Annotated in this window: 46 protein-coding genes and 3 pseudogenes (1 of these 49 cut by a window edge); 19 read left to right on the top strand and 30 right to left on the bottom strand. The window is 70.3% G+C overall.

Translation table 11 applies throughout. The features are described 5' to 3' along the window. Nucleotides 1-8,398: part of an SDR family NAD(P)-dependent oxidoreductase coding region (locus ACFWXC_RS33785; RefSeq protein ID WP_384484588.1), annotated on the bottom strand (this coding region is incomplete at its 3' end). 1,213 nt of the annotated region lie to the left of the window's left edge; the window shows 8,398 of its 9,611 annotated nt. A 296-nt stretch (nt 8,399-8,694) separates the two neighbouring features. On the opposite strand from ACFWXC_RS33785, the gene ACFWXC_RS33780 reads away from it, so the two are divergent. The 3 genes from ACFWXC_RS33780 to ACFWXC_RS33770 all read left to right on the top strand — a co-directional run bounded on the left by ACFWXC_RS33780 (nt 8,695) and on the right by ACFWXC_RS33770 (nt 10,569). After that, the gene (locus ACFWXC_RS33780; RefSeq protein WP_384484586.1) at nt 8,695-9,297 is read left to right on the top strand and encodes a TetR/AcrR family transcriptional regulator; all 603 of its coding nucleotides are present in this window, start codon (nt 8,695-8,697) and stop codon (nt 9,295-9,297) included. Beyond that, entirely contained in the window at nt 9,294-10,016 is a 723-nt protein-coding gene (locus ACFWXC_RS33775) for an SGNH/GDSL hydrolase family protein (protein ID WP_384484584.1), read from the top strand. The genes ACFWXC_RS33780 and ACFWXC_RS33775 overlap by 4 nt, the downstream gene beginning before the upstream one ends. Before the next feature lie 88 nt (nt 10,017-10,104). Continuing rightward, nucleotides 10,105-10,569: a hypothetical protein gene (locus ACFWXC_RS33770; RefSeq protein WP_384484582.1), complete on the top strand. Its 465-nt coding sequence runs from the start codon at nt 10,105-10,107 to the stop codon at nt 10,567-10,569. 9 nt (nt 10,570-10,578) lie between these two features. Here ACFWXC_RS33770 and ACFWXC_RS33765 read toward each other — a convergent pair whose 3' ends face one another. The 4 genes from ACFWXC_RS33765 to ACFWXC_RS33750 form a co-directional block, all read right to left on the bottom strand. After that, a complete protein-coding gene (locus ACFWXC_RS33765; RefSeq protein ID WP_384484580.1) occupies nt 10,579-12,135 on the bottom strand; it encodes an acyl-CoA carboxylase subunit beta in 1,557 nt (518 codons plus the stop codon). Then, entirely contained in the window at nt 12,132-12,935 is an 804-nt protein-coding gene (locus ACFWXC_RS33760) for a LuxR family transcriptional regulator (RefSeq protein ID WP_384484578.1), read from the bottom strand. The genes ACFWXC_RS33765 and ACFWXC_RS33760 overlap by 4 nt, the downstream gene beginning before the upstream one ends. Nucleotides 12,936-13,034: 99 nt before the next feature. Beyond that, the gene (locus ACFWXC_RS33755) at nt 13,035-13,655 is read right to left on the bottom strand and encodes a DNA-binding response regulator (RefSeq protein ID WP_384484576.1); all 621 of its coding nucleotides are present in this window, start codon (nt 13,653-13,655) and stop codon (nt 13,035-13,037) included. A gap of 796 nt (nt 13,656-14,451) precedes the next feature. Beyond that, nucleotides 14,452-14,733 carry a hypothetical protein gene (locus tag ACFWXC_RS33750; RefSeq protein ID WP_384484574.1) on the bottom strand — a complete coding sequence of 94 codons (282 nt, stop codon included), beginning with the start codon at nt 14,731-14,733 and terminating at the stop codon, nt 14,452-14,454. 702 nt (nt 14,734-15,435) lie between these two features. On the opposite strand from ACFWXC_RS33750, the gene ACFWXC_RS33745 reads away from it, so the two are divergent. Then, nucleotides 15,436-16,071, top strand: coding sequence for a TetR/AcrR family transcriptional regulator (locus ACFWXC_RS33745; RefSeq protein WP_384484572.1), 636 nt, complete (start codon nt 15,436-15,438; stop codon nt 16,069-16,071). Between the two features lie 19 nt (nt 16,072-16,090). On the opposite strand, the gene ACFWXC_RS33740 is transcribed toward ACFWXC_RS33745, so the two are convergent. Together ACFWXC_RS33740 and ACFWXC_RS33735 are read right to left on the bottom strand one after the other, a co-directional pair. Then, nucleotides 16,091-16,873 (bottom strand): DUF2993 domain-containing protein, encoded by a 783-nt coding sequence (locus ACFWXC_RS33740; protein WP_384484570.1) that lies wholly within the window; start codon nt 16,871-16,873, stop codon nt 16,091-16,093. Nucleotides 16,874-16,935: 62 nt separating this feature from the next. Next, nucleotides 16,936-17,436: a TetR/AcrR family transcriptional regulator gene (locus ACFWXC_RS33735; RefSeq protein WP_384484568.1), complete on the bottom strand. Its 501-nt coding sequence runs from the start codon at nt 17,434-17,436 to the stop codon at nt 16,936-16,938. 24 nt (nt 17,437-17,460) lie between these two features. Between ACFWXC_RS33735 and ACFWXC_RS33730 the strand changes: the two are divergent. From ACFWXC_RS33730 to ACFWXC_RS33715, 4 genes and pseudogenes are all read left to right on the top strand, one after another. Then, nucleotides 17,461-17,979, top strand: a pseudogene (locus ACFWXC_RS33730) (MFS transporter); the annotation flags it as partial. Beyond that, a pseudogene (locus ACFWXC_RS33725) lies at nt 17,965-18,872 on the top strand (VOC family protein). The pseudogenes ACFWXC_RS33730 and ACFWXC_RS33725, both read left to right, overlap by 15 nt. Nucleotides 18,873-18,893: 21 nt before the next feature. Continuing rightward, on the top strand, nt 18,894-19,832 hold the full coding sequence (locus tag ACFWXC_RS33720) for a fumarylacetoacetate hydrolase family protein (RefSeq protein WP_384484566.1): 939 nt from the start codon (nt 18,894-18,896) through the stop codon (nt 19,830-19,832). A gap of 53 nt (nt 19,833-19,885) precedes the next feature. Beyond that, complete coding sequence (locus ACFWXC_RS33715; protein ID WP_384484599.1) at nt 19,886-21,334, top strand: bifunctional 3-(3-hydroxy-phenyl)propionate/3-hydroxycinnamic acid hydroxylase; 1,449 nt, start codon at nt 19,886-19,888, stop codon at nt 21,332-21,334. A gap of 33 nt (nt 21,335-21,367) precedes the next feature. On the opposite strand, the gene ACFWXC_RS33710 is transcribed toward ACFWXC_RS33715, so the two are convergent. After that, on the bottom strand, nt 21,368-23,599 hold the full coding sequence (locus ACFWXC_RS33710) for an MMPL family transporter (protein ID WP_384484564.1): 2,232 nt from the start codon (nt 23,597-23,599) through the stop codon (nt 21,368-21,370). A 96-nt stretch (nt 23,600-23,695) separates the two neighbouring features. On the opposite strand from ACFWXC_RS33710, the gene ACFWXC_RS33705 reads away from it, so the two are divergent. Next, nucleotides 23,696-24,292: a TetR/AcrR family transcriptional regulator gene (locus ACFWXC_RS33705; RefSeq protein WP_384484562.1), complete on the top strand. Its 597-nt coding sequence runs from the start codon at nt 23,696-23,698 to the stop codon at nt 24,290-24,292. Between the two features lie 64 nt (nt 24,293-24,356). Here ACFWXC_RS33705 and ACFWXC_RS33700 read toward each other — a convergent pair whose 3' ends face one another. The 3 genes and pseudogenes from ACFWXC_RS33700 to ACFWXC_RS33690 form a co-directional block, all read right to left on the bottom strand. Continuing rightward, the gene (locus ACFWXC_RS33700) at nt 24,357-24,926 is read right to left on the bottom strand and encodes a hypothetical protein (protein WP_384484597.1); all 570 of its coding nucleotides are present in this window, start codon (nt 24,924-24,926) and stop codon (nt 24,357-24,359) included. 108 nt (nt 24,927-25,034) lie between these two features. Next, nucleotides 25,035-25,873, bottom strand: a pseudogene (locus tag ACFWXC_RS33695) (AMP-binding protein); the annotation flags it as partial. A gap of 32 nt (nt 25,874-25,905) precedes the next feature. Then, nucleotides 25,906-26,199, bottom strand: a complete 294-nt coding sequence (locus ACFWXC_RS33690) for a hypothetical protein (RefSeq protein ID WP_384484560.1) — start codon at nt 26,197-26,199, stop codon at nt 25,906-25,908. Between the two features lie 179 nt (nt 26,200-26,378). Between ACFWXC_RS33690 and ACFWXC_RS33685 the strand changes: the two genes are divergently transcribed. Next, a complete protein-coding gene (locus ACFWXC_RS33685; RefSeq protein WP_384484558.1) occupies nt 26,379-27,464 on the top strand; it encodes a hypothetical protein in 1,086 nt (361 codons plus the stop codon). Here ACFWXC_RS33685 and ACFWXC_RS33680 read toward each other — a convergent pair whose 3' ends face one another. Together ACFWXC_RS33680 and ACFWXC_RS33675 are read right to left on the bottom strand one after the other, a co-directional pair. Continuing rightward, entirely contained in the window at nt 27,465-28,400 is a 936-nt protein-coding gene (locus ACFWXC_RS33680) for a histidinol-phosphatase (protein ID WP_384484556.1), read from the bottom strand. Continuing rightward, on the bottom strand, nt 28,393-28,779 hold the full coding sequence (locus ACFWXC_RS33675; RefSeq protein WP_384484554.1) for a hypothetical protein: 387 nt from the start codon (nt 28,777-28,779) through the stop codon (nt 28,393-28,395). The genes ACFWXC_RS33680 and ACFWXC_RS33675 overlap by 8 nt, the downstream gene beginning before the upstream one ends. Before the next feature lie 237 nt (nt 28,780-29,016). Here ACFWXC_RS33675 and ACFWXC_RS33670 point away from each other — a divergent pair, with 237 nt between their 5' ends. Next, entirely contained in the window at nt 29,017-30,189 is a 1,173-nt protein-coding gene (locus tag ACFWXC_RS33670; protein WP_384484552.1) for a glycosyltransferase family 4 protein, read from the top strand. Between the two features lie 15 nt (nt 30,190-30,204). On the opposite strand, the gene ACFWXC_RS33665 is transcribed toward ACFWXC_RS33670, so the two are convergent. Next, nucleotides 30,205-31,191 carry an LLM class flavin-dependent oxidoreductase gene (locus ACFWXC_RS33665; protein WP_384484550.1) on the bottom strand — a complete coding sequence of 329 codons (987 nt, stop codon included), beginning with the start codon at nt 31,189-31,191 and terminating at the stop codon, nt 30,205-30,207. Between the two features lie 128 nt (nt 31,192-31,319). On the opposite strand from ACFWXC_RS33665, the gene ACFWXC_RS33660 reads away from it, so the two are divergent. Further along, entirely contained in the window at nt 31,320-32,216 is an 897-nt protein-coding gene (locus ACFWXC_RS33660; RefSeq protein ID WP_384484548.1) for a glycosyltransferase family 2 protein, read from the top strand. 50 nt (nt 32,217-32,266) lie between these two features. On the opposite strand, the gene ACFWXC_RS33655 is transcribed toward ACFWXC_RS33660, so the two are convergent. The 15 genes from ACFWXC_RS33655 to ACFWXC_RS33585 all read right to left on the bottom strand — a co-directional run bounded on the left by ACFWXC_RS33655 (nt 32,267) and on the right by ACFWXC_RS33585 (nt 48,795). Further along, nucleotides 32,267-33,178: a fructosamine kinase family protein gene (locus ACFWXC_RS33655; protein ID WP_384484546.1), complete on the bottom strand. Its 912-nt coding sequence runs from the start codon at nt 33,176-33,178 to the stop codon at nt 32,267-32,269. 102 nt (nt 33,179-33,280) lie between these two features. Further along, nucleotides 33,281-35,062, bottom strand: coding sequence for an ABC transporter ATP-binding protein (locus ACFWXC_RS33650; protein WP_384484544.1), 1,782 nt, complete (start codon nt 35,060-35,062; stop codon nt 33,281-33,283). Continuing rightward, nucleotides 35,059-37,068, bottom strand: a complete 2,010-nt coding sequence (locus ACFWXC_RS33645) for an ABC transporter ATP-binding protein (protein WP_384484542.1) — start codon at nt 37,066-37,068, stop codon at nt 35,059-35,061. The genes ACFWXC_RS33650 and ACFWXC_RS33645 overlap by 4 nt, the downstream gene beginning before the upstream one ends. 113 nt (nt 37,069-37,181) lie before the next feature. Next, nucleotides 37,182-38,549 carry a thymidine phosphorylase gene (locus ACFWXC_RS33640; RefSeq protein WP_384484540.1) on the bottom strand — a complete coding sequence of 456 codons (1,368 nt, stop codon included), beginning with the start codon at nt 38,547-38,549 and terminating at the stop codon, nt 37,182-37,184. 37 nt (nt 38,550-38,586) lie between these two features. Beyond that, nucleotides 38,587-39,876, bottom strand: a complete 1,290-nt coding sequence (locus tag ACFWXC_RS33635) for a DegT/DnrJ/EryC1/StrS family aminotransferase (RefSeq protein ID WP_384484538.1) — start codon at nt 39,874-39,876, stop codon at nt 38,587-38,589. Then, entirely contained in the window at nt 39,782-40,975 is a 1,194-nt protein-coding gene (locus ACFWXC_RS33630) for a Gfo/Idh/MocA family protein (RefSeq protein ID WP_384484536.1), read from the bottom strand. The genes ACFWXC_RS33635 and ACFWXC_RS33630 overlap by 95 nt, the downstream gene beginning before the upstream one ends. 74 nt (nt 40,976-41,049) lie before the next feature. After that, nucleotides 41,050-41,883: a hypothetical protein gene (locus ACFWXC_RS33625; protein WP_384484534.1), complete on the bottom strand. Its 834-nt coding sequence runs from the start codon at nt 41,881-41,883 to the stop codon at nt 41,050-41,052. Nucleotides 41,884-42,026: 143 nt separating this feature from the next. Beyond that, on the bottom strand, nt 42,027-43,247 hold the full coding sequence (locus tag ACFWXC_RS33620) for a sugar efflux transporter (RefSeq protein WP_384484532.1): 1,221 nt from the start codon (nt 43,245-43,247) through the stop codon (nt 42,027-42,029). A 31-nt stretch (nt 43,248-43,278) separates the two neighbouring features. Next, entirely contained in the window at nt 43,279-44,088 is an 810-nt protein-coding gene (locus ACFWXC_RS33615) for an HAD family hydrolase (protein ID WP_384484530.1), read from the bottom strand. Next, entirely contained in the window at nt 44,085-44,933 is an 849-nt protein-coding gene (locus ACFWXC_RS33610) for a glycosyltransferase family 2 protein (protein WP_384484528.1), read from the bottom strand. The genes ACFWXC_RS33615 and ACFWXC_RS33610 overlap by 4 nt, the downstream gene beginning before the upstream one ends. Continuing rightward, the gene (locus ACFWXC_RS33605) at nt 44,930-45,940 is read right to left on the bottom strand and encodes a nucleoside hydrolase (protein WP_384484526.1); all 1,011 of its coding nucleotides are present in this window, start codon (nt 45,938-45,940) and stop codon (nt 44,930-44,932) included. Before ACFWXC_RS33605 ends, ACFWXC_RS33610 begins: the two co-directional genes overlap by 4 nt. Beyond that, nucleotides 45,924-46,355: an NUDIX domain-containing protein gene (locus ACFWXC_RS33600; RefSeq protein ID WP_384484524.1), complete on the bottom strand. Its 432-nt coding sequence runs from the start codon at nt 46,353-46,355 to the stop codon at nt 45,924-45,926. Before ACFWXC_RS33600 ends, ACFWXC_RS33605 begins: the two co-directional genes overlap by 17 nt. Nucleotides 46,356-46,426: 71 nt before the next feature. Next, nucleotides 46,427-47,167: a PIG-L deacetylase family protein gene (locus tag ACFWXC_RS33595; RefSeq protein ID WP_384484522.1), complete on the bottom strand. Its 741-nt coding sequence runs from the start codon at nt 47,165-47,167 to the stop codon at nt 46,427-46,429. Further along, nucleotides 47,164-48,183: an ATP-grasp domain-containing protein gene (locus ACFWXC_RS33590; protein WP_384484520.1), complete on the bottom strand. Its 1,020-nt coding sequence runs from the start codon at nt 48,181-48,183 to the stop codon at nt 47,164-47,166. The genes ACFWXC_RS33595 and ACFWXC_RS33590 overlap by 4 nt, the downstream gene beginning before the upstream one ends. A 78-nt stretch (nt 48,184-48,261) precedes the next feature. Further along, a complete protein-coding gene (locus tag ACFWXC_RS33585; protein ID WP_384484518.1) occupies nt 48,262-48,795 on the bottom strand; it encodes a hypothetical protein in 534 nt (177 codons plus the stop codon). Nucleotides 48,796-49,600: 805 nt separating this feature from the next. Between ACFWXC_RS33585 and ACFWXC_RS33580 the strand changes: the two genes are divergently transcribed. The 3 genes from ACFWXC_RS33580 to ACFWXC_RS33570 all read left to right on the top strand — a co-directional run bounded on the left by ACFWXC_RS33580 (nt 49,601) and on the right by ACFWXC_RS33570 (nt 53,281). Further along, complete coding sequence (locus ACFWXC_RS33580) at nt 49,601-51,061, top strand: glutamate decarboxylase (protein WP_384484516.1); 1,461 nt, start codon at nt 49,601-49,603, stop codon at nt 51,059-51,061. A 161-nt stretch (nt 51,062-51,222) separates the two neighbouring features. Beyond that, nucleotides 51,223-52,326, top strand: coding sequence for an NAD(P)/FAD-dependent oxidoreductase (locus tag ACFWXC_RS33575; RefSeq protein ID WP_384484514.1), 1,104 nt, complete (start codon nt 51,223-51,225; stop codon nt 52,324-52,326). A 331-nt stretch (nt 52,327-52,657) separates the two neighbouring features. Then, nucleotides 52,658-53,281: a DedA family protein gene (locus tag ACFWXC_RS33570; protein ID WP_384484595.1), complete on the top strand. Its 624-nt coding sequence runs from the start codon at nt 52,658-52,660 to the stop codon at nt 53,279-53,281. Between the two features lie 6 nt (nt 53,282-53,287). On the opposite strand, the gene ACFWXC_RS33565 is transcribed toward ACFWXC_RS33570, so the two are convergent. Next, a complete protein-coding gene (locus ACFWXC_RS33565) occupies nt 53,288-53,713 on the bottom strand; it encodes a MarR family winged helix-turn-helix transcriptional regulator (RefSeq protein WP_384484512.1) in 426 nt (141 codons plus the stop codon). 81 nt (nt 53,714-53,794) lie between these two features. On the opposite strand from ACFWXC_RS33565, the gene ACFWXC_RS33560 reads away from it, so the two are divergent. The 4 genes from ACFWXC_RS33560 (at nt 53,795) to ACFWXC_RS33545 (ending at nt 57,537) form a co-directional block, all read left to right on the top strand. Next, nucleotides 53,795-54,232, top strand: a complete 438-nt coding sequence (locus ACFWXC_RS33560; protein WP_384484510.1) for a PaaI family thioesterase — start codon at nt 53,795-53,797, stop codon at nt 54,230-54,232. Nucleotides 54,233-54,377: 145 nt separating this feature from the next. After that, nucleotides 54,378-55,295, top strand: a complete 918-nt coding sequence (locus tag ACFWXC_RS33555; RefSeq protein ID WP_384484593.1) for an NADP-dependent oxidoreductase — start codon at nt 54,378-54,380, stop codon at nt 55,293-55,295. Nucleotides 55,296-55,453: 158 nt separating this feature from the next. Then, nucleotides 55,454-56,878 carry an MFS transporter gene (locus ACFWXC_RS33550; RefSeq protein ID WP_384484508.1) on the top strand — a complete coding sequence of 475 codons (1,425 nt, stop codon included), beginning with the start codon at nt 55,454-55,456 and terminating at the stop codon, nt 56,876-56,878. A 62-nt stretch (nt 56,879-56,940) separates the two neighbouring features. After that, entirely contained in the window at nt 56,941-57,537 is a 597-nt protein-coding gene (locus ACFWXC_RS33545) for a cysteine hydrolase family protein (RefSeq protein WP_384484506.1), read from the top strand. The last annotated feature ends 134 nt before the right edge of the window (nt 57,538-57,671 follow it).

Here is a 57,671-nt window from a genome sequence, read left to right as displayed (position 1 = left end):
CAGCCCGCCAGGCCGCCCGTACGCCCTGGAAGACGGGACCGTAGTCGTAGCCGGCCTCCGCCAACCCTGCATAGAGCGCATCGACCGCGATCTGCTCGGCACCCCTCGGCGGCCACTCCACAGGGAACCGCACGTCCAGCGCGGTCTGCGCAGCGGCGAGCGAGCCGCGGGCATGGCAGATCGTCTCACCCTGTTCCCCGTCTCCGCCGGCCTCCGGGCGGGAGTAGACGGCGACCGAACGGCGACCGTCTTCACCGGCCTCGCCGACAGTGACTTGCAGCTGAACCGCCGCGTTCCCGTCCAGGACCAGCGGCGCCTCGAGCACCAACTCCTCAAGCACCGCACTGCCCACATGCCGGCCGACCGCAACCGCCAACTCCACCAACGCAGTCCCCGGCACGATCACCGTCCCGAACACGGCATGATCCCGCACCCACGACGCCGACTCCTGCGACAGACGCCCCGTGAACACCCACTCGTCCCGGTCCCCGACCGACACCGCCGCGCTCAACAAGGGATGGTCGAACCGCCCCAGCCCCGCAGCAGCCAAGTCCCCGACACCCGCACCGGACGCGAGCCAGTACCGCTCCCGTTGGAACGCATACGTCGGCAACTCCACCGACCGAGCACCCGTGTCCGCGTAGAACGCCGACCAGTCCACCGGCACACCCGCCAGGTGCGCCTGCGCGAGAAACGCGGCGAACGTCTCCGCCTCCGACTTGCGCGCCCGCAAGGCCGACGCGAACACCGCACCGTCCCCGTCCACCGCCTGCCGCGCCAAGGCGGTCAGCACCGCCTCCGGCCCCAATTCCAAGAACCGGGTGACACCCTCGTCCTGGAGGGTACGAACCCCGTCCGTGAACCGAACCGCCTGCCGGACGTGATCCACCCAGTAGTCGGGGTCGGTCAACTCGAAGGAGGCAGGCTTACCGGTGACGTTGGAGACGATTGCGATCCGCGGCTCGTTGAACGTCAGTTCCTCAGCTACGGCACGGAACTCCGCCAGCATCGGCTCCATCCGATGCGAGTGGAAAGCGTGACTGACCCGCAGCCGGCTCGTCTTACGGCCCTGCCACCGCGGCAGCCACTCATCCAGCGCGTCCAGGTCACCGGACACCACCACTGAGCGAGGCCCGTTGACCGCAGCGATCCCCAGCCGGTCCTCGAACCCGGCCAGCTCCCCAGCCACCTCCTCCTCCGCCGCCTGCACCGCCGCCATCCCACCACCGGCAGGCAACGCACCCATCAACCGACCACGCGCCACCACCAGAGCACACGCATCCGCCAGCGACAACACCCCCGCCACATGGGCAGCCACCAGCTCACCCACCGAATGCCCGATCAGATAATCCGGACGCACCCCGAGAGACTCCACCAACCTGAACAGCGCCACCTCGACCGCGAACAACGCCGCCTGCGTGAACTCCGTCGCATTCAGAAGACCCGCATCCGCAGAACCCTCCTCAGCAGCCAGCAGACCCCGCAGCGAACGACCCAACCGCGGATCCAGCTCCCCACACACCTCATCCAACGCCCGCGCGAACTCCGGATAGACGGCGGCCAGTTCCACACCCATCCGGGCCCGCTGCGCCCCCTGCCCCGTAAACAAGAACGCCGTACGACCCGCACCCACACGCCCTTCCAACACACCGGCCGCAGCCTCACCACCAGCCAGAGCCGCAAGCCCGGCCAGCAACCCCTCCCGATCCGACGCCACCACCGCAGCCCGGCGCTCCAACTGCGCCCTCGTCACCACCGACGAGAAAGCAACATCCGCCAACCCCACTCCTGGGGAAGCCACCACATGCGCACGCAACCGCTCCGCCTGCGCACGCAACGCCACCTCGTCCTTACCCGACACCACCACCGGCACCGGACGTAAGCCGTTCTCGCCCTGAACCGCCGCCGCCTTCTCCCCGGCCGGCGCCTCCTCCAGAATCACGTGGGCGTTCGTGCCGCTGACTCCGAAGGAGGACACTCCAGCACGTCGCGGCCGCTCACCCGCAGGCCACTCCTCCGCCTCCGTCAGGAGCCGGATCTGCCCGGCCTCCCAGTCGACATGCGGCGACGGCGCATCGACATTCAACGTGGCAGGCAGCTTCTCGTGCTGCATCGCCATCACCATCTTGATCACACCGGCGACACCAGCCGCAGCCGACGTATGCCCGATGTTCGACTTGATGGACCCGAGCCGCAGCGGATCGTTGCCGGCCCGTTCCTGCCCATACGTCGCCAACAGTGCCTGCGCCTCGATCGGGTCACCCAGCTTTGTGCCGGTGCCATGACCCTCGACCGCATCGACATCACCCGTGTCGAGTCCGGCGTTGGCGAGCGCCAGGCGGATCACCCGCTCCTGCGAAGGACCGTTCGGCGCCGTCAGACCATTACTCGCACCGTCCTGGTTGATCGCGCTGCCCCGGACAACACCAAGGATCCGGTGACCGTTGCGACGCGCATCTGACAACCGCTCCAGCACGACCAGACCAAGACCATCCGAGAAACCCGTACCGTCCGCAGCCGCCGCATACGACTTACAACGCCCGTCGGGCGACAGCCCGCGCTGCCTGCTGAACTCCCGCAGGAGGAACGGACCCGACATGATCGTGACGCCACCGGCCAGCGCGAGGGAACACTCACCCGACCGGAGCGCCTGCGACGCCGTGTGAATCGCCACCAACGAGGACGAGCACGCGGTGTCCACCGTGAGCGTGGGCCCTACGAGCCCAAGGCTGTAGGCGACCCGACCCGAGACAACACTCGTCGTCGTACCCGTCAGCCGGAAGCCCTCCAACTCCGGCGGCATCGCACCGCCGCCGTACCCGTCCATCGACATGACGCCGCAGTAAACACCGGTGTCGGAGCCACGCAACGAGGTCGGGTCAATACCCGCATCCTCGAACGCCTCCCACGCCGCCTCCAACATCAACCGCTGCTGCGGATCAATCGCCAACGCCTCACGCGGACTGATCCCGAAAAACCCCGCATCAAAGTCCCCGACACCCTCGACAAAGCCGCCACCACGCGTATACACCGTGCCGACCCGCTCCGGATCCGGGTCATACAACCGCTCCAGATCCCACCCACGATCAGCCGGAAGACCCGACACCGCATCCCGACCCTGCGACACCAACTCCCACAACTGCCCAGGCGACGCAACACCACCCGGATACCGACAACTCATCCCCACAATCGCCAACGGCTCATCCACCCGCGACGAACGCCGCCCCCGCACCACCCGCCGCTCAACAACACCCTCACCCCCACCAACCTCCGCCAGCAGGAACCGGGTCACGGCAGCCGGCGACGGGTGGTCGAAGACCAGCGTGGACGGAAGGCGTACACCGGTGACCTGGGTGAGCCGGTTGCACAGCTCCACCGCCGCCAGCGAATCGAAACCCAACTCCTTGAACGCACGCCCCGGATCAATCGCGGCAGCCGAAACATGCCCCAACACCGCCGCGACCTGCGCCAACACCAACTCCAGAACCACCCGCTCCCAGTCGGCATCCGGCACATCGGCCAACCGCTGCGCGAGCGAACCAGCGGCCCCGGCACGTCGTGCCGGCATCCTCACCAACCCACGCAGCAGAGCCGACAGCAGGCCCGATCGGGCCTGCGCCCGCAGGGCAACGAGGTCCAACTGCACCGGCACGAGCACGGCCGCATCACGCCGCCAGGCCTCGTCGAACAACTCCAGACCCAGCTCGGTCGGCAACGCCCCGACACCCATCCCGGCCCACCGGGCAACACTGCCCTCGTCCAGTTCCCCGGTCATCCCCGTCGCATCCGCCCACAGACCCCAGGCCAACGAGGTCGCCGGCAGACCAGCAGCACGACGCTGCGCGGCCAGGGCGTCGAGTACGGCATTGGCCGCCGCATAGTTGCCCTGCCCCGGACTACCGATCAGAGCGGCGACGGACGAGAACAGCACGAACGCCGACAACTCCATGTCCGCGGTCAGCTCATGCAGATGCAGCGCCGCATCCACCTTCGGCCGCATCACCCGCTCCACCTGCTCAGCCGTAAGAGAGGTGATCACACCGTCATCAAGGACACCGGCCGCATGAATGACGGCGGTGAGCGGGTGCTCCAACGAACCGATCAGAGCTGCCAGTTGGTCACGGTCGGACACATCACACGCCACGGCCCGAGCCTCACAGCCCGACCCCGACAGCTCTCCCACCAACTCAGCCGCACCGGGCGCCTCAGGACCACGCCGGCTGACCAGCAGCAGCCGCCTGACACCATGCTGCTCGGCCAGATGCCGGGCGAAGACCGCACCCAGACCACCAGTGCCCCCAGTGATCAGGACCGTACCGTCGGGGTCCAGCACCGGACCCGCGACCGACACCGACGACACCCGCGCCAGCCTCGGCGCCAGGAACCCACCCCCACGAACCGCGAGTTGAGGCTCATCAAGAGCAGCCACCACACCCCAGTCCGGCACACCACCCTCACCGTCGACATCAACCAGTGTGATCCGCCCCGGATGCTCCGACTGCGCACTACGCACCAAACCCCACACCGGCGCGACCACCACATCCACACCCTCAACACCCACCGCAACACCCCGACGCGTCACCACCACCAACCGCGCCCCAGCCAACACCTCACTCGCCAGCCACCGCTGCAACAACCCCAACACCCGCACCACAACCGAAGACGCCCCATCCGCGTGCCCCGCGACCTCGGCAACCACCACATCCGGAACCGCCGCGCCATAAGCGATTGCCTGCTCAAGCGCATCCAGATCAACCTGCGGCGACTCACCGAGCACCGCGACCCGCGGCGGAGTCGTCGAAGGTGCAGGAAGCGGCACCCAGTCGACTGTGAACAGAGACTCGTTCCCGGCCCGTTGCCCGCCTGCCAGCCGCGCCGGATCCACCGGCCGCAGTACCAGCCTCTCCACGCTCACGACCGGCTCGCCGTACTCATCGGCCGCATCGACCCGCAGCGCGGCCCCACCCGCCTCCACGATCCGGACCCGCACCCGCGAGGCAGCACTGTTCCCCAGCCGCACCCGGGACCAGGAGAACGGCAACTCCGCCGAAGCCGAGGCCGCCCTCTCCAACAGCCCGCCGTGCAGCACCACGTCGAACAGCGCCGGATGGATACTGAAGCCCTCACCACCGGCGTCCTCGGCGAGCACTACCTCGGCATACACCTCTTCGCCGAGCCGCCAGGCCGCCCGCAGCCCCTGGAACACCGGCCCGTAGTCGTACCCGGCGTCCGCCAGACGCGCGTACAACGCCTCGACATCAACCGGCTCCGCACCCGGCGGCGGCCACTCCACCGGCAGCACCGAGGCCAACGGCTGCGTCTCCGGCACGAGCATGCCCCGCGCGTGACACACCGTCTCGGACCGCTCGCCCTCGCCCCGATTCTCCGCACGGGAGTAGACCGCGACCGTACGGCGGCCCTCCTCATCGGGCTCGCCGACGCCGACCTGCAACTGCACCGCCGCACTGCCCTCAAGGATCAGCGGCGCCTCCATGACGATCTCCTCGAGGACCGGGCTCCCCGCATGCCGACCGGCCGTGACAGCCAGTTCCACCAGCGCGGTGCCGGGCACGATCACCATGCCGAGCACGACGTGCTCCTGCACCCAGGGCGCACTGTCCTGCGACATGCGCCCGGTGAACAGCCACTCGTCCCGCGCACCCACCTGAACGGCAGCGGCAAGCAATGGGTGGTCGAGCCGCCCGAGTCCGGCAGCAGACGCGTCGCCTGCCCCGGCACCCGAAGCCAGCCAGTACCGCTCCCGCTGGAACGCATACGTCGGCAGGGGGACGCGCCGAGCACCCGTGCCCGCATAGAACGCCGACCAGTCCACCGGCACACCCGCCAGGTGCGCCTGCGCGAGAAACGCGGCGAACGTCTCCGCCTCCGACTTACGGACGCGCAAGGCCGACGCGAACACCGCACCGTCCCCGTCCACCGCCTGCCGCGCCAACGCCGTCAGAACCGCCTCCGGCCCCAACTCCAAGAACCGCGTCACACCCTCCGCTTGGAGGGTACGAACCCCGTCCGTGAACCGAACCGCCTGACGAACGTGATCCACCCAGTAACCCGGATCAGCCAGCTCCGCCGACACCAGAGCACCGGTCACATTCGACACCACCGGAATCCGGGGAGCGCTGAACGTCAGTCCCTCGGCGACCTTGCGGAACTCCGCCAGCATCGGCTCCATCCGATGCGAGTGGAAGGCGTGACTCACCCGCAGCCGGCTCGTCTTACGGCCCTGCCACCGCGGCAGCCACTCATCCAGCGCATCCAGATCACCGGACACCACCACCGAGCGAGGACCGTTGACCGCCGCGATCCCCAGCCGGTCCTCGAACCCGGCCAACTCCCCGGCAACCTCCTCCTCCGCCGCCTGCACCGCCGCCATCCCACCACCGGCAGGCAACGCACCCATCAACCGGCCACGCGCCACCACCAGAGCACACGCATCCGCCAGCGACAACACCCCCGCCACATGGGCAGCCACCAGCTCACCCACCGAATGCCCGATCAGATAATCCGGACGCACCCCGAGAGACTCCACCAACCTGAACAGCGCCACCTCAACCGCGAACAACGCCGCCTGCGTGAACTCCGTCGCATTCAGAAGAGCCGCATCCGCAGAGCCGTCCTCGGCAGCCAGCAAGTCCCGCAGCGAACGGCCCAACCTCGGATCCAGCTCCCCACACACCTCACCCAACGCCCGCGCAAACTCCGGATAAGCGGCGGCGAGTTCCACACCCATCCGCGCCCGCTGCGCCCCCTGCCCCGTAAACAAAAACGCCGTACGACCCGCACCCACACGCCCTTCCAACACCCCAGCCGCAGCCTCACCACCAGCCAAAGCCGCAAGCCCCGCCAGCAACCCCTCCCGACCCGACGCCACCACCGCAGCCCGGCACTCCAACTGCGCCCTCGTCACCACCGACGAGAAAGCAACATCCACCAACCCCACCCCAGGGGAAGCCACCACATGCGCACGCAACCGCTCCGCCTGCGCACGCAACGCCACCTCCCCCTCACCCGACACCACCACCGGGACCGCCACCGGCACCGGCACCGACGTCGCGGGCAACACGGTCGCCGGACGCTCCGTCGGCTGCTCCTCCGGCGCCGCCGTCAGCACGACGTGGCAGCAGGTGCCGCCGATACCGAAGGACGACACGCCAGCCACGATCGGCTGTCCTTCCCCCGGCCACGGTTCGTTGGCCGTGCCCACGCGGAGACCCAGTCCGTCCAGGTCGATACGCGGGTTCGGCCGGGTGAAGTTGAGGCTCGGTACGAGTTCGCGCTTGTCGATGCAGAGCGCGGTCTTGATCAGGCCCGCGATTCCCGCCGCGCCTTCCAGGTGCCCGATGTTCGTCTTGACCGAGCCGACTACGAGCGAGGTGGCCGCTGTCCGCCGGTAGGCCGCTCCCAGCGCTTCCGCCTCGATGGGGTCGCCGACCGGCGTGCCGGTTCCGTGGAGTTCGACGTACTGCACCTGCGCGGGGGCGACTCCGGCCTGTTCCAGCGCCGTGGTGATCGTCCGTTGCTGAGCGGTGGCGCTCGGGACCGTCAGCCCGTTGTCTCCGGTGCCGGCGCCGACGGCGCTGCCGTCGATGACGGCGTAGACGTGGTCGCCGTCCTCGATGGCGCGCGCGAGCGGCTTGAGGACGACCAGGCCACCGCCCTCGCCGCGCACATAGCCGTTCGCCCGCTCGTCGAAGACGTAGCTCCTGGCGTCGGGCGAGAGCGCGCCCGCGGCTTCGACGACGACGCTGCTGAGGGGGGACACGTTGAGGTGGACGCCGCCCGCGAGCGCGATCTCGGACTCGCCCTTTCGCAGGCTCTGGCAGGCGAGGTGTACGGCGACGAGGGAGGACGACTGTCCGGTGTCGACGGTCATGCTCGGGCCGGACAGGCCCAGGGTGTGGGAGACGCGGTTGGCGATCAGGGAACGGCCGACGCCGGTGAGGGTGTGCCGTGTGACACCGCGGTCGCCTGCCATGGCCACGAGGTCCGAGTAGTCGGCTGCCATGACGCCGAGGAAGACGCCGACATTCGCCGGTGCCTCGTCCGTCGGGTTGTCCGAGATCGTCGACGCCCGGGTCTGAGTCCCGACGACGATGCCTGCGTCCTCCAGGCCCTGCCACGCCAGTTCGAGCGCGAGCCGTTGCTGGGGATCCGTCGCGACGGCCTCGCGCGGGGCCATGCGGAAGAAGTTCGCGTCGAACTCCTCGACCCCTTCGACGAATCCGCCGCGTTCGGGGCCGAAGGGCCGGCTCGTGTCGCGGTCGCGGATGGCGTCGCCGCCTTGGCGCAGCAGCTGCCAGAACTCGTCGGTGCCCGCTGCGCCCGGCGTCCGGGACGCCATTCCCACGATCGCGATCTGCTGCCGATCGGCCCCCGTCATGGCATTCCTCCGTCATGGATGCAGTCCGCAGGTCGTCCTCGTACGGAGGTTAGGCAGCGGTGTCGCCCCGGAGCCGGGCCCTGTCCGGAAACTGCCAACCTTGGGAGGAAGGTCGTCGGTCCACCGCGACCGATCACTTCTCGACCACTTCTCGGCTGGTTCTCGGCCGGTTCTCGGCCGGGCGCGGGCCCCGGGGGGGGAGGTCCCGGCAACGCCTGGGGAAGTCCTCGGAAACGCCTGGGGTGCGAACGGGGAGGCCCTTGGAAGTTATTGGTTACTACTGTCATGCTGCAGCCATGGGAGCTGAGCGCCGTACGGCGACGCAGCGACGGGCGCAGGCGATCGCCGCCGGTATGCGGGTGTTCGCGGACCATGGGCTGACCACGTCGGCGCTGCAGCATGTCGCGGACGAGATCGGGGTCTCGCAGTCTTATGTGTTCCGGCTGTTCGGGAGCAGGCAGTCGTTCTTCCTGGCCTGCGTGGACGAGTTGGAGGTCCAGGTCCTCGGCACCTTCCGCGCGGCGGCGGAGGCCTGTCCGGAGGCCCCTCTGCAGGCGATGCGGGACGCTTTCCGGGACCTGATCGCCGACGGGGTCGCCAGCGGCCTGTGGCTCCAGGCGTATGCCGCCGCGCGCACGGACGAAGAGGTGGCGGCGCGCTGCCGCTCCCTCGTCGCGGGGGTGCTGGCGGAGGCCGAGCGGCTGACCGGCGCGGGCCGGGACGAGCTGGCGCGGTTCCTGGCGGACGGCGCGCTGGTCGTGCTGTTGCAGTCGCTCGGTGTGGATCTGACCGGCGGGAGCTGGGCGGCCGTTGCTCAGCTGCACGCCCAGGAGGCCCGCCCGCTCCAGGCGGCTCGCCCCACCAGTACGGCAATCTCTACCACGAGGACGGCCTCATGAACCCCCTCCTGCTGCCCATCGTCGCCGCTCAGGGACTGTGGGTGCGCTCGAAGACCGAGAGGATTCCACCGGCGGCCGGCCCGACCGAGGGGTCGGTGGGAGACGGGTCCGGGCCGCCGGTGCGCATCGGTGTCCTGGGCGAGTCGACCGCGGCCGGCTGTGGCGTCGGTACCCAGGACGAAGGGTTCCCGGTGCTTCTGGCCCGCGAACTCGCCGCCCGGACCGGCCGGCCCGTCGAGTGGCAGGTGGTGGGTGAGTACGGTGCCACGCTCCGTCGTATCCGCCACCGGCTGATGCCCCGGCTCGGGGAGCAGTTGGACGTCGCGCTGCTCCTCGCGGGTGTCAACGATGTGCTGGCGCGCCGCACCCCGCGGGAGTGGGGGGACGATCTCGGTGCGATCGTCGACGATCTGGCCGGGCGGGCCCAGCATGTCGTGGTGACGGGGACGCCGCCGTTCGGGTCTCTGCCGTCCCTGCCGAGGGTCCTGGCCGGGTACCTCGCCGAGCAGGCGGCGGGTCTCGACGAGGCCTCGCGGCGGGTGTGTGCCGAGTCGCAGCGGGCGACCTGGATCGGCTCGGAGGTGCTGCTGCCGATGGGCCCGGAGTTCTTCGCCCGGGACGGCTTCCACCCGGGGGCCACCGGTTACCGGCGTTGGGCGGAGGCGGTCGCGGACCATCTCGCCGAGCGCCGCGGCGATCTCCTCGCCAAAGCGGTCTGAGACGCCGTACGCCGCCCCCTGCCGTCCTGCCCTCCTGCCCCTGGTCCGAGACCGCGCGGCGCACCACCTGCCTGGAGAGAGGCAACCCATGGCCGACGAACCGCCGTTCATCGACGAGCACACCGTGTTCGTGAAGGCCTCCGCCGCCGCCGTGTGGCGGGCCCTCATGCGGGTGTACGGCGGCCGTGGGTCCGTACGGCCTTCCGGGATCGAGGTGTACGGGCATCTGGTGGGCGCCGAACCGCGGCGGAGTTCCGGAGAACCGCTCGCCGAGGGTTCGACGCTGCCCGGTTTCGAGGTGGCGGAGTCGGTGCCCGGACGTCTGGTCCGGTTCACCGGCCGCCACCGGTTCTCGCGGTACGCGCTGGTCCTGGCCCTGGAGGAGCGGGACGGCGGGACAGTGCTCGGTGCGCGCACCTATGCGGAGTTCCCCGGGCCCGCGGGCTGGGCCTACCGGCAGCTCGTCATCGCGTCCGGCGCGCACGCGGCCCTGATGACACGTCAGCTCTATGCGGTTCGGCGTCGGGCCGAGGCGTCCGGGCCGGCTCGGTGAACTCCCTTGTCAGGTGGGCGGGTTGCCGTGCTTGCGCAGCGGCAGCGACTGGTGTTTCCGGCGCAGCATCGCCAGGCCCGCGATGAGCGCCGTCCGGGTCTCGGCCGGGTCGATCACATCGTCCACCAGTCCTCGTTCGGCCGCGTAATAGGGGTGCATGAGTTCGGTCTTGTACGCCTTGACCAGTTCGGCGCGGGTGGCCTCGGGGTCGGCCGCCTCCCGGATCTCGCGGCGGAAGACCACGTTGGCGGCTCCCTCGGCGCCCATCACCGCGATCTCGTTCGTCGGCCAGGCGTAGGCGAGGTCGGCGCCGATCGAGCGGGAGTCCATGACGATGTAGGCGCCGCCGTAGGCCTTCCTGAGGATCAGCGAGATCCTCGGTACCGTCGCGTTGCAGTACGCGTACAGCAGTTTCGCGCCGTGCCGGATGATCCCGCCGTGCTCCTGGCCGACGCCGGGCAGGAATCCGGGCACGTCCACGAGCGTGATCAGCGGGATGTTGAACGCGTCGCAGAACTGTACGAAGCGCGCGGCTTTCTCCGAGGAGTGGATGTCCAGCACTCCGGCCAGCGACCGCGGCTGGTTGGCGACGATGCCCACGACGTGTCCGTCGAGGCGGGCCAGGGTGCAGATGATGGAGAGGGCCCAGCGCTCGTGCACCTCCATGTGCTCACCGTCGTCAACGAGTTGCTCGATGACGGCGCGCATGTCGTAAGGGCGGGTGCCGTCGGCCGGCACCAGGGATTGCAGGGTCGCTCCGGTCGGGTCGGCCGGGGCGCCGGCGGGGCAGGTCGGCGGGGTCTGCCGGTTGTTGTCGGGCAGCATCGAGAGCAGGAAGCGCACGTCGGCGAGGCAGGTCTCCTCGTCGTCGTACGCGAAGTGCGCCACGCCCGAGGTCTCGGCGTGCACGTCCGCGCCGCCCAGGCCGTTCTGGGAGATCTCCTCGCCGGTCACCGCGCGGACCACGTCGGGTCCGGTGATGAACATCTGGGAGGTGTCGCGGACCATGAAGACGAAGTCGGTCAGTGCCGGGCTGTAGGCGGCCCCGCCCGCGCACGGGCCGAGCATCACGCTGATCTGCGGGATCACGCCGGAGGCCTTGGTGTTGCGGGCGAAGATTCCGCCGTAGCCGGCCAGTGCCTGGACGCCTTCCTGGATGCGGGCGCCCGCTCCGTCGTTCAGCGAGACCAGGGGGGCGCCGGCGGCCAGCGCCATGTCCATGATCTTGTGGATCTTGGTGGCATGGGCCTCGCCGAGGGAGCCGCCGAAGATCCGGAAGTCGTGGGCGTAGACGAAGACCGTCCGGCCCTCGACCAAGCCCCATCCGGTCACCACACCGTCGGTGTGGGGGCGCTTGCCTTCGAGGCCGAAGCCGGTCGCCCGGTGCCGGCGCAGGGTCTCGACCTCCTGGAAGGTCCCCTCGTCGAACAGCAGGGCGAGGCGTTCACGGACCGTCAGTTTGCCCTTGGTGTGCTGCTGTTCCGTGCCGCGTGTGTTGCCATGGACGATGTCGTCGCGGATGGCTGCCAGTTCGGCCGCGCGCGACGCGGCGTCGTTCGCCGTCATATCCGGTATCCCCCCGTGCGGTCGGTCCGGCCGGCGGCGTCGACCGGCGCCGCCGGCGGGAGCAGTCCCAGTTCGGCGGCCCGAACCCCCAGCTGGAATCGGGAGTTGGCGCCGAGCAGGGTCATGATCTCCGCGACATAACGCCCGTAGGTGCGCACGGAGATGGTGAGTTCGCGGGCGGCGACCTCGTCGGTGACCCCTGCGTGCAGGGCGCCGAGTATGCGCCGGGCCAGTGCGGTGCGTTCGCTGTCGCCTAAGACGATCTTCTCGACGGCCGGTAAGGCGTCGCTCCACACGCTCTGGAAGAGCGCGCAGATGGCGTGCAGTACCTCCGGTACCCGGATGACGGAGGACTTGATGCCGGCGGCGGACTCGGTCGCCACGAAGGCGGCGCGGTCGTCGACGACGAGGGCGTGCAGCGGGGGCATCCGGGCCACCCGGACGGCCACGGGACGTGGCCGTCCGCACTGGTCGCGGACGAATGCGGCGTCGAGGAGCGGCGGGATGGTCAGCAGGCGTACGGATACGCCGGCGGCCGCGGCGTAGAGTTCCCGCTCCGCCCGGGTCGACAGGCACGGGTCCGCGACCCGGGCGCGGAACCGGTGTGCGTACACGACATCGATGGAGCGGGTGGCTTCGCCGATCAGGCTTCGTGCCGTGTCGAGCAGGGCGTCCCTGCTCACTGTGGTGATCAGCCGTTCGCGTTCGCTGCGGCGGTGTTGTGCGGCTGCGGACGCCCCGATCAGCGCCCGCACGTCGAACAGTGCTTGTTCCAGTACGTCTTCACGTGTTGCGGACAAGGTTCCCCGTCCCCCGGACTGTTTTGATCACGGGTGAGCCGTGTGCCGGCGACGTCGTTGGGCTCGGCGTGGCTCACCTCAGTTGTTCGGCCTGTCGGGTCACGCCGGGAGCAGGCCGTACTCCACCGCACGCACTCCGGCTTGGAAGCGGGAGTTGGCGTCGAGTTCGCGCATGATCTCCGCGACGTAACGCCGGTAGGTGCGCAGCGAGACGTTGATCTCGCGTGCCGCGGCTTCGTCGGTGTGACCGTCGCGCAGCCGCCGCAGGATGTTCTGGACGAGTTCGGTGCGCAGCCGTGGGCTGAGCCGCGGCCTGCCCGGCAGCGGACGGCCGCCGGACCATGCTCCGGTGAAGAGCAGTTGGAGGGCGCCCACGGCCGCCGGGTCGTCGATGACCACGGACTGGCCGCCGGTCATCTGGTCGGGCGGGGAGACGAGTGCGGTCGCGCCGTCGGCCACCAGGATGCCGCGCAGTTCCCCTTCGGAGACGCGTGCTTCGATCTGGCGGCCGGGGAGATCCTGGAGACGTTCCATCGAGTCACTGGCGATCTCGACCGCACAGAGGACCTGCACGGGGAAATGGTTCGGGGTCCTGGCCAGGTGCCAGAAGACCGATTCCGTAAAGGGGCTGGAGCCGGTGAGGGTCACGGCCAGGGAGCGTCGGCATCTGCGGATGACCCGCCGCACGGTGCGGTCCTCGTCGCACTCCTCTTTTGCCATGCCCGGATTCAGCCAATGCACCGTCATGTCCACGTCGCGAGACCCCCGTATCGCGTTCAACCGTCGTTCGCTGTCGACATCCTTGCGTTCGCCGCATTCACGGCCCCAGGACCACTCTGACCTGGTAATCCGAGGTATCTGATTGAATCCGAAACCAGTCGGACTCCGGCGGGCATCAGCCCGTCGAACCGGAGACCGACATTAGAACCTCGATTCGGATTGAGTCAACTTTCCCCCAAGGTCGCCAGACTACCGGAAGTTTCAATTCCCTTTCCTTAATCACCATTTCAACTACAGGGTTTCAGTCGCCGGAACCTCGGATTCGGCATTTATGCAACGCCCGCGGCGCCTTATGTACAGAACGAAGACATTCGGCCAGCCTCATCTGGCCAGTCGCAACGTCTGACACGGCACTTACGGAAGCTCCGGACCGCGCCGGCCCCCGAGAATTTACGACGCGGTAACAGCTTCCAAGGTTGCGTTCCGCGTCGCCTCGGACCCCCGCCTATCACGTGCACAATTACACAGAAACACCGGGGGAAACACTGGTGAATGACCGGAGCCCAGGCCGCGGGCAAACGCCGTGTTCAGCCGGACAGAGCTCACCGACGCGGTGGCCGGACGGCGCATTGCGGCCAGAAGGCGCATTGCGACGGCCCGCCGGGGTTCTGCGACCTGCTGCGCGCTGCGCGCGCCGTGCGGCTCACGACCGGGCCGGAGGGCGGTCACGATCAACAAAGCGCCCGTCCGACCCCTACATTCGGGCCGGACACATTCCGCCCCGGACCGCCCCGGCTCAGCCGCGGAACCGGGTGAAGCGGAGCGGCGTGAAGACCTCGGGGCACCGCCCGGTGCGGATGTACTCGGCGAGCCGTCGGCGGTGACGGGGCACCTCGCCACGGCCCTTCCACTCAGCCGCCGCAGGATTCCGTTGTTCGAGCACACCGTAAGCCCGGCCGAAGGACGCGGTGCACTGGGTCTTACCGGTGCCCCACTGATGCTGGATTCGGTGCGCAACGCCCTGCAAATCCACTTCCACCGCTTCCTGGCGGGTTACTTCTACGGCCACGACTCGCATACGCGAATAAGGTCACCGTCGTGATCGGTAGAGCTGTGTTGCGATCGGGCCGACAGGCCTCGCCCGATCGACGGGCTTCTGCGCGTGCGCCTCGCGCACCACGCCGGCACCGCCGATCCGTCCGCCGCCGGCAGAGCAGACCTCATACCCCTGCGCTGCAGCCCACGCCTATCCCACCGTCGAGACCTTGATCGTCACGCCACCGCGACCGCCACCGCCACGACCACCGCCGCAATCGCCTGCAATAACGTTTCTCCCGCTATCCCGTAGGCAGCATTTCGAAGTCCCCTCCCATGACCGCTATCAGCTGGAATCGCAACTGATGTGAAAAGAATTGACAGCCACCGCGCCACCGCACCGAAACGGGCCCGTCGCCGGTCCGACACCGCAAGGAATTCCCCGCCGAACGCATGATGTGGCCCACCGCGTGTCCCGGCTCCCCCGCACCCCCTGCCGCCGGCACGCGACCGCCCTTGATCACTACCGTCGCCCACCGGCCGGCACCGGCGACGACAGGCTGCGAGGGCACGCTCGGCGGCGAACGCAGCGGGGTGACGCCCAGCCGCGCATCCTGCCGCCACCCGGTCCCGAACAGCGGCCACTTCACCGGCAGGACCAGCCGGTGGACCAGCCCCCGCCGTACACAACATGACGATTCCATCAGGACTGCGATGACCATCGCCGCAAAGTTAGACTCCGCACATGCCTACGTCAGCCCCGCCCAGCAACCGGTTCGAGCGGCGCCGCGCCGAGACCCGGCAGGCGCTCGTCCGTGCGGCCCGGCAGATCCTCGCCGAGACCGGTGACACCAGCGCCAGCATCCAGGCGATCGCGGAGCGTGCGGACGTCGGCTTCGGCTCCTTCTACAACCACTTCGAGTCGAAGACGGAGTTGTTCGAGGCGGCCGTGGTGGACGCCCTGGAGGAGTTCGGCCAGGCGTTCGACGAGCGGCTGGTGGGCATCGAGGACCCGGCGGAACTCGTCGCGGCAGGTTTCCGGCTCAGCGCACGCCTGACCGCGTCCCACCCGGAGTTGATGCAGGTGCTGCGGCGGCGCGGCCTCGGTCACATCCACTCGGAGAACGGGCTGGCCACTCGGGCTTCACGGGACCTGGGCACCGGTATCGCCTCCGGCCGTTTCAAGGCCCTGGACCCGGCGATCGCCCTCACCGGTCTGGGCGGCGTCCTGCTGTCCCTGGTGGAGCTGCGGTTCTCCCGCCCCGACCTGGACGGCGACGAGGCCGCGGTGGAGCTCGCGGAGATGGCCCTGCTCATGCTGGGCGTCCCGCCGGACGACGCCCACGAGGTCGTCCGGCGTCCCCTCCCCGACCTCGTGTGAGCACCCTCCGGCACCACCTCTACGCGGATGAAGAACCGGGGCGGAAGGTGACCGAACGACCGGTGAAACGGGCCTCGATCCCGCTCTCCGTGGTGGTGACCGACCGCAGACGCAGCCCCTCGGGAATGTTCCGCAACGGAAGGGGCTCCGCCAGGGCCTCGTCGACGACCGCCTTCAGCGGAGGAAGCAAGTCGCCCTGAACGGCCCGGATGCCGGTGAAGGCGATGCGGTTGCCGCTCGCCGCCGCGACCGCCGTACTCATGGTCACCTCGCCGATGACCGGCAGGTCGGCCGTCGCATTGACCCGGCCTGACCCGTCCCCCTGCGACACGGTCACGCCCAACGCGTCCGACAGGTCCTCGTACGACAGGAACGCGGTGGCGTCGACACTGCGGGCGTGGGCCTCCTCGGCGCCTCCCGAGGTCTTCAGCCCGTCGAGGCCGACCGTCAGCTTCGTCACCGGCAGGGGCCTGGTCGTGTCGTCGGCGGGTATGTCGCGGGCGGTGAGGTCGACATGCCGCAGGCTGCCCCCGGCCAGCTGGGTCAGTACGGGGAAGCCGCCGACGTGCACCGACGGTCGCTCGGCGGTGCCCATCCCGTCCTGGAAGGCCTCGGCCGTGCGGCTCTCCGCGCGGGCCGCGGCCATCCGGTCGACCACGACGGCGCCGGCCAGCAGCGCCGCCAGCGACGCGGCGACGACGATCAGGTGCTTCCGCCTCCGAGACGGGGGGCTCGCGTACGGGACGCCTTCGCCGTAGCAGGGCTCGCCGGTGAAGTCGTCATCGGGCCGGGGCTGGTCCATGGGTGTCTGCTCCAGGAAGTAGGAAGTACTCGGGGAACGTGTCCGGACGGTCGGCGGAGTCCTCAGGCGACGGTGCGCTCGGACCGGCCGAGCCCGCGGACGCAGGAGACGGCGCGCGCGCCGTCCACCCCCATCGCGACGAGCGCGGCGGTGGCGGTTCCCGTGCCGTCATCGGCCCAGGTCCCGGCGTTCACGCGGTCGAGGAGTCCCAGCAGATGCCCCTCCAGCGCCCGGCTCGACGGGCCGGGCGGAACGCTGGTCTGGAAGATCCCCTGCCGCTGTCCTCGCGCAATGATCGCCGCCGCGATCTCGCGCGCGGGGGCGAGCACCTCGTCGACCCGCTCCGGACCCAGGTCCTGGGGTGCGAGTCGGAGAAGGACGCGGTACCGGTCACCGACGGGCCACACAGCGAGGACGAAGCACGCCAGCTCGGTGACAGCCTCCGGCGCAGGGGTGTCCAGCGTCGCGAGCGCCTGTCGCAGCGACTCGGCGGCGTCCTCCACCAGCCCCTCCACCAGTGCGGCCTTCCCCCCGAAGTGGCCGTACACCGTACGACGGACCACGCCCGCCGCCTCGGCGATGTCACCGGCAGCCTGGTCTACGCGACCATCGAGGGCCCGCACTTCGGCTGCGGCCCCGTCGCCGCGGCCGCGGTCGCCGGGCTCGGTCTGCCGGCCTTCGTCACCTGGGAACTGCGCCACCCCCATCCCATGCTGAACGTCCGCAAGTTCCGGGAGCGCCCCTTCAGCGGCTCCATGCTGGCGGTGCTGTTCTTCTTCTTCGGCACCTTCGGCTCGCTCTACTACTCCACCCAGTTCCTGCAGTTCGTCCTCGGCTACAACGCGCTGGACACCGGGGTACGGCTGCTGCCGCTGGCCGGAGCCGTCTTCGTCGGCGCCGAGGTCACCGGCAGGCTCGCGCCGAAGCTGGGCGTGAAGCCGACCGTGGGGGTCGGCATGGTGATCGGCACGGCCGGTGTCATCCTGCTCACCCGGGTCGGCTCGGGCTCCGCCTACACCGACTTCCTGCCCTCGCTGGTCATGCTCGGCTTCGCCATCGGGCTGAGCCTGTCCCCGGCCACCGACACGATCATGGCCTGGAACCCCGTGATCAAAGTGGCGGACCTGGCCTGGCTGGAGTTCGAGAAGCCCGACCTGGACGGGCGGAGGTCTTCGCCCGCGACTTCGGCTTCGCGGTCGCCGCCCGCGCGGACGTGCGGGACACGGACGTCCCGGGCGGCGGAAAGGCCGTGCGCCTGCTCGACCCGTCCGGCTTCCCGGTACAGGTGGTGCACTGCGGCGAGGAGCCGGCGGCACTGCCCGAGCAGCCGCCGCTCACTCTCAACTTCGGCACCGCCCACCGTCGTACGAACGCCACCCAGCGCCCGCCGCGCGAGCCGTCCCGGATCCAGTGCCTGGGGCATCTGGTCCTGGAGACAAGGGTGTTCGCCCGCGCCCTGGACTGGTACCTGGACACGCTCGGCCTGATCGTGTCCGACTTCCTCTTCCTGGACGGCCGGCGCGGGCGCGGTCCCACGATGGCGTTCATCCGCTGCGACCGGGGCGGCCACCCCGTCGACCACCACACCCGGGCCCTGCGCCTGGGCCCGGGCAACGGCTACGTGCACTCCGCCTACCAGGTCACCGACCTGGACTCGGTCGCCGCCGGCGGCGAGTACCTCAAAGAGCGTGGCTACCGGCGCAGTTGGGGTATCGGCCGGCACATCCAGGGCAGCCAGCTCTTCGACTACTGGCGCGACCCCGACCGTTTCATGCTGGAGCACTTCGCCGACGGCGACCTGTTCTCCTGTGACGTCGAACCCGGCTGGGCACCCATGTCGACCAGCGGCCTGGCCCAGTGGGGGCCACCCGCCACCCGCGACTTCCTCGGCGCGCACCCCTCCCCGCGGCGGCTCCGCGAGGTCGTCGAGGCGCTGCGGGGCGACAACGAGATGGACCCCGCCCGACGCCTCGGCCTGCTCAAGGCCGCCAACTCCTGACTCCCTGAGGAAATTCACGACATGAGCACCAACGTCCTGCGCACCGCCGACGGCTGGTGGGCGGTCCGCGACGCGCGCGCCGTCCGTATCGACACCAGGGCCGCGACCACCGCCGAGCTGATCGCCGACCGGGCCGCCGTACGGGAGGCGGCCCTGTCGGACGAGACGGGGACACCCGTCCCCGACCTGGTGGCCCTCTCCCCCGTCACCACCCCCTGCCGGGTGGTCGCCCAGATGGTCAACTACCGCAGCCACGCCCGCGACTCGGGCTTCACCGGGGACATCCCGCCGGCCTTCTTCCGCAAGGCGTCCGGCTCGGTCAGCGGCCCCGAGCAGGCCGTCGTCCGGCCCTCACATGTGCGGTTCCTCGGCTACGAGGTGGAGCTGGGCGTGGTCATGGGCGCGCCGCTGCCGGTGGGCACGGTGGTCGAGGAGCGGGACCTGCCGTCGTACGTCGCCGGACTCGTGATCACCAACGACGTGAGCGCGCGGGACGTACAGCTGACGAAGACGCAGTTCTACGAGAGCAAGTCGTACCCCACCTTCACGCCCACCGGGCCGTATCTGGCCCTGCTGGAGCCCGAAGACTTCGCCCATCTCCTCGGCCTGCGGCTGAGGCTGAGCGTCAACGGCGAGCTGCGTCAGGACCGCACTCTCGCCGACATGATCGTCCGCCCGGCGCGGGCACTCACCCTGCTCGCCCGTTTCCAGCCCCTGGACCCCGGTGACCTGCTGCTCACCGGCACCCCCGGCGGCACCGCCCTCAAGGCGCCGCCGAAGGCCGTCGAGAAGATCGGCTCGCTGCTGCCGCCCGCCCTGAAGTGGCGGGCGTTCTTCAGGAGCCAGGCCAGGAACTCGCACTACCTGCGCGCGGGCGACCTCGTGACCGCCGCCATCGCCACCCCGGACGGGCGGATCGACCTCGGCGAGCAGCGCAGTCCCGTGACCGACGCGAACTGAAGACCGGAAGCGAGCCGCACATGACCGTCGAGCACAACCGGCCGGACGTATCCATGGCCACCGACGAGCACAAACCGTCAGACGTTTCCCCGGTGACCGACCGCATCCTCCAGGCGGTGGGCGTCCACGAGGAGTTCGCCGCCCTCGCCCGTCCCGCGCGCGGCCTGCGGCTGCTGGACGCCCGGCACCGGGTGCTGGCCGAGTTCCCGCGGGCCGCGCAGGGAACGCACGGCTACCCGGGGACCAGCATGTTCGACCAGCCCGGGCTGGAGCGGGTGCTGCGCGAGGCGCTGGACCGCACCCCGGAGTGCGCACTGCGCGGCGGGGCCGAGGTCACCGGCGTCGTACCGGAGGGTGACGGCCCGGTCCGGGTGGCCTACCGCGACGACCGGGGGGAGCATGTGGTGCGCGCGGCCGCCGTCCTCGGCTGTGACGGCGCCGGCAGTGTCACCCGTGACGCCATCGGCGCCGGCTGGGAGGACCTGCGCTTCGAGGAGACCTGGACCGTCATCGACGTGCGCACCAGCCTCCCGGTCCGCTGCTGGGAGGGCGTCGACCAGATCTGTGACCCGGACCGGCCGGGCACCTTCATGCGGGTCGGCGAGGACCGTTACCGCTGGGAGTTCCGGCTGCCGGACGGCGCGGAACTGGACCAGGCGCGGCTACGGCTGCTGGTCGCGCCGTGGGTGGACCTCGTGCCCGGCGCCGACTTCGAGGTGGTGCGAAGGGCCCGGTACACCTTCCGGGCCCGGATCGCCGACCGCTGGCGGCGGGGCCGGGTCTTCCTGCTCGGCGACGCCGCCCATCTCACTCCCCCGTTCATCGGGCAGGGGCTGTGTGCCGGCCTGCGCGACGCCTACAACCTCACCTGGCAGCTCGCCAGGATCCTGCGGCAGGGCGGTGACGAGCGGCTGCTGGACACCTACCAGAGCGAACGCAAGCCGCACGCCCGCCATATGATCCGCCTCGCGATCGCCATGGGCTGGGCCATGACCGGCGGCCAGGACGGCGCCGCCGCGCTGCGCCGGGGCGCCCTGAACGCGGCGGTCCGTGTGCCGGGCCTGACCAGGCTGGCCGCCCGCGACCTGAGCCCGGCGCTGACCGCCGGTCCGCTGGTACGACGCCGGTTCCGCGTCGGCGGCCGCGATCCCGTGGGCCGGCTCTGCCCCCAGCCGTGGGTGAGCGCGGCCGGGCGGCGCGGCCGCCTCGACGACCTGCTCGGCGACTCGTTCGCCGTCCTGACCGCCGTACCGCTCTCCCCCTGGCTGCGGGCGGTCGCCGACGACCTGGGCGCGCGGACCGTTCTCGTGACAGGTCTGGGCGACGACGGCGGCCTGGCCGGCCTGCTGCGCGCGGCGGGTGCCGACGCCGTGCTGCTGCGGCCGGACCGCGTCGTGATGGACCTGGTCCCGGCCGGTGGCCACGACTTCGACGGCAGGGCCGGGTGGGCGTCCCTGCTGCACACCATCCGCGCAACCGGTCCTTCCCGGCGGACGCCCTGACCGCCGCCGTCGTCGTCGCCCGCGGTGCCCGGATCAGCTCGCGGCTACCTCGTGCTTCTCCCGCTCCGGCTCCACCGGTGCCTGCCGCGGCAGCTTCGCGCCCTCGATGTCCACGTCGGGCGTGATGCGGTCGAGCCAGCCGGGCAGGCCCCAGGCGCGGCGGCCGAGCAGGGCCATCGCCGCCGGTACGAGCGTCATGCGGACCACGAACGCGTCGACCAGGACACCGAACGCCAGGGCGAAGCCGATGGACTTGATGATCGGGTCGTGGTTGAAGACGAACCCGCCGAAGACCGCGACCATGATGAGGGCGGCGGCGCTCACCACCCGGCCGCTGCGGGCCACGCCCTGCGTCACCGCCTCGGCCGCGTCACCCGTGTGCTCGTGGTGCTCCCGCATGCGGCTGACCAGGAAGACCTCGTAGTCCATGGCCAGTCCGAAGAGCACGCCTATGAGCAGGACCGGCAGGAAGCTGGTGACCGGGCCGGCCGAGGGGATGTCGAGGACGCCGTTGAGGTGGCCCTCCTGGAAGACCCACACGGTGGCGCCCAGGGAGGCGGCGACCGACAGCAGGAACCCCAGGGCGGCCTTGACGGGGACGAGCAGGGACCGGAAGGCGATGGTCAGCAGGAGCAGCGCCAGGATCACGATGATGGCGACGAACAGCGGCAGCGCGTCCGACAGTTTGCCCGCGACGTCGATCGCGGCGGCCGTCGTACCCGCGATGTAGAGGGTGCCGCCCGCCTTGTGGACGGTGGACGCGTTCTCGCGCAGCCGGTGCACCAGGTCGGTGGTCGCCTGGGCGTCCGGACCGGTCTTGGGGACCACGGCCACGACGGCGAGGGTCGAGTCGGCGTTGGTGACCGCCGGGGCGACGACGGCCACCCCGTGGTCCCCCGCCATGGTCCTGCTCAGCGTCTTGACGGTGGACGTGCGGTCGGCGGCCGGGATTCCGTTCATGTCGACCACGGCGGTCAGCGTGGCGTTGAAGCCGGGCCCGAAGCCCTCCGTCAGCAGGTCGTAGCTCTTGTGCTGGGTGCTGTCGACGGGCTGCGAGGCGTTGCTGGGCAGGCCGAGGCGCAGGTCGCGGGCGGGCACGGCGAGCGCGAGGAGGCCGACCGTACCGGCCAGGAGGACCAGCAGCGGCTTGCGGGTGACGGCGCGGCCCCAGGCCAGGCCCCAGGAACCGGGAACGCGCCGGCGCCCCTCGGGGTCCTCGGGTCCCTCGGTGGGCTCGGTCCGCTCGGTCCGGCGGGCGCGGGGGCGCAGCCGTTCGCCGAACAGGCTCAGGACGGCGGGCACCAGGCTGACGGCGACGAGCACGGCGAGCAGCACGGTGGCGGCCGCGGCCAGGCCCATGACGGTCAGGAACGGGATGCCGGTGACCGCGAGAGCGGCCAGCGCGATGATCACGGTCGCCCCGGCGAAGACGACCGCGCCGCCGGCCGTGGCCACGGCACGCGCGATGGAGTCCGCCACGTCCTGGTCGGGGTCGGCGAGTTGCTCGCGGTGGCGGGAGATGATGAACAGGGCGTAGTCGATGCCCACGGCCAGCCCGATCATCAGGGCGAGCACGGTGGCGGTGCTGGTCATCTCGACCCAGCGCGAAACGAACTGGACGCCCAGGACGCCGATCGCGACGCCCACGAGGGCGGTCAGCAGCGGTAGTCCGGCGGCCATGAGCGAGCCGAGCGCCAGGGCCAGCACGGCGAAGGCGACCACGACACCGACCACCTCGGCGGGGCCGCCGACCTCGGTCTTGGCGTCCATCGCGGAGCCGCCGAACTCGACGGTGAGACCGGCGTGGCGGGCCTGGGCCATCGCGCGGTCCAGGGCGTCCTTGGACGTCTGCGGCACATCACTGGCCTGCTGGCGGAAGCGGACGTCCGCGTAGCCGATCCGCAGGTCCGCGGCGACCGTCCTGGTCTTCAGCGGGTCGGAGACGTCCAGGACGCCCGGCACCCGCGCCGCCTTCTTCAGGCTCGCCTCCAGGGCCGCCTCGGTCCCGGGCGCGGTCAGCCGGCCGCCCTCGGGGGCCGCGAAGACCACCCGGGCCACGCCCCCCGAGGCCTGCGGGAACTCCTTCTTCAGCAGCTCCTGGGCCTGCTGCGACTCGATCCCCGGCACCGAGAACTCGGTGGTCACCTTGCCGTGCAGGGTGATCCCGAGACCACCGACGACGGCGAGCAGCAACACCCAGACCGCGATGACCGAGCCGCGACGGCGTACTGCCCATCGCCCCCAGGTGTACAGGCGTGACGCCACGTTCCTCTTCCCTCTCACTCGCTCACTTCGCTTGCAACAACGTACGGCATTTTTACAGTCGACTGTAAATACGCCGCCGATGGTAAAGTGCCGGTCATGATGAGCGAGGGTCTGCGAGAGCGTTCCAAGGCACGCCGCCGTGAGGCGATCCTCAGGTCGGCGTACCGGCTGTTCGCCGACCGCGGCTTCGAGGCGACGACGATCGCCGACATCGCCGAGGCGGCGGAGGTCTCACCGCGCACGGTCACGCTGTACTTCCCGTCCAAGCTGGAGCTGGCGACCTCACGGTTCGACGCGTTCACCGACCGGCTGGGCACGGCGCTGCGGGAGCGCGCGGAGGGACACTCGATCGTGGACTCACTGGAGCACTGGCTGCGGACCGAGGCCGCCGACCACAGCGAGCTGGACGACCTCTACGACCGGATGCTCGAACTCAACCCGCAGGTCAGGGCGGTCGCGAACACTCACCTCGCGGAGGTCATCCAGGAGGGCACGCGCATCCTCGCCGAGGAGCGGGGGGAGGCCCCGGACGACTTCGGCCCGCGCATGGCGGCCGCCGCCGCGGCCGCGGTCGTCTGCGAGGTGATGTGCCACGCCCCCCAGGAGCGCGACATCGAGACGGCGTTGGCCTTCCTGCGCGCCGGAATCGCCGCCCTCCCCGCACCGCGGCCGGTCACCGACCCGGCGTCCTGAGCGCCGGCGCGGCACGGGTGGCCCGCTCGGTCGTCCGGGCCGCCCCCAGCGGCCTGCGGTCGCCTCAGCCGTCCGTCCCCTGCCGGGTGACGATCCGGCAGGGGACGGCGAAGTCCCCCACCCGGCGCTCCACTTCGGCCGCCGCCGCCCGGTCGCGCAGGGTCACGGTGACCGTCACCGTCCCCGATGCGGCCTCGGCGGTGAGTTCCTCGACGCCGTCGAGGCCGGCGAGAACCTCGGCCAGCACCCGGCGGGTGGCGTCGGCGCGCAGCGGCAGCCTGTACGGCTTGCCGACCGCGGTGAGCGGCAGTGCGTCGAGAACGCGGACGGCCTTGGGAGCGGCGGCCCGTTCGCTCACGTGCCGGGCGGCCCAGGCGAGGAGGTCGCCCTCCCCGACCGTGGCGTCGGAGAGGGTCACGTAGGCGACCGGCACCTCGCCGGCCCGCCGGTCGGGCTGTCCGACGGCCTGGGCGCCGGTGACCGCCGGGTGCGAGAGCAGCGCGTCCTCGACGAGACGCGGGTCGATGTTGTGGCCGCCGCGGATGATGAGGTCCTTCGCCCGGCCGGTGAGGTAGAGGAAGCCGTCCTCGTCGCGGCGGCCGAGGTCGCCGGTGTCCAGCCAGCCATCGGCCACCTTGCCCCGGCCGCTGATCCGGTAGCCGTCGCCGTCGCGGCCTTCGACGTACCCCGGGAAGACGGTGGGACCGCTGATGAGCACGGCGCCCGTCGCGCCGGTCGGCAGCTCCGCCCCCGTCTCCACGCCGACGATCCTGAAGTCCTGGTACGGCATCCGCTGCCCGACCGAGCCCGGACGGCGGACCCCGCGGAAACTGCGGGCGCTCGCGCACGTAGCCTCGGTCAGCCCGTAGCCCTCCAGCAGCGGGATCCCGGTCGCCGTCTCGAAGCTCGTGCGCACACCCTCGGGCAGCGCGGAGGCGCCGACCACCGCGGTGCGCATCGAGCCGATGTCCGCCCCGCCGACCGGACAGCCGGCCAGCCGGCCAGGACCGCGTACACGGTGGGCACGGCGCTCATGGTGGCGATCCGGTAGTGCTCGACGATGCGCCAGAACTCGGCGTACAGCGCTCCGTCGCGATAGCCCAGCGGCCCCGCCCACACGACCCGCTGGCCCCGGAAGAGCGGCGCGAGCAGGGTGACGACGAGCGCGTTGACGTGGAACAGCGGCAGCGCGGCGAAGGCGACCGAGTCCTCGTCCAGCAGGGAGTTGGCCGCGATCGTCCAGGCGTCGCTGATCTCGTTGGCATGCGTGTGCGCGGCGAGTTTCGGGGCCCCGGTGGTGCCTCCGGTGTGGAAGAAGGACGCCAGGTCCGAGGCGGTGGGCGGCTCGCCGAGGAAGCGGTCGCGCGGGCAGTCGGCGGCGATGTCGGCGAGGTGGGCCACGGAGGCATTCTCCACCGCGGGCACGGGCGTGGACGGGGCGGCGGTCGGGCGCAGCACCAGCACGTGGTCCACCAGGCCGGCCCCGGCCAGTGCCGCGGTGGTGGCGAAGGCCTCCGCGTCCAGCTCGGGGGATGCGGTGACGACCACGCGGGCACCGGCCCGGCGGACCAGCTCGGCCACGTGGTCGCGGGCCAGCGCCGGGTTGACGGGGGTCACGATGCCGGCGAGCTGCGCCGGTACAGGGCGTTGGCCGCCTGGTGCACGTCACCGAGCAACTCGGCGTAGGTGCGGTCCTTCGGCGTACGCCAGGAGGCGGCGTCGGGAAGGACGGTGAGCGCGGGCCGGTCGGGCCACAGCCCGGCCGCACGCCGCAGCAGGTCGTACGACGTTCCGGGCAGCCCGCGCTCCGCCAGCGGCACGGCCTCGATGACGGCCAGGTCGTCGGGGGTGTCGTAGCGCGGCCAGGTCAGGCCGGTGCCCGAAGGGGTGCCGGCGCTGGTGGTCACGTGTACCTCACCTAGTTCCAAGATTCCTGATGCAATCACCACTTCCGAGAGTATCGTCAGCCAAGAGGCGCCCACGCCCAGGGGCTGATCGCCTCCTCGCGGTGTAGCGTGAGTGGCCATTCGCCCGCCGAAAGGGGTGACGATTGGCCGGGCAGCGTTGGCGGTTGTCCATAGCGGTCATGACCCATCGGCTCCGGCTGGAGATGGCGGAACGGCTTCGGGCCGGTCACCCCGGTCTCGACATCCGCATCGTCTGCGACACCGGGCCGCAGGGAGAACGCGGATCGCTGCGCTCCGCGCAACTGGCGTGGGCCGCGGCAGGACCCGACGCCACGCATCACCTCGTCCTCCAGGACGATGTCCGCCTCACCCGGCACTTTCTGACGGCGGCTCAGTCACTCGTCGCCCACCGTCCGGACGGTGTCACCTCCCTGTTCGTGGAGTGGGGGGCCTGGACGGCGTCCGTGGTACGGATCGCGGCGCTCACCGGCGCCGGCTGGGCCGAGGTCGTCGACAACTACGTCCCGACCCAGGCGGTCGTCATGCCGGTCAAGACCGCCAGGGACGTCAGCGACTACTTCAAGGAAGCGCTGCGCGGCGACGAACCCGACGATGTCGCGCTCCGCACCTACCTGGGCCGAAACGGCCTCGTCCCCCATGTGTCGGTGCCCAACCTGGTCGAGCACCGGGACGTCTCCAGCCTGACCGGCAACCATCACCACGGGATGCGCTGCGCCGCCTGCTGGGCCGCCACCACGCCGCTGTCCGGAGTGGACCTCCGGCGGTCGGTCACGGGCATCGACTCCGTTCCCGTCATGGCCTGGTGGGGGAAGCCCGGGGCGTACTTTCGCGTACGTGACGCACAGGAGCCCGAAGGCTGGCGGAAGGTACCGGCGCTGCAGGTCCTCGCGGGTCTCGGCCTGGCCGCGGACGACGTCGGACGACTGGGCCGGCACGCCCTCCGCGACGCGGACCGGGCCCGGCAACTGCTCGGTGACTTCCTCCTGTTCGAACTCTGGCTCGCGGCGTTCAGCCTCGGCATCCGCACCGCCGACGTCGGCGCCTCCCGCACCCACGGCCTGTCCGGCGCGGACGGCATGTCAACTCCGGTCGGCCGCCGTGCCCTTGCCACCCTGGCGCTGGGCGCGATGCGGAACGCCGTACCGCGCCGCCTGTTCGCCACGGCCACTGCCGTACTGACGCCGGTCGTGCGGGACGCCGTCCGGCTCGGTCTGGGCATCCGCGGTGCGGGCCAGGGGTCGTAGTCAGGGGCCGTCCGGCGCCGCCGTCGGATCCGGCCAGTCGTTGTCGTCGTCGGGATCCGGCAGGACCGCGAGCTGCTGCGCTCCCCCGGTCCGGAACCGGAGTCGCCGGCGGTAGCCGGCGGCACGGGCGTACCGGACGAGCGTGCGGTACTGATCGGCCGCCTGCTCCGGGTAGTGCGCGTCGCTGGCCAAGGTGATCTCGACGCCCGCCTCGTGGCACATCCGCAGCAGCGCCGGCGCCGGGTAGGGCTCCAGCGCCTGGTAGCGCAGACCTGCGCTGGAGACCTCGAAGGCCACGCCGTTGCGCTGTGCCGCGTCGACCAGCCGGCGGTAGAGGTCGACGGGCTCCTGGTCGCACCGGTGGCCGAACTTCTTCACCACGTCGGGATGGGCGAGCACCTGGACCAGGCCCGATTCGGCGAGTTCGACGACGAGTGCGAAGTAGTCCTCGTACGAACGCCGGACGCCACGGCGTGCGAACTCGGCGGTCATCCCGTCGTGGTCCACGGCCCACGCGCCGATCCAGTGCACGGATCCGATGAGGTAGTCGAACGGATAGCCGGAGAGAACGTCGAGGATCTTCTCCATGCGGCCCGGCAGGAAGTCGACCTCCAGCCCGAGCAGCACCGGCAGTCCACGGTCCCGCGCGGACAGTACGGCCTCGGTGTACCGGTCGAGGCGGAGGTTGAGTTCGTCGTAGTAGTACCGGCGGGAGCGCTCGGTGAGTTCGGCGGATTCGCCGACGTTCCAGAACCCCGCGGCCACGGGCTTCAGGTCGACGAAGCGGTGCATGTGTTCGGTGAAGCCGACCTCGGTGGCGCCTCGGGACAGGGCCCGCTCCACATATGCGTCGACGTGCCCTTTCGGGTACACGCCCGGGGGCGGGCTGTCCGGCCGGGGTGTGTGCGGATGCAGGTGGACGTGGTAGTCACCCATGCCGCTCCACCGCCCCGGTGCCGGAAACCCCGCCGGTGAACCGTGCCTCGTACCGGGTCATGGTCGCGAAGAACTCCGCCTCGGAGTCGAGTCCGGCCGCGTCCGCGAAACTGAGGAGGGCGAACAGGGCATCACCGAACTCGGCCCGCACCCGGTCCGACGGCCGGGATCCGACGGTGGATTTCGCAGCCGAGGGAGCGTAACCGCATTGCTTGAGAAAAGCACCGGCCAGTTCCCCCAACTCGGCGCACGCGTCGAGGAGGGCGACGTCCGCGGTGACGCGCATGGCCGAACGCCGACGAAACTCCCCCGTCAAGTCCTGGCATGCGTTGAGCGTTGCGGGGCTTGTCACATCGGTGGGATGCGCCTCGCTGATCATCGGTGGTGACCTCACCTTCGTACGAGAAAAATGGCGGGAATCCGACCACGGCCCCATGGCGAGCCGGCTATTCAATGTGCGAGGGCAACTGCCCTTACGTCAACCCGTGCTGCAGCCGGCCCCACTGCACCGGCCGCCGCATACGCGGGTGTTCCGGAAATGCGGGCACTTCTGAATAGGGCTCAACGGAATAGGGCATGAAGCGGTTCGGGATGACGGCAGCGGGACAGGAGTGGCATGAGACTGATGATGATCGCCTCCAGCTTCCACCCCACGATCGGGGGCGCCGAGACATACGCGCATGTGACAGCCGAGGGTCTCGCCGGTCGTGGCCACGACGTCATGCTGGTCACCGATGCTCCGCGGGGTGGACTCCCGGGTCAGGTCGTCGACGGCGACCCGCGTGGGGTCTCGGTGCGCAGGTTCTTCCGGTATCGCGAACTGCTCGCCGACACCAGCAAGGTGCCCTGGGAACAGATGACGTTCGCGCTGGCCCCGGAACTCGCCGAGAGCGTGGCGGAGTCGCGCCCCGACCTGGTTTTCACGAATACGCTCGACGCCGCCCTGGCCGGGAAATGGATCGCCGTGGACAGGGGCATTCCGTGGGTGGCGACCTTCCATGAACACGAGCCGGAGGCCCAGCCTTTGGGAAGTGCCCGGCTGCGGGTCGTGCACGAGATCCTGAGGCCGTCGCTCGTACTGGCCTGTGCGGAGAACTACGCCGACCGCGCCCGCCGACATGGGTCGGCCGATGTCACCAGACTGATTCCGCACGGTGTGGACACCGAGAGGTTCCGCCCGGACCGTGACACGACGCGGCTTCGGCGCCGCTACGGTTATGCGGACACCGATCTCGTCATCGTCTGCGCCGCCCAGCTCAAACCGCGCAAGGGAATACTGGAACTCATCCAGGCCTTCTCGTCGGTGCACGCCCGCCGGCCGCACACCAGACTGCTGATCGTGGGTGCCGTCAGTTCCTCGTCGGGCGACTATCCCGGCAAGTTGCGGGCCGAGATCGAGAAGCACGGGCTCCAGGACGTGGTGTGCATCGACGACGAGGTGCCGTTCCCGCTGATGCCGGACGTACTGGCGCTGGCCGACGTCGTCGCTCAGCCCAGTCAGGGTGAGGGTCTGAGCCTGGCCATGCTGGAGGCGATGAGCTCGGGACGCCCGCTGCTCACCACCGACTTCCCGGGCATCCGCGAACTGGTGCGGGATCCCGGCTCCGCCGTCCTGGTGCCGTCCCCGGACCCCGGTCACCTCGCCGACGCCCTGTTCCGGCTCGTCTCCGACGACGCGCTGCGCGCACGCATGGGCACACGGGCACGCGAACAGGTCCTGGCACATTTCACCCTCCGGCGGATGGTCGAGCGGACGGAGGAGGCGCTGCTCTCCACGCTGGACGGCTGAGCATCCGCCCGCCGGTCAGTTGCGCAGCCGACGGGGCACCTCGCTCAGCCGCTCCAGAGCCGAAGCGCCGTCGGCCGCGGCCACTTGGAGCGCCAGCACGTCGGGCGCGAGCCCCTCGATGACGGTCCGGCACAGTTCGACCACCTCGGCGACCTCGCCGTAGCGGGGAAACCGCCGCAGGACACCCTCGCTCCCCAGGGCGTCGGCGTCCTCGCGCAGCCGGCGGGGACTGCCTTCCCGCAGCCGTCGGGGGGTGCGCATGCCCCGCCAGGGCCGGAGGGCCTCCGCTGCCTCCTCGTCGCTGCCGGCGAAGACCAGGAAACAGGTGAGGATCACCCGGGGAGGCTGCCGGCCCGCTGCCGCCGCGGCCTTCCTGGCCACGTCGACGACTTCCTTCCGGGTGCGCGCCACGTCCTTCACCGAGGTGATCACGCCGTCCGCCAGCCGCCCCGCGGCAGCCGCCGACCGAGGTCCGGACGCGGCCAGATGGACCGGCAGCGGCCCGGCGGCCGGACTGTGCAACTTCATGGCCGACACCGGGTAGTACGGCCCGTCCGACGTCACCTCCGTGCCCGCGAGCAGCGGCCGGATCAGGCCCATGGCCTCGGTGGTGCGCGCCAGGCGCTCACGGTACGGCGGGAGAGTCCCCAGCAGGGGTTGCTCGTTGACCGCCTGCCCGAGGCCGAGTCCGAGTTCGAACCGCCCTGCGGAGATCCGGTCGACGGTCGCCGCCGCCTGCGCGACCAGGACCGGGTGCATCCGGAACAGCGGGCAGACGGCCGCCGACATCAGCGTCGCGGTACGGGTGGACGCGGCGAGCGCGCCCAGCGTCGACCAGCTGAACCCGGCGGCTCCGCCGACGTCGACCCAGGGCTGGAGATGGTCGGACACCAAGAGCGCCTCGAACCCGGCGGATTCAGCCAGCACCGCCTGCCGGATCAATGACTCGGGCTGCCATTCCTCATGTGCGAGGAACCATCCTATACGCGTCCGTGACCTCATTTATTCCCCTTACGGTTTGCGTGACCGCGCCATTCTGTTCCGGTCGGCCCATGCCGATGTCTTGACAGGGTGTCGGGGCGGCTGGAGAGTAAATCGCGGGCGAGTCGTGATCGGCCGGACAACCGGAGGTGGGCGTGGCACTGCGAATTGTTTCCGTGGTCGGCGGCGATATCTCCTTACTGCCCTACTTCTTGGCTCACTACCGGAATCTGGGTGTCGAGAATTTCCATGTGATACGCCATGTCGAAAGCCTGGACGACCCGAGTCTGCACCCCTCGGCAGCGGTGATGCGGGACTTCGGACACGAATTCACCGACATCTGTGTCGCCCCTTGGCACGAGGACCTCAATGCCGCGCTCATCCAGAAGGAGCGGAGCGCCCACCCGGACGACTGGTGGGTCGTCGCGGACCTGGATGAGTTCCATGTCTATGACCGGCCGTTGGCCGACGTGGTCGGGTACTGCGAACAGCACGGGTTCGACTTCGTCCAGGGAGCGTTTCTCGACCGCGTCTCCGCCGAGGGCCGTCTCACCGGCCCGGTCCCGCACGGGCTGACCCCGCTCTGGCAGCAGTACCCCCTGGCTGGATTCCTCACCTTCCCCCTGCTGGACGGCAGGCCGACGAAGGTGACGCTCGCCCGGGGCACGGTGGAACTCGACCTCGGCCAGCACTACGCCTGGACCGGCAGGGGCGTTCCCGTTCACGAGATCCACGCTCAGGTGCATCACTTCAAGTGGACCGCCTCCGTACGGCGTCGCCTGGTCAGACGGGTGGCCGCCTACTCGTCGGGCGAGTGGCGCCTGCTGCACCGTTCCGTCGTCGGAGAGTCACAGGCGTTCCTCGGTCACCTTGAGGGGAACGGCGGCAGGATCGACGTGACCGAACCGGCCTTCCGCTTCTCGCGCTGTTCCTTCGACTACGCGGACTACCCGGGGTGGGCCGAGGTCGGGCCGATGCTCAGCCGCCGGTTTCGCGCGTACGACGCGGCCCGGCAGGAACGGCGCCGCGCTCCGTCCGGCGAGTGACGGCACCCCAGGACGCGGGCGGCGACCGGTCATACCGGCGCCGGCACCGGTCACGTCAGCACCGGTGCCGTACGACCCGCGCTGGTCCCGCCGCTGCGCCGGAACGGTGTGATGATCTTCCGGACGGCCTCGGCGGCCCCCCAGTCGTCGTCATCGTGGGCGATGACGCTGAGGAGTTCCCGGAGGTGGAGGAGAGGCATCCGCTCCTCCCAGCCGTCCTGGAGTCCGGAGATCTCCCGGTACACGGCGAAGAAGCGGTCCGCGACGGCCGGGCGCGGCGAGCACCACAGCATGCTGAGGTCGACTTCCGGCCAGTTGTAGGAGACGGCGGGGTCGATGAGCACGGGGGCGCCGTCGTCGGTGGCGACGATGTTCTCCTGCCAGAGGTCGCCGTGGGTCAGGCACGGGGGCTGGGACGGGACCAGTTCGGGCAGGGCCGCGCACAGCCGCTCCAGGGCCTGGCGTTCGTCACGGTCGAACTCCGCCTCGACCAGCGGTTCCGACAGCCAGCGCAGGATGCGCCGCTGGGCGAAGAAGGTGGGGCCGTCCGTCTCCCAGGTGTTGTCCTGGCGGAGTCGGCCCAGCCAGCCGTCCCGGTGCCAGCCGAACCGGTCGCCGGTGGTGGACATGTGCAGGGCGGCGACCATGTGGGCGAGTTGTTCCCAGAACCGCTCGTCGTCCCGGCGCGGCTGCATCTTCTCCAGCACCAGCAGGTTCGGAGAGGCGAACAGCACGTCCGGGGTGTTCGCCCCGCCGGGACTGCGCAGTTCGGACAGTCCGGTGGATTCGACTGTGAATATGTCCCGGTCCGGCCCGAGCAGCGTTTTGGCGAATAACTCGGAGCCGTCCTGGAGTGTCGCCAGGCCCGCGATGGCGACCACCCCTCCGACGGCCCTTTGCACTTCTTTCGCGGCATATCCTGCGGCACGGAGCCGCTCGGCAAGTATCTCCTCGTTCGACACCCGGAAATCAAAACATGTTTCCCGTGCGGACACCAGGGAGCGGTCGCGAGAAATGCGCTCCCAATATTGGTGATCTTCTGGCCGGTATCGTTCTGTCACAGGTCATCGGTAGGCCCGCGCCTGCATGGTGTAAAGCTCCGCATACAGGCCGCCCCGGCTGATCAGAGTGGCATGGTTTCCGGTCTCGGCGACCCGGCCATCGGAGAGCACGACGATGAGGTCCGCCATTCTGACCGTCGAGAAACGGTGCGAAATCAGCAGCGTGATTCCGCCGTGGGCGGCGGATCTCCCGGCCTGTGCGGCATAGCGTTCGAAAAGGGCGTGTTCGGCGTCGGCGTCGAGGGCCGAGGTCGGTTCGTCGAGCACGAGCAGCAGCGGCCGCTCGCGCATGAACGCCCGGCCGAGAGCCAGTTTCTGCCACTGGCCGCCGGAGAGTTCCGCCCCGTCGGCGTAGCTCCTGCCCAGCTGGGTGGCGAGCCCGTCCGGCAGCGAGTCGAGGACGCCGGTCGCCCGCGCCCGGTCCAGAGCGGTCCGCACCGCCTTCTCCGAGTGCCCGCGTGGCAGATCCCCCACTCCGACGGTCAGCCCCACCGCGAACTCGTACCGGACGAAGTCCTGGAATCCGGCGGCCGTTCGAGCCCGCCAGGCCTCGGGCGGAATGCGGCCGAGATCGGTGCCGTCCAGGAGGATGTCGCCCGCGGTGGGCCGGTAGAGCCCGCACAGGAGCTTGACGAGGGTCGACTTGCCCGCCCCGTTCTCGCCCACCACGGCGACGACCGCACCGGCCGGGAGACGCAGCGTCACGTCCCGCAGGGACGGCCTCGCACTGCCGGGGTAGGCGAACGACACCCCGCGCAGGGTGATGCCGTCCCGGAGACGCTCCGGTACGGCCGCCTCGCGCGCGCCCTCCGGCACCGGGTCGAGTGCTTGGCGCAGGTCACGCAGGCGCCGGTCCACGCCCGTCAGGCGTTGCAGGTCGGGGACGAGGTTGACGGTCTGCGCCACCTGGATGTTGGCCTGTGCGGCCAGCACCACGATCAGCACCACGTCGCCGACCGTGCGACGGCCGGTGACGGCCTCGTGCAGCATCAGCAGCACCGCCCCCACATAGGCGGCGGCGAACACCAGTTGACTCACTCCACGTACTGCCGCGGCCCGGCGCTGGGCCCGCCACAGGATGCCGCTCGCCCGGTCCCACAGCGCGGCGTGCCGGGTCCTCACCTCACTCTCCAGCTGGAAGGCCTGCAGTTCCTTGGCCGAGGCGGCGTCGGTGGCCTGCCGGAACAGGTTGAGGGCGCGCCGGGTCGGCTCGGCCGCGGCGCTCCTGGCCGCGTCCATGAGCCGTTCGGCACGGCGTCCGGCCAGCACTGGCGGCACCGCGGCCAGCGGCAGCAGGAGCAGCAGCGGATGCAGCAGGGCCAGCATGACGACGGTCAGCAGCATCCCCGCTCCGAGGCCGGCGAGGGTCAGCAGGGCCTGGAGCGTGCCGCGGGTCTGCTGGACCTCGCGCTCCAGGACGCTGAACTGGTCCGCTCGTTCGGGACTCTCGTGGCCGTCGAGACCGGGCGTCCCGTTGGCGAGGTGGATCAACTGGTCGCCGTAGTCGAGCATGTTCAGCTCGGCGAGCTCGAAGTAGGCGATGTGTGCGAAGTGTCCGCAGGTGAGCGAGGCGATCAGCAGGACGGCGACCAGGACGGCGGTGAGCACCGCCTGCTCCGTCGCGCCGCGCTGGGCGGCGTCGAAGAGCCGGCGCAGGGCGAGCCCGGCCAGCGGCATGGCGGTGCCGCCGGCCAGCATCAGGCCGAGCGCGGTCACGGTCTTGCCTCTGCTCTGGCGCCAGCACATGGCCAACAGGCCGGCGGATGCGCTGAGCAGGCCGCTCATGTGCGTGCTCCGGGACGCTCCGGTGCGGGGCCGGGCGCAGGTTCCGGTGCGGGGCTGTCGTCATGGTCCGGTGCGGGGCCGGGCTCGGCGGCGAAGCGGTACGCCTGGAGCCGGAACAGGCGGGCGTACTCGCCGTTGCCGCGCAGCAGTTCGTCGTGCGAGCCCTCCTCGCTCACCCGCCCTCCGGCCAGTACGACGATGTGGTCGGCGTGCCGCACCGTGGCGAAACGATGCGAGATCAGCACCGTGGTCACGCCCTCGCGGACGAACTCCTCGAAGAACCGTGCCTCGGCACGTACGTCGAGCCCGGCGGTCGGCTCGTCCAGGACCAGTACCCCGCCACCGTGCCGGAGCCGGAACAGTGCGCGGGCGAGCGCCAGCCGCTGCCACTGGCCGCCGGACAGGTCGGTGCCGCCGGTCAGGTGCGTGGCGAGCGGGGTGTCGAAACCGTCGGGCAGCGCGTCGAGGGCGTCGGCCACACCGGCCTCCCGCGCCGCCGCCCGGATCTCCTCGCGCGCGGTGGCGGTGCCCGTGTGCCGGACGGCGCCGTACCCCACGTTGTCGAAGGCGCCGGTCTCGTACCGGTTGAAGTCCTGGAAGACGACGGCGACACGGGCCCGCCAGGCGTCCGCCGGAGAGGCGGCAAGGGGCCTGTCGTCGACGGTGATCAGCCCCTCGTCGGGTTCGTAGAGCCGGGTGAGGAGCTTGACCAGGGTGGTCTTCCCGGCGCCGTTGGCGCCGACGATCGCGGTGCACTTCCCGGCGGCGATCCGCAGGTCGAGGCCGTCGAAGACCCGCTGGGCCCGGCCGGGATAGGCGAAGGAGACCCCGGAGAACCGGATGCTCCGGAGCGGCGCGGACGCGAGCGGCTCCGCGGCCGGCGGCGCCTCGGCCGGCGGCACCTCCGCCGGCGGCTCGGCGCTCAGCGGCGCCCGTTGCGGTACGCCCGCCGAGAGACGCCCCGCACCCCGCTCGAACGCCGTCAGCGCGCGGTGGGCGTTCATGCCCAGGATCGTCTGCATGTCGGACTCGGGGTAGAACTCGCCGAGCCGGATGCCCGCCAGCACCGCCTGGGTCGCCAGCGCCAGACCGGTGAGCGAGGTGTCCCCGGCGCCCGCCGCGGCGACGGCGGCCAGGACCGTCGCCGTGACCACCAGGCCGAACGCCGTGTAGCCGAGATACGGCCACAGCAGCAGCCGGCGCCGCTCCGCCCACGCCGGCATCAGCCACGCCAGGGCCGCCTCGCGATGGCGGTCGCGCAGCCACTCGGCCAGGCCGAAGACCCGGATCTCCTTGCCCGCCGCGGCACCCGTGGCCAGGTCCCGCAGATAGCGTTCCTCCCGCCGGCGCCCGGCCAGGGCCGCCCAGCTCTCCATGTGCCGATGCAGGCCCCGGCGCAGCCCGTGACGCAGCGCCACAACGGCGACGAGGATCCCGAGCCCGGCCGGCCAGGAGAAGCAGTACCCGATGATCACGACGCAGCACGCCAGTTGGACGCCGCGTGCGAGCAGATGCAGCAGCCCGGCGCATGCCTTGCCGGGGCTGTCCGCCCCGAACTCCAGCTCGCGCCGCGCCTCAGCGAGGTGTTCGAGCAGCCGCGGGTCCTCCAGCGGGCCGATGCCCGGGCCGCGCAGGGACACGGCGACGAGACGGTCGAAGAGCCTCCCGTCGACCCGTCTGGCGACCAGTTCACCGAGCGCGCCCTGGCACGGGGCCACCAGTTGTTGCAGGGTGAAGGCGACTGCCGCCACGGCGAACGCGCTCATCACGGCCGACCACTGCGGCGATCCGGTGCCCGCGGCCACGGCGTCGGGGAGCCGGCCCAGCATGACGCTGCTGCTCACCACGAAGACCACGGGCAGTGCGCCGAGCAGTACGTCGCAGGCGATCGTCGCCAGCACCGGCCCCGTGCCGGCCTGGGGCACCAGCTCCGCGATCCGCCAGAGCCGGGCCCGTGCCGGGCGGGCCGTGGTCCCCTCAGGGCCGGTCGCGGACCGCCGGCCCATGGGACACCTCCTCGCCGGACGGCGCGTTCGGCGGGCCCGGGCGAGCGGCTTCGGCCGGGTGGGGGCGTCGTACGACTCCGCGGGCCCGGTCCCGGCCGGCCGTCGGCCGCATGTCAGACACCTTCGGCCCCGAAGATCTGCCGGACGACCGGCGGTGCGGTCACCGCACGGTCTCCGACCTGGAACGCCGATGCCACGAGCGTACGAGCGGTGTCGGTGTCCCCTCGGTCGTAGAACAGTTCCGCGAGGACGTCGCCCTTGCCGACGCGGTCGCCGACCCGGTGCCGCAGCAGGACGCCCGCGCCGTGGTCCAGCGGCGCGTCGTAGGTCAGGCGTCCGGCCCCGAGCAGCAGGCCGGCGTTGCCCACGGCACGCGGCTCCACCCGGGTGACCCAGCCGGATTCGGGCGCCCTGACGACGAGCCGGTGCGCCGCGGTCGGCAAGCGCTCCGCTTCGAGAACGGCGGCGTCGGCCCCCTGCGCGACGGCCCACCGTACGAACATCTCGTAGGCGGAACCGTCGTCCAGGACCCGCTCGATCCTGGCCGTGGCCTGCTCGTCGGTGAGCAGCGGGTCGACGCTGCGCAGCATCAGACGGCAGACCGCCGCGCACAGCTCCCACAGTCCGGGGATCCGCTCCCCGCGGAGTACGGCCAGCGCCTGCCGTATCTCCAGGGCGTTGCCCACCGCGGGACCGAGCGGCTGGCTCATGTCGCTGAGCACGGCCCGCGCGCTCAGCCCGAAGGCCCGGGCCAGGTCGAGCATCGTCTCGGTGAGCCGGACCGCGCGGTCCCGGTCCTGGATCAGTGCGCCGGCACCGGTCTTGACGTCGAGGACGAGCCCGTCGGCACGGACGGCTACCTTCTTGCTGATGATGCTGGCGGCGATCAGCGGGATGCTCTCCACGGTGCCGGTGACGTCGCGCAGCGCGTACGTGACACCGTCCCCCGGGGTCAGGTCGGCGCTCTGGCCGGTGATGACCATGCCGACCGACTTGAGCATCGGCACGATCTCCCCGACCGGGACGGAGGTCCGCAGCCCCTTGATCGACTCCAGTTTGTCGAGCGTGCCCCCGGTGAAGCCGAGGGCCCGTCCGGTCATCTTGGCCACCGGGACGCCGCACGCCGCCACCACCGGCACCACGATCAGCGTGGTGGTGTCGCCCACTCCCCCGGTGCTGTGCTTGTCGACGACCGCGCCGTCCACCTCGCTCAGGTCGAGGTGTCCGCCGCCGACGGTGTAGGCGCGGGTCAGGGCGACCAGTTCCGCGGTGGACAGGCCGGTGCAGGCGATGGTCGCCAGCCAGGCGGCCATCTGGTAGTCCGGGATGCGGTCGTGGACGAAGTCGGTGACGACGCCCGCGATCTCCTCGGCGTCGAGGACCGCGCCCGCACGCTTGCGGTTGGTCGAGTCGATGACACGGGCGGAGGCCACGGTGTCCTTGATTTCCCTGACGTCCCTCGACGAGGAGACCGGACTCATGCGTGGTCCTCCGATGCCTTCCGGGAATCGCGCGGGTTCACCGTGCCGCCTCGCCGGAACGTCGGCCGCCGACGGCCCGCACCTGGCCGGCGATCTTCTCGGCGACCGCCCGGACGGCCGCCAGGTACTGGGCGTCCTCCTCCTCGTAACCCACCGGAGCGCAGGGCACCGAGATCTTGAACGTCCGTGCCGCGAGCCGGTCGGCGACCGGGAACCCGGTCCGGACGCAGGGCCTGTCGTACGTGGTCACGGGCGAGATCGGATGCTGGAACAGATGCAGGGTGTGCAGTGGTGAGGTGGCCTTGGGGACATCGATGTCGTCGAGGCCCTCGGCGTTGCACGCCGCCACCAGCCAGTCCCGGCCGCCCGGGACACGGTCCGGATCGACCTCGAAGAGCAGTGCGTAGTGTGCCGAGGTCCGTTCGGTGGTCGACAGGGTCAGGGGTGTGATCCCGTCGATCCGGGTGAACAGCTCGGCGATCTCCTCGGCGAAGCCCTGTTTTCCTTTGATCCAGGACGGCAGTTCGGCGATCTGGCCGACGGCGAAGGCGATTCCCAGCGGGTGCGCACGGTACTTCAGGCCGAGGCCGGTGACGGAGTACGGGTAGAGCGGCCCCTCGGGATCCATCTCCTTCATGGCCCGTTTGTTGAAGTGGCCGAGCAGCTGGGCCCGGTCGTAGACCTCGCGGCTGCGGGTGGTCAGCACGCCGCCCTCGCCCGCGGCGATCAGCTTCTGGGTCTGCAGGCTCCACGCGGCAGCCGCGCCGAAGCTGCCGACCGGATGCCCCCGGTAGGTCGCGCCGTGGGCGTGGGAGCAGTCCTCGACCAGGTCGAGGCCGTGCCGCTCGGCGAAGGCCACGACGGCGTCCATGTCACACGGCAGCCCCCACATGTGGGTGACCACGACCGCCTTGGTGCGCTCGGTGACCAACCCGGCCGCCGCCTCGGTGTCGAAGGAGCCGTCGGGCCGGCAGTCGGCCGGCACCGGCAGGGCGCCCAGCTGGAACAGCGAGGCCGCGGTGGCGAAGAAGGTGTAGGTCGGGCACAGCACCTCGTCGCCCGGTCCGACGCCGATGCCGTAGAAAGCGGAATGGAGCGCCGCGGTACCGGAATTGGTGACCAGGCTGTACGGGGTACCGTGCGCGGCCGACCACGCGTCCTCGAACTCCTCGACCACACCGGACCGGTCGTAGAGGGAGAGCTTGCCGCTTTCCAGTTGCCGCCGGACCCGCTCAGACCATTCCGATCGCTGCTTCGGCCATGGATACGCCGTGCTCCGGTCCAGCACCGGCCGTCCCCCGTCGATCGCCAGTTCCGAAACGAACACCACTTGCCTCCTCATGCAGCGGCTTTACGGCGGTCTGCTGGGCGATGGAGCGATAGAGCGCCTCGATGGTGGCGGTGACCCGGACGCCGTCGCGCATCTCCCGCTGTACGGCATCCGGGTTGGCGAGGTTGTCGAGCGTGTCCACGAGCACGCCGGACGCCGAGTTCCAGGAGCGCTCGGCGACCACCTGCTCCACCACATGGTTCGAGCGGTCGAACCGCTGGAGGGAATCCCGGGTGAGTCTGATGTGCCCGCCGGAACCGTAGACACGTATCAGCTCTTCCTTGCTGGCCTCGCAGAGGGAGAGTCTGAGCGTGCCGGTGACGCCGTTCGGGTAGGACAGGTTCGCAAGGGTGGTCTCTTCGACGTCATAGGCCGCCGCCGGGATCAACTTGGGCGCCGCGCTGGCGTACACGAGTGAGGGCATACCGAAGAACCAGTGGAGCAGATCGATGATGTGGTAACCCATGTCGATGATCGCTCCGCCGCCGGAGGTCTTCGAGCTGGCCCGCCATCCGGCCTGGTAGGCGTCGGTGCTGAGTTGGTAGGTCGCTTCGAAGTGCCTTGTGGCACCGATCTGTTGCAGTGAGCTTTTCGCCCGCAGGTAGAGCGGATGGTAGCGGCGCTGAACACAGAGCCTCATGTGACCGTCGTATTCCTCGACGGCGGCGGTGAGTTCGCGGGCCTGCGGCATGGACAGCGCGAATGGTTTCTCCTTGACGACCGGAATACCGCGCCGGAATAGATCCTTCGAGATGTCGTTGTGCGTGTGGTGCGGTGTGGCGACGATGGCGAGGTCCGGACGCATCGTGTCCAGCAGTGCCGTGTGGTCCGTGAAGAAACTCGGATTCGCTTCGCTGCCACATCTGTTGAGTTCACCGGTCAGTCGTGCTTCCGCGGCCGCGTCCACGTCACATGCGGCGATCAAGTCAATCCGTGCGGATAAATCAACGAGAGCGGGCACGTAGTCCTTCAGCGTCCTACGGCCGACACCAATCACTGCGCAGCGCATCACGGACAAGCCTTGCAAGGGACCAACCCCTTCGATCGGCTTCGCGAGTTCATTGCACAACTTGCAGTCGCACAGCTCAGACCGCACGGGAGCCTATCCCCGAAATTACTCCCGTACAAGAAGGCTGACAGCGAAAAGGCAGGACCTTGAAGACGGCTTGCTTATCTACGGGCCTTGAGCATGGGCACGAGCTCGGGCCATGGCGCGTAGTCCGCGTAATCGCTGCCGCAGTGCCGCAGTGCGAGCTCCTCCGCGGTGACGTCGATACGACCGCCGTTCACCGCGAAGTGCTGGAGCATCCGGCGCGATTCGTCCACGGTGTCCGGGTAGGTCAGATGCCAGTCGCCCGACGCGTAGGCCTGTTCCCGCTGGATGAGCCGCGCCAGCACCGAGTCGGTCCATTTGAAATGGTGCACCTGCGGGAAGGCCTGCTCCGCGGGCAGTTGCCGCCCGTTGAGCGCCCCGTGCTGGCCGAGGTGCAGTTGCACATTCCCACGGGCGAGGGTCACCTTCGACGACCCCGCTCCCGGCACCCGCAGCGTCAGCAGTCCGGCCAGCGGGTACTGCGCCCAGACCGAGCCGTCCGGCTGGAGCGCCGGCAGGCTGCCGTCCGCGGCCACCCGGTCCAGCAGGGCGCCCTTGACGTAGTCGTATCCGCCGGTCTCGCAGACGGTGATGACGTCGGTCAGCGGCCGGTCGTAGACATGGAACTCGTCGAGGTCCGCGACGACCCACCAGTCGTCCGGGTACCGTCGCATCTGGGCCCGGATCAGATAGGCGTTGAGGTCCTCGTCCCACGGCCCCTGGTGCACCGCGGCGAAGGAGAACCCGTGCCGCGCGACCACGTCCTGGGACCGCTTGAATTCCGGGTCGTCGAAGGACTCGATGTGCCGGGCTATGTGGAAGCACTCGACACCGAGGTCACGGTAGTGCGTGACAGCGGCGTCCAGCAGGCCGGTATCGGCGCCGACGGCCGACACGAAGCGGATCGTCACGTCAGATCTCTCCCATCGTCCTCTGGACCCCGGCCTCAGGAGACCGGGGTCCTGTTGTCTCTCGAACCCGATCGAACTCAAGGGAAATGCGCAGGCTGCCCGCCTCCGTTCTCCGCGGCGGCCGAACCCCGCCGGCACGTCGCCTACCGGACCGCTGTCTCCTGTACGCGCGTCCGGGTGTCGTCCGCGCCGTGCGAAGTCATCCGGCAGAGTAGAAGGACGAGCGCGAGCGCGCAGAGACCGGCACAGATCCAGAACACGTTCCGGTAGCCCGCGTGTGCGGCGACCACCCCGGTGAGGGCTCCCGCCAGAAGTTGGGCGACCGGGAAGGTGGACGAGTAGAGCGAGGAGGCCGTGCCGGATCCGCCGGGTACCTCCTGCTGCACCACCACCATCGGGAGACTCATGATCACTGCGGTCCACAGGGCGTTCGGCACCTGCAGCGCGATCAGGACCGGTGCCGAGCCGGCCACCGGCAGCAGGCAGAAGAACAGGACGGCGAGGACCGCGGCGGCGGCCACGACGCGCACCTTTCCGACGCGGTCGGCCAGGCGGCCCACCGTGATCATCAGGGGGATCTCCAGTGCCGCGCATGTCCCGGCCAGCAGACCGACCAGGGACGCCGACAGGTGCAGATCCCTGGTGACGTACAGGGCGATGTTGATGAGGTACATCTGATCCGCCACGTTGACCGCCGTGACCGACACGAGCAGCAGCCAGGTGCGGCGCGGCACGCCGGTGAGAGTGCGACGCAGCCCCGGCAGACGGCCCTCCCCGTCGCCCTTGGCCACGTCGTCCCGCGTCGGCGGCGCGGGCGGCGCGGGCACGGCCGGCAGGAACCAGCGGCCGAGCAGTGCGGTCAGCAGAAGCAGGCCCGCGGCGCTCGCGTACAGGTGCCCGAACCCGATGTGTGCCAGCAGGAAGAAGCCGACCGGCGGACCGATCACCCACCCGGCGGAGAAGATCGACCGCACCGCGGAACTGAACGGAGTCACCTCCCTGCCGGTGAAGTCGGCGAACTCCTTGACGTACGCGAACAGCTGGGAAATGTAGGCGTCGTTCAGGCTGAGGAGTACCGCCCCGGTGACGAACACCACCGCGTAGTTCCGGACGGCGACGAAGGTGACCGCACCGGCGACCCCGGCCAGCGCGGTCACAGCGAGGGCGACCCTTCGGTCGGTCAGCCGGTCGGACAGCCATCCCGCGGTCAGATTGATACCGATGGCGGCCACGGCGCAGCCGATGAAGTAGAGGCCGATGAGCGTCGGCCCGACCTGCACGGCATCCGCGAGGAAGAGACTGACCGTGGTGCCGAACACCGAGGCGGTGATGGCGTAGCAACCGGTGGAGATGCCCAGTGACATCGCCGTCCGGCTGAACGGACCCGAGGTGGATTCACTCGCTGCCAAGACGGCCTCGCCAGCGCTCCTGGTGACGGGCGAGCCAGGTCCCCACCGATGCCGCGGACTCGAAGACCGACAGGCGGGGCTCGGAAGGCACGCCGATGACGACACCGGCACCGACGGAGTCCAGCATCGAGATGTCGTTGGGCCGGTCCCCGAAGGCCACCGCCGCGGCCGGTTCGATGTCCGCCTCCTCGAGGATTCTCCGCACCGCGTGTCCCTTGGAGGCGAGAGGTGCCAGCACTTCGACCGGTCCGCCCTCCTCGGGTCTGCAGGAGTAGGTGACGGTCACGTCGAATCCCAGCGCTTCGGCGCTGCGGGCCAGGTCTCCGGCGCTCAGGTCTCCGCTGCGGCACAGCAGTTTGGTGACGGGCAGGGCGCTGCCGGCCAGGTCCGGGATCTCCGCACAGACCGCGTCCGCTCCGGTGTCCGTGGCCGGCCACCAGGCATACCCCGGCTCATAGCCGAAGGCCGACTCGAACTCGGTCGCGAAGCTGACCTCCGGATCGGCCTTGCGGAGCGCCTCGGAGAAGTCTCTGACCTGGTGCCCCTCCAGTGGGGCGAGGACGCGTGTCCTGCCGTCCACGACTTCGGAGGCCCCGTTCGAGGTGATGACTTCGTGGGAGAGTTCCCGTACCGCCGCCGGCAGGTCGGCGAGACAGCGTGACGGGCGTCCGGTGACGAAGACCAGACGGACGCCGCAACTGGTCACCCCGTGCAGCATGTCGAGGTCCTCGTCGAGGACGAGATTCCCCGGGCGCACGAGAGTTCCGTCGAGATCGCAGAATACTGCCCTGATCAATTCGTCCCCCGTTGACGCCGTATCGCGATGGACCGGCTCGCCAGCATGACGAGATTTCTGAACGCCGCGTAGCCCCCGGCACCGGGTTCACCGCGCCGCGCCCCTCGCCATGCCACGGTGCCTGCCTTTTTCAGCTCACGTTTCATGGACATCCTGGGCAGCACCTTCAGCCACTCACCCTGCGCCTGGCCGGCGCCGTAGGACCAGACGCTCCGCAGGTCGTCCCTCGGGCTGAGCGGCTTGTGCCAGATGACCGCTTCCGGGACCAGCCGGACGGGCAGGTCCGACGTCCGCCGGCGCAGCTCGAAGTCGCGGTCCTCGCGCCACTTCATGGCGGTGTTGAAGTGGTAGCCGCCCATTTTCTCCACGATGCTCGTCCGGTAGAGGAGCGGCGGGCTGTACGCGTTGACCTTCCTGGTCACCAAGGGGTCTTCGGTCAGTCGCCGGGCGGCGGCCACCAGCCTGCTGCCGCGCCCCCGGGTCTCGAACCGCACCCGTCCCTTCACCAGTTCCGCGGACGCCGCCGCCAGCATCGCCGCGATGGCGCCCGGCTCGAACACGCAGTCGGAGTCCATGAGAAGAACCAGCGGGGTGACCGCCTGCGAGATCGCCCGGTTGTAGGCCTGCCCTATGCCGCGTTCCGAGGTGCTCAGCACGGTCACCTGCGGTGCCGCCCTGGCATAGGTCACCAGGCCGTCGAGGAACCAAGTCGGCGACCCGTTGGTGGAGATGATCGTGGAGCAGGTGACGTCGATGGATGCCAGGCACCGGTAGATCAGGGGGTCGTCGCACACCGGGATGACGATGGTCAGGTCGCGCGAGAAGTCGCCGGTGCGGGGGGTCAAGGGGACGTCCTCAACCGGCTCACAGCCACCTCGAACCGCCGGACCACCGCCTCGGGGTCGACCTGCGTCACCAGACGGTGGGCACCGTCTCCCTGCCGGAAACGGACCCTGCCGCGATACGGCGGTTCGGTGGACACCGAGAGCACCCCTGTCTCCTGCTTGTACGGCAGGTCCTTGTCCGCCATGACCGCGGCGGCCACGACATCCCATATGGGTTCGCGATCCGTGCTCTCACCCCGCGGTGACTCGCGTTCGAGCCTGTCCAGGGCGGCGCCCAGCGGCGTAGGGGCACGTCTGATCCGGGTGACCACTTCCGGCACCAGCCGTGGCATCTCCAGGACCTCGAGCGGAACCATCACCACGGATTCCCAGCCCGCCGACACACACGCGTCCAGCGCCTCGGGATCGGCGAACGCGTTGAACTCGGCGTTCTCCGTCACGTTTCCGCTGGTGAGGGAGCCGCCGGAGATCCACAGGCGGTGCCGGGCCGGCCCCGAGGGACCAAACAGCCGCAGGGCGCGAGCGATGTTCGTGACGGGACCGATCGCGAGGACGTCGGCCCCTTGGGATCGCTCCAGGGCCACGGCGAGCACATCGGGAGCCGGCCCGTCCTCGGTACCGGCACCTGTGCCCACGCCCACGCTTACGTCTATGCCGTCGCCGTCGCCCCAGAAGTGTTCGTTGTCCGGACTCAGCGCAGCGACGTAGGTCCCCGCCGGCAGTGCGGCGACAGCCGCGCGCACCTCCTCCCGGACGGGCTCGTGCCACCACAGCGGCTTCTCACATCCGCGTACGACGTCGACGTCCAGGGAGTGGGCGCGGAGCAGCGTGTGTGCGTGCCGTTCCGAGGAGGCCGCGGACGCGTTTCCGAAGACCGTGGTGATCAGACGGGGAACCCGCCCCAGAGCGAAGAGGTAGTGGAGCGCGAGGGCGTCGTCATTGATCCCCAGGGTGTCGGTGTCGATGATCAGATCACGTGCGGTGTCGTCCTCAGAACTCGAACTCACTGGGGGCTCCCAAGCTCATCCAGTACCGGAGTGCCTGCGCGTAGCCGCGCCCTTCGTCTTTGAGGACGTCCACCGCGTCCTCCGGCCGCAGCACACTGACGGTGGCCACCTGCTCGGCACCGGCGGGGTTCGTGGGAGGGCCGACGAGCTCCCCCTCCACCACCGCCCACAGCCAGGCCTTCAGCGGAAAGGGGGCATGCGGTCGATAGGGAATGCGGTGATAGGAAACACCGCTGTGCGCCGCGAACCAGTGGGGCCGCCCCTTCATGAGGTAACCCGCCTCTTCGGCGAGTTCGCGACTTATGCAGTCGTCGACGGACTCGCCCTCTTCCCTGGTGCCTCCCGGCAGGAAGGACGTGCCGTCGGAAAGACGGCAGACCACGACACCGTCCTCGGCCAGGGCGATCGCCCGCACGCTCTGGACTGTTCGGTCCGGTGGGCGCCGGTCGGTGAACCTGACGATGGTCTGGGCCCACTCCCAGTCCTCTAGATGTTCTCGCATGCCAAGCCTTGCGTTCGGGCCGCTTCGGCAATGAACTTGAGGTCCGTGCGGTACGTCACGAAGGACTCCGCGTACTCGACACCGACGGCCGCCCCCTGGAGGGCGTCGGCCCTCTCGATGCCGATCAGCGAGCGCACGTGCGGGTCCGGCTTGGTCTGGTACCGGTAGCACTCGATCGCGGCCTGCTTCTGGCCGTAGTGGTGGGTCACGTCGAGGGAGCACGTCGTCTGTTCCAGGTGCGAGCTCCAGGTGTCCTCGGGGCACTGGTAGCCGAGGATCACAGCCGGAGTGTGGTGCCCGGTTCCCCGGTTGCGGGACGCGGCGAACGCGGCCTGGTGAGCCACCTGATGGTCCTGGTGGAAAGCGCCCCTGGCCGGCAGCAGAACGAGTTGTGGCCGCACCCGGTCGATCGAGATGGGGGAGCCCGACTCGATCGACTCGACGAGCCGGGCCGTGTCCGCGTGCAGGGTGTCCCGGTGGTCACCGTCCTCGATCATGACGTGAAAGTCGCTCACGCCGAGCTTCCCGCACGCCCGCACGAACTCCTTGCCTCTGTCGGCCGTGACGCGAGCCGCCGACGGGCCGCCGGTGTTGATCGCGTGCTGCACTATGAGCTGTACGTAGACGTCCATGCCCGAGGCCGCCAGTGTGGCGATGGTGCCTCCGCATCCGAACGTTTCGTCATCGGGATGTGGGGCGATGACGAGCACACTCCCGCGGATCATTTCTGGTTCTCCCCCATTCGCAGCCCGTCGAGTGCAGCTGATTCGTCCGGCTCGGAGCCGGCCTGGAGTACCGAATAGCCGGGAACCCGCACGAGCGTCGTCCTGCTGAACATGCGCCTGCCATGCAGTCCCTCGGGCAGCCTTCTCTCTCCGCTGGTCAGCAGCGCGAGATACTGCTCCACCAGATGGGTCGCGCCCCAGAACGCCGCCGCACACCCGCCGCCGAACCGGACGTTCGTCTCGGTGAAGACGACACCGTCGGGTTGCAGGAATCCCTGGACACAGGAGGGACCCACGACCTGTAACTCCTGCACCAGGCCTGCGACGAGTTCTTCGAGCAGCGGGTCCTGGAAGGTCTCGGTGACCACCGACATGCCCGAGCGGATCCGCAGCCGGCGTCGCGCCACGACCAGCGGCGGATCCGAGCCTGTGTACAGGCAGTCGGCGGAGAACTCCTGCCCGGTCAGCACCTCCTGGATCAACCCGTCCGTATTCCGATGCAGCCAGGCTTCGAGTTCCTCCCGACGGGAGCAGACCATGGAATCCAGCCCACCGCTGCCCGAGCGCCGCTTGACGAACACACCGGCGGCCGGAAAGTCCGCCACCAGATCATCCGCCGCGAAGGACGTCGGCGTGCAGAACCGGGAGTTCCGGCTCAGGTGGTTCGCGAACTCCGCCTTGTCCGAGCAGAGCCGCACCGTTCCGGGTGACGGCAGCCACTGCGTCAGACCCAGCTCGGACAGGGCATCGACCTGGCCGGCGGCGTACCGCACCTCGGCGTCGGTGTTGAAGCTGACGCAGGTGGCTCCAAAGGATCTCGCCGCCTTCGCGAGCGCTTCGAGGTAGGCGATGCCTTCCGACGCCAGGGGGAGCAGCTGTGCCCGGCCGGGGTTGGCCAGCAACGCGGGGCAGAGCGGATCCGCGTCGGCCCACAGCACCTCGTAGCCGAGCTGTTCGGCCTGCAGCGCCACCGCGTAGCCGGACGCGCCGCCGGTTCCGGTGACAACTAACCGCATACGGCCGCCTCACCGCTGCGGCACCGCGCAGACAACGATGTGGTCGGCTCACTGACCCCAGCCTGGTCGGGCATGCGGCTACCCCCATTCCCCGCGGGCCACGATCTCCCGGACGCGTTCGCCGTAGGTCGGGTCCGCGCTCGGGTGCTGATTGGTGACGACCGTTCCCTCGTCGAGGAAGTGGGCCATGCCCCGGCCCATCTTGCGACCTGTTTCGGTGTGTATGTCGAGGGCGTAGTCCGGTATGACGGGACCACGGAGGCGGTGGTTCATCGTGTGGCGCGTCCACATGCAGATCTCGTCCGTGGTCTCGTCCTTGGGGGACGCGACCAGGTAGCGGACGGCCTGGACGAGGAAGAGCCAGCGTTCACCGGTGCCCCGCTGCATGCGCAGGCCCACCCGGTGCAGGGACTCGACGATGAGCGTCTGCTGGAATGTGCCGTCGTTGCAGTCCGACGCGGAGATCACCATCAGCCGGGTCCACAGGTGCGCTTCCAGTTCCGGGCTCGTCTCGTACATCTCCCGGGCGACCAGCAGCGCCTCTTCCAGGTTGCCCCGGCGGATGTACTTCTGGAGTGCGGAGATCAGCTCGTCGCACCGGAAACCGCGCACGCTCGTCACATCTGCCCAGGGATCTCTCGTCGACGACGGAAGAGACATGTTCCTCCTAGTGTTTCGACGCGCGTCAAAGCCCACTTGTCCAGGGGCTTCCGCCCGCTGCCCGACAGTTGGAAGTTCGCGTTGATCAGAAACTCACGGGGATCTCGTCCAGGACTCGGCAGGCTCACGGGCCGCCCCAGCAGCAACGGACGATGTGCGACAAACCTAGATCGTTGCAGCAGGGAATGGCAGAAACTTTCACGCCTCATTACCCCTGGACCATATGTCCGCTTACGTTCACGAATCGACGACTACAGACCGGTGCACAGCCCACCGTTCACACCGCACGAACCGATGCCGCGCGAGCCGGTCGCCGCAGTTCAGGGCTCCATGAAGCTTGAACCTTTTCTTTCACGAGTTAAGAAAAGACATATCGTCCTACGGATGGCCGGTAGGCGCTCATACGGCCGAACCCTCGTCGCCGTCAGTAAGTTCTGTCCATAATTGACATAACTCACGGCATTTGCTGCAATTCCCAGGACGCTCCTACGGGGAGATGCGTGAAACCAGATTTTCTCGCCGTCGTGACGTCACCGACATGGGCGGCTTCCGGGGTGGCCGGCCCCGGGGCGGGGGCCACCGCTGGGCCTGTCGGGTCACGCTGCCGGCCCGGCCAGTATGTGGATGGGAAAATCCAGTTCATCAGTCCGCAAATCGATCACTGGATCGGTGTAATCGGCACAGATGCCGGACCGAAAAGCGATCTAGCTTCGGAGTGCACGGGGGCCGTACGGATCAGAAAGGCATCGAGGCACTCATGCCCATCCCGCATACCGACGTCATGACCGCACCCGAGTTCGACACCCTGACCGCTTCACCCGGACCCGACCGCCCGCCCGTCGACGACCGCCCTGCCGCCGACCACCTGCTCCCGCCCGCCGACCACCTGCTCCCGCCCGTCGACCACCTGCTGCTGCCGGTCGACGAACTACCCGCGAACGCGTCCTCGCCCGACCTGGTCGGCCGCCGAGTGCGCGACGAGCTCATGCTCGACGGCAACGCACGGCTCAACCTCGCCACCTTCGTGACCACCTGGATGGAGCCGCAGGCACGGCAGTTGATGGCGGAGACCGCGGAGAAGAACCTCGCGGACCGCGCGGAGTACCCGCAGATCACCGCCATGGAGGAGCGCTGCGTACGGATGCTCGCCCGGCTCTGGCACGCGCCGTACCCGGAGCAGGTCCGCGGCTGCTCCACCACCGGTTCGAGCGAGGCGGCCATGCTCGGCGGCCTCGCGCTCAAGCGCCGCTGGCAGGACCGACGGAGGGCCCAGGGCAAGGACACCGCACACCCGAACCTCGTGATGGGCGCGAACGTCCAGGTGTGCTGGAAGAAGTTCGCCAACTACTTCGAGGTGGAGCCGCGTTACGTCCCGATGGAACCGGGCCGCTACCACCTCACGCCGGACACGCTCACCGCCTACTGCGACGACAACACGATCGGTGTCGTCACCGTCCTCGGGTCCACCTTCGACGGCTCCTACGAGCCCGTCTCGGACATCTGCCTGGCCCTGGACGGATACCAGGCCGCCACCGGCACCGACATCCCCGTCCATGTCGACGGCGCGTCCGGCGCCATGGTGGCCCCCTTCCTCGACCCGGGACTGCTCTGGGACTTCCAGCTCGAACGCGTCGCCTCCATCAACACCTCGGGGCACAAGTACGGGCACGTCTTCCCCGGACTGGGCTGGGCCCTGTGGCGCAACGCCGAGGCCCTCCCCGACGACCTGGTCTTCGAGGTCGACTACCTCGGCGGCCGCTCCCCCAGCTTCACCCTCAACTTCTCCCGCCCCGGCGCACACGTCGTCGCGCAGTACTACAGCTTCCTGCGGTACGGCTTCGAAGGACTGCGGAACCTGGCCGCCCAGAGCCGTACGACGGCCCGCGCGCTGGCCACCCGTATCCAGGGCATCCCGCCCTACCGACTGGTCACCGACGGCTCCGAACTGCCCGCCTTCGCCTTCCGCCTGGCGCCCGGCACCGAGGGCCTGACGGTCTTCGACGTCTCCCAGGCCATGCGCGCCCGCGGCTGGCACCTGCCCGCGTACACCTTCCCCGCGCCCTGCCAGGACGTCTCCGTCCTGCGCCTCGTCGTACGCACCGGGTTCACCGCCGAACTCGCGGGCATGTTCATCGCCGACCTGACCGAGGTCACCCGCCGGCTGCACGGCGGCCGCCCGACGCCCCCACCACCGCTGACCCCACCGGCCGCCCCCTGACGGCGACTTGAGCCAGAAGGCGGGCACCGCCGAACCGCCGAACAGCCGAACCGCACCGGCCGCGGGCGTCTTTACAGCACTCTCACAGAACCCACCCTGCGCTTGATGTTTCAAGTGTTAGGCTCGCGGCCATTCCCCCCACCTGGCTCAGGAGAATCGCTGTGCGGGACGGCAACATAGTGGTGATCGGCGGCGGTTACGCGGGCATACGACTGGCGAAGAAGCTGGACACGGCGGCGCATGTCACGCTTGTGGACCGCAAGGAGGTCTTCTTCCACCGCATCGCCTCGCTGCGGGCGGGTGTGCGCCCGGAGTGGACGGGCGCCCCGTTCATACCGTACGACAAGCTGCTCACCAACGGCCGTATGGTCGTGGGCAAGGCGGTCCGCGTCGACACCGTCGAGCGCCGGGTCACCCTCGCCACGGGCGACCGGCTGCCCTACGACGTGCTGGTCATCGCCACCGGCGCCGACTACCCCGAACCGGCCCGTTTCGTCGGCTCCACCCCCGACGAGGCCGCGAAGGCCTTCGCCGAGCACCAGCACAACATCGCCGCCGCCGGCCACGTCCTGGTCGTCGGCGGCGGTCCCTCCGGCGTCGAACTCAGCGCCGAGGTCCGGCTGGCCCGGCCGGACGCCCGGGTCACCCTCGCGCACTCCGGGCAGGAGCTGCTGCTCTCCACGGGCAGCGCCCGCGCCGGCCGCAAGGCCCGGGCCTGGCTGGCGGCCCACGACGTGGAGGTCCGGCTGGACGCCTTCATGTCCCCCGGCACCGACTTCGGCACCTACCGCGACGCCCACGGCGAGGTCCTCGCCGCCGACCTCTCCTTCTGGGCGACCGGCACCACCCCCAACACCCTCTGGCTGCGCCTGGCCGGGCACGGCGACTGGCTGACCGGGACGGGACACGTCAAGGTCGACCGCACACTCCGGGTCGAGGGCCGGCCGGACGTGTTCGCGGTCGGTGACGTGAACGACGTCAGCGAGCTCAAGGTCACCCCGGCCGCACTCGCCCAGGCGGAGGTCGCCGCCCACAACATCCTTGCCTACCTGCGCAGTTCGGGGCGGCACAAGAAGCCGCGCGCCTACCGGGCCGTCCGCCGCACCCCGCTCATCGTGCCCTTCGGCCCGGCCGACGGGGTGACCGTGCTGCCCGTGCCGCTCGGCGAGAGCGCGGTCCTCGGCACCCGGGCCACCACCATGGCCAAGGCGAAGACCCTCATGACCCCCTATATGAGACGCCAGCTCGGCTACCCCTCGGCCTGACCCCACCCCTCACAGCGCCGACGGACGGATCACCGGCGCGGGGAACCACCAGGAGCCCCTGGCCGCGTACCGGAAGCGCCGGGGCCCTGCGACGAGCCGGCGGTGTCCGCGCCGTCGGCCCGGCCCGCCCTCCATGTACGGATCTCGGCAAGGGCGGCCGCACCGAGGAGCATCCCGGGCGCGCGGTCCCGCTGATCGAGGAGCGGGCGACCATGCCGGACCGTCTCCCGTGACGGAGGGCGGTCTCCTCGCCCGCTTTCCGGGCGCGCCGGCGGCCGTCACGTGACACTTGAGGGAAGCGACCGGCGAGCGGGACGGGGAGGCGAGGACGGTGATCGCCGTCAATCCGACGGACAGTGCCTCGTTGCTCGCCGCCTTCGGTGCGCTGGCCGTGCTGGTGGTGATCTTCGCCGAGTCGGGGCTGCTGGTCGTCGGCTTCTTCCTGCCGGGTGACACCCTGCTCTTCCCGGCCGGTGTGCTGTGCGCGGCGAGCGCGGACCGGCCGCCCCGGCTGGAGCTGTGGCAGGTGCTGGTGTGTGCGGCCGTCGGTGCGGTGGCGGGCGGCCAGGTGGGCTATCTGATCGGGCGGCACGGCGGGCGCCCGCTGCTGGCCCGCACCTCCAACCAGCGGGTGAAGTCCGGGGCGGCCCGGGCGGAGCGGCTGCTGGTCCGCTACGGGTACGGCAAGGCGCTGGTGATCGGCCGCTTCGTGCCGTTGCTGCGGTCGGTGCTGCATCCGGCGGCCGGGGCGCTCGGGGTGCCCGTGCGGCCGTTCACCCTCTGGCAGGCCGTCGGGGGTGTGCTCTGGTCGCAGACCTTCGTCCTCGCCGGCTTCGCCCTGGGCTCGTCGGTCTCGCACATCGACCGCTATCTGCTGCCGCTGGTCGGCGTGATCGTCGTGCTGTCCCTGCTGCCCGCGCTGGCCGAGGCGCGCCGGGCGCGGCGCGACCGGTGACCCGGCTCAGGGTTCCCAGTGGGCCAGGCTGTGCAGGGCGGCGGCGGTGTCGGTGAAGCGGTCGGCGCCGAGCAGGGCGTGCAACTCGGCGTTGAAGCGGTCGATCTCCGGCCGGGCCGTGTCGAGTACGCCGGCCCCCTGTTCGGTCAGCTCCAGTACGACGGCGCGGTGTTCCTCCGGATGCCGGCGCCGGCTGACGAGGCCGGCATCCAGGAGGCGCCGGACCAGCGCGGTGATCCCGGACTCGCGCTGCTGGAGGGCCTGGGCCAGTTGCTGCTGGGTGATGCCGGGTTCGTCGCTGAGTGCCAGCAGGGCACCGAGCTGGGCCGCGGTGATCCCGGCGGTGGCCAGCAGCCGCCGGTCGGCCGTGGTGCGCAGCTGGTGAGCGGCGCGTTGCAGCAGGAAGAAGAGACGCTGGTCGGGCTCTGACATGGGCGGAATCTTGACAGACGCGACGGCCGGGCGCCATTGTCACTTCACTAGTGAATCGAAACCCGGTGTGGGGTGGCGAGTGTGAACCAGACGCCCGATCTGGCCTTCGCGCGGAAGATCCTGGCGGCACAGCCCTTCAGTGTCCTGCTGGGGACCCGGCTGGTGGCCTTCGGCGGCGGAGAAGCGACGCTCGAACTGGACAACCGCGAGGAGCTGCGCCAGCAGTACGGGTATGTGCACGGCGGGGTCCTCGCCTATGTGGCGGAGAACGCGATGGCGTTCGCCGCCGGCACCGCACCCGGGAACCGGCCGCTCACCGCCGGGTTCACCATCGACTACGTACGCCCGGCCGACGGCGTGTTCCTGCGCGCCCGGGCCCGGGTGGTACGGGCGGGCCGCGCCCTGGCCGTCTGCCGCTGCGATCTGACCAGCGTGGGCGGCGACGGCAGCGAGACGGTGTGCGCGGTCGCCCAGGGCACCATCTCGTTCGCACCCACGACCGGCGGCGACGGGGCCTGACCGCGCCACGGCCGGCATCGGATCCGCCTTTCCGGGAAGACAGCTCCGCCCTCGTGCCGTTGAACGCGCCGGCACGGTCGCTGTGCGGCATGCGGCACAGGGCCGTCGAGGCCTGTCCGAACGGATGGAGAGCGGTGATCACGCGATGAAGGCGGTGCGGTTCCACGCGTACGGCGGGATCGATGTGCTGCGGGTGGAGGAGGTGGAGCTGCCGGTGCCCGGCCCCGGGCAGCTGCTGGTCGAGGTCCGCGCGGCCGGGATCCAGCCCGGTGAGGTGATGATCCGCGAGGGCGCGCGGCACGGACGCTGGCCGGCGGTGTTCCCCTCCGGGCAGGGCAGCGATCTGGCCGGCGTGGTGACCGGGGCCGGTCCCGAGGTGCGCGGTTTCGCGGTGGGCGACGAGGTCATGGGCTTCACCCACAACCGGGCGAGCCACGCGGAGTTCGTCGTGGTCGACGACGTGAACGTGGTCTCCCGTCCGCAGGGACTGTCCTGGGACGTGGCCGGGTCGCTGTACGTGGCCGGCACGACCGCGTACGCCAGTGTGTTCGCGGTGGACCCTGGCCCGGGCGACACGGTCGTGGTCTCCGGCGCGGCGGGCGGCGTGGGGTCGCTGGCCGTGCAGCTGGCGCGGCTGCGGGGCGCGACGGTGATCGGGCTGGCGGGCGAGCGGAACCACGCCTGGCTGACGGAGCGTGGCGTTGTCCCCGTCACGTACGGGGAAGGCGTGGCCGAGCGGATCCGCCGGGCCGCGGGCGGGAAGGTCGACGCGTTCATCGACACCTTCGGCGACGGCTACGTGGAGCTGGCGGTGGAGCTGGGCGTGCGGCCCGAGCGGATCAACACGATCCGCGACTGGCAGGCCGCGGCCAAGGTCGGCGCGCGGACCTACGGGGAGGGTTCGGCGGCGTCCGCGGTCGTGGTCGGCGAACTCGCCCGGCTCGCGGCGCGCGGGGAGCTGGAGGTCCCGATCGCCCGCACCTACCCGCTGGAGCAGGTACGGGACGCGTTCCGCGACCTGGAGCGGGGGCACACCCACGGCAAGATCGTGCTCCGACCCTGACCATCGGCCCCTGACCGCCGGACCCGGGCCGCAGGCGCGGGTCCGGCGGACGGCCGGGGCGCCTCCATCTCCGAGATAGGCAGGCAGCCTGCTATAGTTTGACAGGTAGCCTGCCTAATTCTGATGGGCGGCACATGCGGGACGGGAGGAGCAGCACCTTGGGAACCACCGCCGACGTCGCCTCCGTACAGCAGGAAAAGGCACCGCCGGGCAAGCCCTTCGGGGCCTCCTTCGTGACCCCGCTGTACATGGGCGCCGTACTCAACCCGATCAACAGCTCGGTGATCGCACCGGCCCTGGTGGCGATCGCGGCCGCGATGCACACCTCCGTGGGCGGCACCGCGATCCTGATATCGAGCCTGTATCTGACCAGCGCGATAGCCCAGCCGGCGGCCGGACGGCTGGCCGAGGAGTTCGGGCCCCGCCGGGTGTTCTTCGCCGGCATCGTGCTCGTCCTCGTCGGCGGTGTCCTCGGCGCGGCCGCCCAGAACATGCCGTCCCTGGTCGCGGCCCGGGTGCTCATCGGGGCCGGCACCTCCGCCGGCTACCCCTCCGCGATGCTGCTGATCCGCCGCCGGGCCAAGGCGACCGGCATGCAGCAGCCGCCCGGCAACGTCCTCGGCGGCCTGGCGATCGCGGGCGCCGCCACCGTCGCCGTCGGCCCCGCCATCGGCGGCCTGCTGGTCGGCCGGCTCGGCTGGCAGACGGCCTTCTGGATCAACGTCCCCGTGGCGGTGGCCGCCTTCGTCATGGCCGCGGTCTGGATCCCCAAGGACACCGACCGGGTGCGCGGTCGGTCGGCACGCACCCTCGTCTCCCGTCTCGACCTGGCCGGCATCGCCGGCTTCGGCGGGGCGCTCACCGCGCTGCTGGTGTTCCTGTCCTCGCTCCCCACCCCGCAGTGGCCGGCCCTCGGCGTGTCCGTCGTGATCGCCGCCGTCCTCGTGGCCTGGGAGCTGCGCGCCGCCAACCCCTTCCTGAACGTCCGGCTGCTCGCCTCGAACCTGGCGCTCACCCGCACCTACCTGCGCAACGGCCTCACCCTGCTGGGCACCTATGTGATTCTCTACGGGCTCACCCAGTGGCTTGAGGCCTCCCGGGGACTCACCGCCTACCAGTCGGGCCTGGTCCTCATCCCGATGGGTGTCCTGTCGGCGGTCTCCGCCCGGGTGGTGTCCCGGCGCGGCCGGGTCCGCGCGCCGCTGGTCGTCTCCGCGCTGCTGCTGCTCGTGGGCGCCGTCGCCACCGTCTTCGTGGACGGGGGCACGCCCGTGGCCGTGGTGGTCGCGATCACCGCGGTGTTCGGTCTCACCTCGGGGGCCGGCACGGTGGCGAACCAGACGGTCCTGTACCAGGAGGCGCCGCCCGACAGCGTCGGCACCGCTTCGGGACTGCTGCGCACCTTCGGCTACATCGGCTCCATCGCCTCGGCGGCCATCACCGGCACCGCGTTCCACACGCACGTCGACGACACCGGCCTGCGGCACATCTCCTGGGCGCTGGTCGGCATCGCCGCCGTCGTCCTCGTCATGACGGTCCTCGACCGGCAGCTGGCGCACACCGACCGGCGTCCCACCCCCTGACCACTCTCCTCAACCGTACGGAACCGGCCGGAACCATCCGGCAAGACAAGAAAGTTCAGGTAATGACCAGCACCGTCCCGCACCTCGACCCCACCCGCACGGCCCTGTTCCTCATGGACTTCCAGCCGGCCGTCCTCGCCGCCGTCCCCGACCCGGACCAGGCGCTCTCCCGCGCCCACGCGGCCCTGTCCTGGGCCCGGTCGAACGACGTCCAGGTCGTCCACGTCCGGGTCGCCTTCGCCCCGGAGGACTTCGCCGCCGTACCCGAGCTCAACAAGTCCTTCACCCCGGTCGCGCAGAGCGGGTTCCTCGCCGACGGCAGCCCCGAGGCCGCGCTGCACGAGTCGTTCGAGGTGCTGGAGCGGGACATCACCGTGCGCAAGACCCGTATCAGCGCCTTCGCCAGCACCACCGACGCCCGTGAACTGCTCCGCAAGCAGGGCATAGACACCCTGGTCCTCGCCGGACTGTCCACCGGCGGAGTGGTCCTGACGACCCTCCGGCAGGCGGCCGACGACGACTTCGGGCTCTACGTCCTCAAGGACGCCACCGGCGACCCGGACCCCGAGGTCCACCGGGTCCTGACGGAGAAGGTCTTCCCGAGCCAGGCGCACGTCATCGAGACCGGCGAACTCCAGGCGCTGACCAAGACCGCCTGAGGCCGGACAACAGAGGTGGGCCGGCCCCCCCGTGGGGCCGCCCAGCCCCGGGGGGGGGCGCCCGCGCCCCCGCGCCCCCCCCCGCAACCCCCACCCAGTAATATAATACCCCCCCCGCACCCCGGACTCCCCCC

Origin of the sequence: Streptomyces sp. NPDC058683 (genome assembly GCF_042716195.1) — a bacterium.
Lineage (GTDB): Bacteria > Actinomycetota > Actinomycetes > Streptomycetales > Streptomycetaceae > Streptomyces.
Note: the sequence above shows the minus strand (reverse complement) of the source record. Positions and strands in the feature narration are given on the sequence as shown.

Bases quoted from the DNA above. Each gene is read 5' to 3' on its own strand.
- ACFWXC_RS33780 (WP_384484586.1), top strand. From the start codon at position 8,695: ATGGGAGCTGAGCGCCGTACGGCGACGCAGCGACGGGCGCAGGCGATC.
- ACFWXC_RS33775 (WP_384484584.1), top strand. From the start codon at position 9,294: ATGAACCCCCTCCTGCTGCCCATCGTCGCCGCTCAGGGACTGTGGGTG.
- ACFWXC_RS33770 (WP_384484582.1), top strand. From the start codon at position 10,105: ATGGCCGACGAACCGCCGTTCATCGACGAGCACACCGTGTTCGTGAAG.
- ACFWXC_RS33765 (WP_384484580.1), bottom strand. From the start codon at position 12,135: ATGACGGCGAACGACGCCGCGTCGCGCGCGGCCGAACTGGCAGCCATC.
- ACFWXC_RS33755 (WP_384484576.1), bottom strand. From the start codon at position 13,655: ATGGCAAAAGAGGAGTGCGACGAGGACCGCACCGTGCGGCGGGTCATC.
- ACFWXC_RS33750 (WP_384484574.1), bottom strand. From the start codon at position 14,733: ATGCGAGTCGTGGCCGTAGAAGTAACCCGCCAGGAAGCGGTGGAAGTG.
- ACFWXC_RS33745 (WP_384484572.1), top strand. From the start codon at position 15,436: ATGCCTACGTCAGCCCCGCCCAGCAACCGGTTCGAGCGGCGCCGCGCC.
- ACFWXC_RS33740 (WP_384484570.1), bottom strand. From the start codon at position 16,873: ATGGACCAGCCCCGGCCCGATGACGACTTCACCGGCGAGCCCTGCTAC.
- ACFWXC_RS33720 (WP_384484566.1), top strand. From the start codon at position 18,894: ATGAGCACCAACGTCCTGCGCACCGCCGACGGCTGGTGGGCGGTCCGC.
- ACFWXC_RS33715 (WP_384484599.1), top strand. From the start codon at position 19,886: ATGGCCACCGACGAGCACAAACCGTCAGACGTTTCCCCGGTGACCGAC.
- ACFWXC_RS33705 (WP_384484562.1), top strand. From the start codon at position 23,696: ATGATGAGCGAGGGTCTGCGAGAGCGTTCCAAGGCACGCCGCCGTGAG.
- ACFWXC_RS33685 (WP_384484558.1), top strand. From the start codon at position 26,379: ATGACCCATCGGCTCCGGCTGGAGATGGCGGAACGGCTTCGGGCCGGT.
- ACFWXC_RS33680 (WP_384484556.1), bottom strand. From the start codon at position 28,400: ATGGGTGACTACCACGTCCACCTGCATCCGCACACACCCCGGCCGGAC.
- ACFWXC_RS33675 (WP_384484554.1), bottom strand. From the start codon at position 28,779: ATGATCAGCGAGGCGCATCCCACCGATGTGACAAGCCCCGCAACGCTC.
- ACFWXC_RS33670 (WP_384484552.1), top strand. From the start codon at position 29,017: ATGAGACTGATGATGATCGCCTCCAGCTTCCACCCCACGATCGGGGGC.
- ACFWXC_RS33665 (WP_384484550.1), bottom strand. From the start codon at position 31,191: ATGAGGTCACGGACGCGTATAGGATGGTTCCTCGCACATGAGGAATGG.
- ACFWXC_RS33650 (WP_384484544.1), bottom strand. From the start codon at position 35,062: ATGAGCGGCCTGCTCAGCGCATCCGCCGGCCTGTTGGCCATGTGCTGG.
- ACFWXC_RS33645 (WP_384484542.1), bottom strand. From the start codon at position 37,068: ATGGGCCGGCGGTCCGCGACCGGCCCTGAGGGGACCACGGCCCGCCCG.
- ACFWXC_RS33640 (WP_384484540.1), bottom strand. From the start codon at position 38,549: ATGAGTCCGGTCTCCTCGTCGAGGGACGTCAGGGAAATCAAGGACACC.
- ACFWXC_RS33620 (WP_384484532.1), bottom strand. From the start codon at position 43,247: ATGTCACTGGGCATCTCCACCGGTTGCTACGCCATCACCGCCTCGGTG.
- ACFWXC_RS33595 (WP_384484522.1), bottom strand. From the start codon at position 47,167: ATGATCCGCGGGAGTGTGCTCGTCATCGCCCCACATCCCGATGACGAA.
- ACFWXC_RS33590 (WP_384484520.1), bottom strand. From the start codon at position 48,183: ATGCGGTTAGTTGTCACCGGAACCGGCGGCGCGTCCGGCTACGCGGTG.
- ACFWXC_RS33580 (WP_384484516.1), top strand. From the start codon at position 49,601: ATGCCCATCCCGCATACCGACGTCATGACCGCACCCGAGTTCGACACC.
- ACFWXC_RS33565 (WP_384484512.1), bottom strand. From the start codon at position 53,713: ATGTCAGAGCCCGACCAGCGTCTCTTCTTCCTGCTGCAACGCGCCGCT.
- ACFWXC_RS33555 (WP_384484593.1), top strand. From the start codon at position 54,378: ATGAAGGCGGTGCGGTTCCACGCGTACGGCGGGATCGATGTGCTGCGG.
- ACFWXC_RS33545 (WP_384484506.1), top strand. From the start codon at position 56,941: ATGACCAGCACCGTCCCGCACCTCGACCCCACCCGCACGGCCCTGTTC.